Consider the following 57,671-nt stretch of genomic DNA (forward strand, 5'->3'; position numbering starts at 1 on the left):
AAAATTAAAAGGCATGAGCCCGGTAGATTACCGGGTTCATGCCCTAAAGGCTGCCTAAGTAAATAAAGTGTTTAACTTTTTGGGTTCACTTCAAATTCATGGCTCTCTCTCCTTTACTCAATTGAATCCCTTAATTTTTTTTTCATTTTATCCATCCATGTTTCTTCTGGAAATTCTGCTAATAATGAGTCGGCAAATTCGGCAATATCATCTCCTACTACATCTCGTACGCTTAAGCCATCCGTAGCACTATTCTCAAACATCTCTAAAATATTTTTCAAAATCTCAAACATGCCTGATCCCTTTGCAAAATTCCACATGTATTTTTCAATTGCTTTCATTGCCTTTTTGTATTCTTCTGGTAATTTATTCACTCGTTTTTTATAGGCACGATATTCTCTTTTTTCTTGCATCATTTTTTTAAACATTTCTTTTCTCCTTTATTTCATTCATTTTTTTTTCTAAAAATGTCCAACGCTCCCAAAATTCCTTTAACTCTTGTTCTCCTTTAGCGTTTAGCGTGTAAAATTTTCTCGCAGGTCCAAGCTCTGACTTTTTCTTCTCAATCTCGACGAGCCCTTTTTTCTCGATTCGAACAAGAATGGTATAGACAGTTCCTTCCACAATATCTCGAAAACCTAAATCGTTTAGGTACTTAGTTATTTCATAACCGTAAGTTTCTCCAGCATGGATCTTTTGAAGCACCACCCCTTCAAGAACACCTTTAAGCATTTCAGTTAAATCTTTCATATATCCTCCTAATAATCTACTTAGTATTACTGAGTACTACTATATAGTATTACAAAGTAGCTGTTGTGTGCAACCCATTTTTTATTTTTATTTACTTCTTTTATAGTTATGTAGTAAAACCGAACATTCTTCCCTCCTGAAAGAGGAGGGAAAAAACATCTGACTGAGGAAATTACATGAACACATCTTTATCAAAAGTCCCAGACCATATACAATGCCCCCACAAAAAAATTCCGTTCCACACTGGAAAGAAACTGAACGAAAACGGAGAGTCCACCTGGGGCGAGAAAGTGAGGAAAAACACGGAAAAGGATACGAATTAATGGCATGAGGGAACCAACAGAAACCTGACGGGACAAGAATTGGAGGAAAACAGCCTTTAGAAAACAAGATTGTATTTGATTGAAAATGAGAATGGACTTATATTAATTTACGATTGGGATTTTTTCCGATATTGGCATAAAAAAACCGAAGGTCTGCCGGGAAAAATACCGGAAAAACCTTCAGTTTTGGAAACTTATTTTTATTTAAGTACCCCTAATTTTTTCTAAGGAAGGGAACTTTTTTATAGAGACAAAAACATCGCGACTTTATTTCAAATCCACAAAAATACATCAGATTGAGTGAATTTTATAAAATGAAAAAACAAGATTACTCATTTATTCAAATTTAAAGAGAAAATTGGAAAATAAACAATTAGGTGATATCACAATTTTCCGATGGGACAAAAAGTTGAAGCAAACTTTATCGGTGATGCATACTTACAAATGATATTTACTGTTCCTACACCACTCAACACATCAGTTGGTAATGTAACCTTTGCGCCAGAAGCTCGCAATAGCGGGCATTTACACAAAGTTGGGCAAGTTTTATTGGTTCATGGTGGAGAAGGTTGGTATCAGGAAGAAGGAGCTCAATTACTTAAAACGAGTGATGTGGTGAATATTCCGCCGAATGTGAAGCATTGGCATGGTGCCACCAAAGACAGTTGGATTGTTCACTTAGCAATGGCACTGGGGGAAACGGAATGGTTAAAACCCGTAAGTGATGAGGAATTTAATAATCTAAAATAACACAACGAAAAAAAGCTGGATGACTACAGACGGATTGTCATTCAGCCTTGATTTAATAAGTGTAACAAAATCGAATTATAATAATAAATTTACACTTAACTTTATCTTATAAAGGGAATCACTCTACATAGAAAAGGCACAAAGGGTTAGCATAGGACCCAGCTAAAAATTAAAATTCCAAAAAAATGTATTAGTGAGGTTTTATGTCATTTGGTTGGCGGGTCCCCTTTTTTACCCGATCAAACTCTTATAATTTTCAAAACAAGTCTATTTTCCCAGTAAAAGGCGAGTATCCCTCTCCGACAGTACTTTCACCTCTCCACACTAATGATACCAGTTTTCGATATATCGAAATAATTTTTGTAGTGCAAGGACTCTCCTATTGCAGGATTGTGATATCAATATAAAAACACTGAGTAGTACAAGATTTGTACTCCGTGTTGTTCAGTTAATAATAGAAATCCATTAATGTTTCGTCCATTAAATCCTGTGTGAGTCCTATGTAAATCATCGTATCTTTTGGATTGGAATGATTAAGGATTTGCTGCAGTAAAGCAATATCCTTGAATTTTTGATAATGCAAATAGCCGAAAGTTTTTCGAAGAGTGTGTGTACCGACATCCGGAATGTCTGCCATTTCAGCTGCTTTGTTCAGGACCCGATAGGCCTGTACCCTAGTGATTGGACCATTTCCTTTTCGACTCGGAAATAAATACTGTTCATTTTTCAGGTTCGATTTCCGGACATACTTCCTTACTTCCTTTCGAAGTTGAGGATTGACAAGGAATCGCTTAATTTTATCAGTCTTTTGCTCCACTATGACTATATGCGTACCCTCAAGAATATCTTTCACACGCAATTGTAAAAGGTCCCCTATACGTAACCCAATGTTTATCCCGATTGAAAACATCATATAATCCCTGTAGCTGCAATATTTTAATAATGACTTTTTCATCTTTTCTATGTGATCCAACCGGCGTATCGGCTGGACATTCTTTATTCTTTGAGAGGTTGCTTGCATGAATGGCTCATTCTCCTTTCCCCTTCTTTCATTGTACGTGAACAGGTGAAAAAAAGGCAAGTTTTATAAATTTCGATACCCTTGTAAACCTTGATTTAATGCGTTTTCGAATGTATCAATAGAGGTCCTTTGTTACATTCGGAATATTCTTATAAAAGTGACCGTGAATAATGTTAAATCTAGTATTTTTCATTAACGGCATTTACAGCCTCATAGAGCGTTTTTATATCATCCTTAATGAATGACTCTAATGATTTCAACCAATGCCTTTAAAAGCTAAATATGGAGCTCGTTTTTTATCTTATCTATATTTTTGTACGAAAATGCATCATATTAAAATTCACTATTTTTAAAATATTTTCTAAAATTGTATGCATTACCCATTGCATAGAGGCCATACCAACAAAATCCGGGAAACAACGCTAAGAGTAATTTCTGTTTAAAAAAAGCCAATTTACCTGTACTAAGGAATCATCGGCCTTTAATATTATTGAATGTCACTCTAGTAACTTGATTCCAACCATTTATAATTTGACCAATCCACAAAACATTCCAGATCCAGAGCTAAAAGTACGCCCATTAACATACCATTACCGATAAGGGGACGAATATATAGAGGAATCGTAGCGAACACTTCCGCAGGAATGTTCATAATAAAGATGTCGGAGTAGCAATTCGGTATATCGTTTTAGAATTAAATTGAATATTATGCAGCGGTACCGAATAATTGTATATAGGCCATAAATAAGACAGCACTCCCTTTCCTAACAGGAATTGTCGAAAATAAGGCTCATAACGCAGGCACAAATCCAAGTAAAGTGAAAACGCTCCTCTGATTATTAAAGCTACTCGATCTAATATTTTTGTACTTTCTAAAAAACCAATAGACGAAGTATACGGTCCATATGGGATTAAACCAAGTGCAGCACCTATAATTGAAAACAATCCTGTTAGGAGAAACGTACTTTTATACATCTTGGAAGTTGCGTTTGTTTGATAGAGCTTCTCTGCTGAGCTAACCGCTGCAATCGAATTAAACACAGCACCTCCGAAGTTATGTAAAATATTGGGATGGAGTAGAAGAATTGCTGCTGTTGATGGTTCGCAAAAAATAAATTATGATGTTCGTTTATTTGCCTAAAGAATGAATTGTTCATTCATAAACTTTCAGGGATAGAGGTTTAATAACAATGGAGAGTATAATTACGAATAAGTGGACAGTGAAAGGCAAGTACGTCGTGATTACCGGGGCAACTAGCGGCATTGGGCTGGCCACAGCCAAAGAACTCGCAATTCGAGGCGCAAACCTGGGACTCGTCGCACGTAATCAGACCAAAGCGACTGAAGTAGTGAATCGAATTAAGGCATTAACCGGAAATAGCACCACAGTGGATGTGTTCCTAGCAGACATGGCTTCTCAGCAGTCCATACGTCAGGTTGCTGCCGAAATTCTGGCTAGGTGCCCGAAAGTGGATGTCTTAATCAACAATGCCGGCGCCTTGTTCGAAACTCGACAACTAACTGTCGACGGATTGGAGATGACCTGGGCGGTCAACCATCTAGCACCCTACCTGCTTACGACACTGCTCCTTGATCGGTTAAAGGAAAGTGAGCAATCACGAGTAATTACAACCGCATCCCACGGTCACAAGATGGCCAAGAAGGGGATTGATTTTGACGATCTTAGCGCCGAGCATCTCTATAGCTTTCCCAAAAAGTTCGTTGGCGGCCCTACATTTCGCTACGCGGAAACAAAGCTCGCCAACATCTTATTCACCGCTGAATTGGCGGGGCGACTGGAGGGAACCGGAGTCACAGCTCATTGCTTCGATCCTGGGCTAGTTGCCACGAACTTTAGCCAGAACAACGGACTATTGGCCCGGTTGACCATGTCCGTGATGAAGATATTCTCCCGAAGCCCTGAGAAAGGTGCCGAAACTTTGGTATGGTTGGCGGACTCAGCCGAAATTACCAGTCACAATGGCCGTTATTACACTGACATGCAAATTACAATCCCATCTGTACCCGCTCAAAACATGGACGCGGCAAAGCGTTTGTGGGAAGTAAGCAAGGAACAGATCCAGTGCTCAGACACGATTGATAAAGAGTAGTCCTATCTTACCTGAAAATAAATTAGACACCATGCAATGCTTCTGTTTGGTCAATATATTAATGGATGGTACAACAGGTAAGAGCAACATTGCTAGAATGCTGCTCTAAACTTGCTAAATCATCTCTGTTTACCCTCCATTAAAAAGCGGCCAGTAAAGTTGTTTTTCATGATTGATCTAAAAAGGTTAAGATAATTTGGGATGCAAGTCATGCTTTTGCATAAATTTTTCAACAATTTTTTAAGACTTTTTACCCTTACCTCCTTCTAAACAATTTCTCAATGAGAACGGAAATCAGATGCTTGATTAGCGATCAAGCAGTAATAGGTGCTTAATTTTATTTAAGAATTTCTAAAATCGGTCCCTGAATTACTTTTCCTCGTTTGTTGTTAGATTCATCCTTCTTAACAATAATAACATTATGTAAACAATTATTTTTGATAAAGAGAATCTTATTACTTCCCTTTGTCAAAGGCACCCCCAAACACAATTAATGAATATAAAAACTGGCATCATCTTTGATTTCTATTTCTTTGTAACTTTTCAGCTCATCCATCAACTGGAAAAGTGCTCCATCCTTTTGTTTTGCTTCAATCATGCAATCCAGCTGTAGTAAGCTTCCCTTTATTTGTTGCAAAAATTCCATGAACATTCCTGTATCCACAAAGTCAGCGTGTGCTCGAAATTCTTTATCGGACCTTGGACTTGAAATATGCATTTTAGGAGGTAGCTTGGAATTACTCCAGGTATTTAATATTCGATCCCAATGATCTTTCCAATCCTCACTTGGTAACTGATGCGCGAGGTAATGGTGATAATCAAAAACCATTGGAATCCCCAATTTCTCACATAAATAAAGGGTTTCCGACAAAGTATAGGTTGTATCATCATTTTCAAGAATGACCATTCTTTGAATCGATTCAGGAATCAAACCCCAATTATGGATGAACTGCTCTAACGCCTGTACATGCTCGCCATAACCGCCGCCAACATGCAGAACACAGCGATGCTCGGAATCCACTCCCATTTTTTTCAATAACGTATGATGCATCCTTAATGTTTTTAATGATGTCTTCAGAATATCGATATTTGTACTATTCAAGATGACGAAATGATCTGGGTGAAAATCTATCCTTATTTTTGGGTGATTTGTTATGAATGTTTTTAATTTAGCCAGTTCTCCTGAAATAGGTTCGATGTAATCCCATTCTGGAATTTCTGGATGATTGGCTAAAGGGATAAGTTTTGAAGAAAGCCTAAAGAACTGAATATTATTAGCTTCGTTATGAATCAGTAAACGCCAGCAATTATGAAGATTGGAAATTGAAATGCGTTCGAGCTTCCTTATCGCGGCATCTCTGTCCTTAATTTTCGAAAACTGAGCAAAAGTCATTGTTTGGGATGGTGAACAGTTTGGAACATGATTACTCATGGCTACATAACCAAGGCGGATTAATGTCAATGGGATAGCTCCTTTACGGTTTTATGATTATTGGAAGTATTCCCCTTTGCAATCAATATTATATATGTAAGCAACCATTCCTTCAAAAAATAAAAAAATGGCCATTTCCGAATGAATATCGGGCAAAAGCCATTTTTCCAAATATCATTTTCACGCTAGAATTTCATATTTTTTTCCCTTTACACTTCAGGGGTTGGGGTCGGTTTGGCATATCCACTTTTATATTTTTCATCGACCTTATTCCGGATCTCTTTGATGCTCATACCATCATTCAAGTCCAATATGGATTGTGCAGCTATTTCTAAGCAAACTCCGCATTTCGTCCCATGGTCATCCCAAACGACTTCACCATTTTTTTTATTTTCATGGATAAAACAATCGTAATTATTTTTATGGTTAGCTGACTCTCCACATCCGCAGTAACAAGGTATTTTTTCTAGTAAATCTTTGTTTTGAGCAACAGCTAAATAGATTGTCTTCATATCCTCAGGTTTATCAGCTAAGAAATCCGGTGCTATTTCCTTACTGCTGGTCTCCTCCTGAAGATCACCGGATACTGTATGTTCTGAATGTCCTTCATGACTGCTTTCTTTTTGAACAATTTTTTTCTCATCACTTGAACAACCTGAAAGTATTAATGAAGAGCAGATACCCAAAGTGATGGTCATTAATTTAACCTTCATTTATACACTCCTTTATCCTTTATACTCCCATTTTATGGCACGAGATGTATTTCTACAAGCATAAATGCCTTGACGTTACGACTTAGTGCATATTTTTAGATGTTTAACCGCACTTTTAAAAAAAGAGATGAGATGATATTGTCGTGAGAGCGCTACCATCTTTGTTAATTTTATTAGGCACATACCGTTAAAATATGTCTAGCTTGTTCTTCTATCTCTGTCAATATTTGATTATTTTCTTTAAACCACTGTATTAATGGGTCCACTATGTTTTCATTAATGATGTTAGCATCAGCCAATCCGTCAAGGTGGATTACAGCTGCTTGTACCGATTTTTGGAGTGGAGATTCAATCATACGAACAGACAAATCTGAACTGTGTTCCCGAGCTCATTCATTAATCTCACTATATTTTCGTTCACCACGTCAGATAAGGTGCTATTGGTTGTAGGTTTTTTTTAGCCCTTTTAAGAGAACGTCCTATTCGCACTTTTCCGCCCCTTTGTGATTAAGTGCATTTGTATTTGTTCGTTTCACTGATTGATTATATTTGTATCTAATTTAAAAATTAAAGGTTAGTGAGAAGAATATTGATAGTAATTTTATTACCTCACCTTCCAACGAAAAAAGCCGATGATTCCCTATTAGGGGAAATCATCGGCTTTAATATATATCGTTCATAATTTAACTTCCTGTTTACAGGGTTTGCGCTCAATATTCCGAATATGAACGTGCAAGGCCCTTATTTTTTACTTCTCGATAAAGTTAGCGGAATGGTTAAGAGTGAAACTCCTGCTGCAATCCAAAACCAGCTGGTATTTCGTTTTTTTCCTTTTCCGCCTTTACTGGGTATACTTGATCCGTATGATTTTCTGGTGGTCGGCCGTTCTATGTCTGCTGTTTCATTCACTTTATGCAATTGCTGATTCTCTGGTAGTTGGGTAGTTCTCTCTAAATCACTTGTATCTTCCCCCATTCCTTTAAGGAAGGTCATCAGAAAAGTCATGGCTTGTTTGACTTCTTGGTCATTCAAGGAACGCAGCATTGCTAGATAGCTTGGCTTATCAGGAGTTTTATCAGCTTCGGCCACACGGGCAATCCCTGAATTGACTTTGAGGATAAGCGGTTCAAGCTGCTGTACATTAAGTGTTCCTAACGTGCCAAGTATGAGAAGGAGATTTTTTAGCGTATTTGCCGTTTCTGGGGTGTCTGCTGTCTTGACCAGAATGTTCAGCACTTTGTCCCCTTCCTTCAACAAACTGTTAACCATTGATAATATCCCACGATCCTGCATGCCTTTCATGACTTCAAACGTTTCTTTAATCACTTCTTTATTTTCCAAAAGGGTACGCTCTATATCCTCGAGTTCAGATCTTCTTCTTTCTTCATCGCTTAAGGTGATTCGATTGATCACTTTTGTCGCTTTAGCCACGGTTCCTCTCCTCCTTTTTGATTTTCAAGAGGTCACCTGGGAATATATAATCTTCGCGGGCCCATTTTTTTTGTACTTGTACACCTATCTGTGGTTGTGGATTACCATTACGATGGTTGATGCTCGGCAATGGATTATCTCCTTTGACCCTGAGCACTTCCATTTTTGCCTGAACTTCCTTATAGGCAGGGGTATCAGTATCTTTATCTGAATGGCTGCTTGTCAATTGGTTGATTGCCCCATCACCCGAATCGTTCATTGGCAGATAAACCTCTTTACCTTTTACACGATCCGTAATCAGGCATTGCACTTTTGCATTTCCATATGGTGAAGTAAGCCGAACAAGAGTGCCATTCTCAAGCCCTCTATCTTTTGCCAATTCCCGGGATACCTCAAGGAATACTTTTGGCGTTTTGGAAGTGATGCCTTTTGATTTATAAGTCATGTTTCCTTCGTGGAAATGTTCCAACAATCGGCCATTATTCACATGGATATCAAACTCATCCCCAAAGTCAATCGGTTTTGTCCATTCTACTGGAAATAACCTTGCTTTTCCATCGGGGAAAGGAAAAGCTTCCGTGAATAAAAGCGGCGTATCTTTACCATCTGGTGCCACTGGCCATTGAAGACTTTTATAACCTTCCAAGCGTTCATAACTTACTCCAGCATATAATGGTGATAGTTTAGCTGCTTCGTCCATGATTTCACTTGGGTGCTCATAATTCCAACCTGCTCCTAACGAATTAGCTACATTCATAATGATTTGCCAATCAGGCTTTGAGTCACCCAACGGTTCAAAGACTTGATATAGACGTTGAATACGGCGTTCGGTATTCGTGAAAGTACCTTCTTTTTCGAAGCTTGGGCTTGCTGGGAGGACGACATCCGCGAATTGTGCCGTTCTTGATAAGAAGATATCTTGTACCACAAAGAAGTCCAGTTTTTCAAATGCTTCATGAACATGATTGATATTGGAATCGACCAGACCCATATCTTCACCTTTTAAGTACATTGCTTTGATGGTACCTGCATGAATCCCTTCGACCATTTCATGATTATTAAGGCCAGGGTTTTCTGGTATTTTTGCACCCCAGATGTTTTCATATTTCACGCGTACGTTTTTGTCCGTTACTTTTTCGTAACCTGGCAAGCGATCCGGCATACTGCCAAAGTCGCTGGCTCCTTGGACATTATTATGTCCGCGTAAAGGATAAGTACCTGTTCCAGGTTTACCGTAGTTGCCTGTTATGAGCAATAAATTGGAAATTGCAGTACTCGTATCGCTTCCTCCGCCATGCTGCGTAACACCCATGGCCCAAAGCGATGCAACGCTCCTCGCTTCATGAATGGCTTCTGCAAGCGTAATTAAATCTTCTTTAGCTACGCCTGTTACTTTTTCCGCATATTCCATTGTGTAAAGTTCTAAAGTCTTGATGTATTCCTCCATCCCATTTACACGATTTTTGATGAAGTCTTTATCTGTCCAACTTTTGTCGACGATATATTTAGTCACGGCTGACAGCCATATGATATCCGTTCCCGGAGCAGGCTGGATGAAGAGGTCGGAACGTTCAGCCATTTCATGCTTTCTGATGTCCGCCACAATCAGCTTCTGTTTACCTAGTTTATGGGAACGTTTGATTCTAGTAGCCAAAACGGGGTGGGATTCGGATGTATTGGAGCCTATGATCAATACAAGTTGGGACTTTTCGATATCCTTTATACCCCCTGTATCTCCGCCATATCCAACCGTTCTGAATAATCCCAAAGTAGCCGGCGTCTGACAATACCGGGAACAGTTATCCACATTATTGGTGCCAATGATTCCCCTTGCCAGCTTTTGCATTAAATAGGACTCTTCATTGGTGCATTTGGAGGACGTTATGAAAGCCATCGAATCCGGTCCGTGATACTCTTTGATTTCGGAGAATTTACGGGAAATCAATTCAAGGGTTTCTTCCCATTCAGCTTCCCTGAACGCATCCCCTTCTCTTATTAAAGGTTTTGTGAGTCTTTCTTCACTATTCACGAAATCCCATCCGAATTTCCCTTTTACACAAGTCGAAATTCCATTTGCAGGTGCCTCCACTTGCGGTTCGATTTTTAGGATTTTACGATCTTTGGTCCAAACGTCAAAGCTGCATCCTACCCCACAGTATGTACAAACCGTTTTCGTCTTCTTGATCCTTGCTTCCCTCATGGCTGATTCCATATCTGAAATCGCTAAAATCGAACCATATCCCGTTTCAACATTTTTCGTGATTTCTATCATAGGTCGAAGAGTTTGTTTAGCGATGCCGGTTAAAAATCCGGCTTCCCCTTCCATTCCTTTTTCCATCATTGCATTACACGGACAAACTGTGGAACAGTGTCCACATGACACACATGAAGATTCATTGATTGGAACATTATTATCCCAAATGACACGTGGGCGTTTAGCTTCCCAATCAATGGTCAATGTTTCAGTAACCTGTACATCTTGACAAGCTTCAACACAACGGCCGCAAAGGATGCATTGATCCGGATCATATCGATAAAATGGATTTGACCGATCCACTTCATATGGTTTTTGATCGAAAGGAACACTTTGATGATTTACCTTCATTTCCTTAACAGTATTGTGAATTTCACAAGTGCCATTATTATAATCGCAAACCGTACAATAAAGCTCATGGTTATACAATATCTTGTCCATCGCCATGACCTGTGCTTCTTTTACATCTGGTGCAACTGTATCGATTACATCCCCATCCTTGATCTTGGTGGAACAAGACCTTACAAGTTCTCCATTAACGCTCACTAAACATGTATCACATGTTTCGATAGGACCTAGGCTAGGATGGTAACAAACATTCGGGACTTCAATCGAGCTATCCGTCAGCATTTGTAAAATTGTTTGATTGCCTTCCAGGCTGGCCTCAGCACCATTGATTTTTATTTGTACTTTCTCTGGCAAAATAATCGCTCCCCTCTTAAAAAACGATAAAATTCATCATTAAGTATTTTCTACCCCCGCACATTTTTTCTCAAACTTGCGAAAGAAAATAATGGAAGACTTCATTTGACCAATAATTTTCATATCAGAAAATGAAATAAAGCCGAAGTGAGATATAGTACTCACTCACTTCGACTTTATTATCATTGGTTAGAGTTTGTTTTTTAGTACAAACGAACTTAAAGGGGCAACGGTTATCTGACTCCCTTTAACCCTTTCTATTTCTTCCAGGCCCGCCCGCTGACCATCCACTAAAACGGACCAATCACCTTCGTGGGGAAGAGATATGGTTATCGCGTCCCAATTTGCATTATGAATCACTGCAATTTTGTAATCCTTATGTTTTAAAGTAAATGCAACCGCATTTGGCGGGGCATCAATGAATTGTAATTGCTCCTCAATTTCCTCGGGTGTGCTTAACCTAAAAACAGAATGATTTTTCCTGAGCGAAATAAGTCCTTTCATATACTCCACTTCCCGATTTAACTCCGCTCTCCTTTTCCAATCCAACCGATTAATCCAATCTGAAGATTGATAGCTATTTTCATCTCCATCCTTCGTACGCATGAACTCTTGTCCAGCATGTATCATTGGAATTCCCTGTGACAGTAAGACGACGGCCGAAGCTAATTTATGCATCTGTTTCCGTACCTGTTCTGTCGCATCTGGATTAGTGATGAGAAGCTTATCCCATAAAGTATAATTGTCATGTGCTTCAACATAATTGATCACTTGATCTGGTCTTTGATATGTTGCTATATCTTCGTCATATTTCAAACCACCAGCGATCCCTTTTTTAATAATATCTTCCATTCCTGGTTTACCATTCACGAATCCTTTATCATGTTCATTCATTACAAACCCTTTTAAACCATCACGGATTGCATCGTTAAAGTGAGCGATTCCAGGCATTTTAAAAGCATTCTTTTGATTTGCTTTCAGTTCTTGGGCCAAGGGGGTATCCATATCCCAGCCTTCTCCCAAAACAATGAGGGACGGATCAATTTCTGCCAGTGCCTTTTTCACTTCATTCATCGTTTCCACATCATGAATCCCCATTAAATCGAATCGAAAACCATCAAGGTTAAATTCCTTCGCCCAATAGGTTACGGATTCAACGATGTATTTTCGCATCATTTTACGTTCAGACGCGGTATCATTTCCTACACCAGTTCCATTAGATAAGGTGCCGTCGGCGTTATAGCGAAAAAAGTAAGTGGGAACAAGTTTATGGAAGTTTGAGTCCTCCACTGAATAAACGTGATTATAAACAACATCCATGATTACTCGTAAACCGTGATCGTGTAAACCTTGAATCATTTCCTTTAACTCCCGGATCCTTACTTTTGGTTGATACGGATCAGTCGAATAAGAGCCCTCGGGAGCGTTATAATTCTGTGGATCATATCCCCAGTTATATTGTGGTTCATGCAATTTCATTTCATTGACTGTAGCAAAATCGAATATCGGGATAAACTGAACATGGGTAACACCTAGATCTTTAATATGATCAAGACCCGTTTTCGCTCCTTCTGGACCTTTGGTGCCGGCTTCAATCACTCCTAAGAATTTACCTTTATGATGGATTCCGCTTTCAGGATGAATCGACAAATCCCGTGTATGCAATTCATAAATGACTATGTCCTCAGCTTTTTCGAGAGGTGGTTTATCCCGAGTCCACCTTTCAGGGTTCGTATCAGTTAAATCTATCACGACTCCTTTATTACCATTAACAGTAACTGCACGAACATAGGGATCGACGGCTTCACTCCAGGTTTCTCCCACTCTCACTTTATATGTATAAATCAAACCATTCTGATCTCCGTTCAGCTCAATGGTCCAGGTCCCCTTTTCCGAACGAACCATCTGAATCTCCATTCCATCTGTATCATCCCAATGTTTATAAGTGACTAGCTTAGCTTCAGATGCAAGTGGTGCCCATAATCGGAATGCCGTTTTATCTTTAAGATAGGAATTTCCTAAATCTTTGCCAACATAGAAATATAGTTCATCCAATTCCGACGGGTTTACTGGATTAATATTTGCAATCGGCAGAAATTCCAACTGATTTTCCGCTTCATTATCCATAGGTTGCCGATTATTTTTATTTTCTTCTTCAAAATAAGAAAGTGAGTCTTTAATAGGTCATTCCTCCATTGCAATTCCCATTTTGGAACAGGAATTATTAATTTTTATAATCATGAGCGAATCTTCCCTTATGGTATGATTCCACAGGCAATTCCCATCAAAACATTCAATCGGCGAATTATGTCGAAAATTCAGAAATCTATATTTATTAATCGAAAGCTGCATGTCAATTAGCTGAACCTTACCTATCATTTTATGAAGAGTGAATTCAAAAAAAAAATGCCTCCATAACAGTTTTACGGTCTTGGAGGCATTTCTAGTACTCTTTATGGTGTTTTAATAATTTTCACAGAGGTATCCTCAACAATTGCAGTGAAGTTCTTAATTTCAGGCTGCTCAAAGATAAAGTCAGTGATGCCGTCTTCGAGCTGTTCTTGAAGAACACGGCGGAGCGGTCTCGCCCCGAAAGCTGGGTGATATCCGAGTTCAATTAGCCTTTGTTTCGCTTCATTAGTTACATCTAAAGATAAACCATTTGCAGCAAGGGTTTCGTCTAGCTCGTGAATCATGAGATCAACGATTTGCAGAAGATCTTCCTTCTTCAATGCCGAGAATTCAATGATGCTATCGAATCGGTTCAAGAATTCCGGTTTGAAGAAACTGCCTAAAGATTGTAGGATTGAAGCCTCTTCCACAGCTGAACTTGTACCGAATCCCATTACTTTTTGTTTCTCTCCGACCCCAGCATTACTCGTCATGATAATCACGGTATCTTTAAAAGTAACGGTCCGCCCTTGACTGTCGGTTAAGCGGCCATCTTCCATGATTTGCAGGAACGTATGCAATACATCCGGGTGTGCCTTTTCAATTTCATCCAATAAGATGATACTGTAAGGTTTGCGGCGAACTTTTTCTGTCAATTGTCCAGCTTCCTCATGCCCTACATATCCAGGAGGAGAACCGATTAATTTAGAAACACTGTGTTTCTCCATGAATTCACTCATGTCAAGTCGAATCATCGCTTCCTTGTCCCCGAACAATTCCTCAGCAAGAGTTTTCGCCAATTCGGTTTTACCTACTCCCGTCGGACCAACAAAAAGGAAAGAACCGGTAGGACGATTTTTGGATTTTAACCCTGCACGACTTCTTCGAACGGCCTTGGAAACCTTTTTGACAGCCTCTTCCTGCCCGATGACTTTTTTCATCAGCTCCTCTTGGAGATGGACCATTCTTTCTTGCTCATCTTCTTGGAGCTTACCTACAGGTATACCAGTCTTTTGTTCGATGATATTTTGAATGTCTTCAACGGTAACGTTTGGCTTAATTGCATCTTCCCCAGCCTGTAAGGACTTTTCCAGTTTTTCCTCTTCATCACGAAGAAGGGCAGCTTTTTCATATGCTTCTTCTTTTAAGGCCATTTCTTTTTCTTTATAAATTTGCACCAGACGCTCTTTCATCTTTTCTGCCTGGCCGTCTTCGATGGTCAAGTTCAATTTGGAACCAGCTTCATCCATTAAGTCTATTGCCTTATCAGGCAGGAATCGGTCTTGAATGTAGCGGTTCGAGAGTTCAACAGCCGCTTTTAGGGCTTCCTCACTATATGTTACACCATGATAAGATTCATAACTATCTTTTAAACCATGTAAGATGTCCAATGCCTCAGCCGTTGTCGGCTCATTAACTTGAACAGGCTGGAAGCGTCTTTCAAGGGCACCGTCTTTTTCAATTTTCCTATATTCGGATAAAGTGGTTGCTCCGACAAGCTGAAGTTCACCGCGTGCAAGTGCGGGCTTCAAGATATTTCCTGCATCCATTGATCCTTCGGCTGAACCCGCTCCCACAAGTTGATGAATTTCATCAATGAATAAAATAACATTTTTTCTTTCCTGCAATTCACTGATCAATTGCTTCATTCGTTCTTCAAATTGCCCTCTAATTCCAGTATTCGAAACGAGGGACGCTACATCAAGCATATATACAAGCTTATTACGTAATTTAACAGGCACTGAACCTTCAACAATCGCTAAAGCAAGACCTTCGGCAATGGCTGTTTTACCGACACCAGGTTCACCGATTAAAACGGGATTATTTTTATTGCGTCTATTTAAGACTTCAATGACACGTTTGATTTCTTCATTTCTTCCGATAACCGGATCGATAAGACCTGCTTTAGCAGCATCGGTCAAATTACGGCCATACTCCTCAAGCAATCCTGCGTCCTCGCCATGTTCAGCTGAATCCGGCTTTGGTACATCATTATAATTAAATGGATTGAATGAATTTGGAGATCCATTATATTGGAATTTCCCTGTATCCATTCCGCCCATTGCTGCTCCAAGTTTGTTTCGCTCTTCTTTATAACAAGTGGAGCACAGTTTCACATCATGCTCCTGACCATTCATATTTAGATGAACTTGAATATTTGCTTGGTTTACATGGCATTTTTCACAAAGCATGTAGTACTCCTCCTTTTAAAAATTGAATTCACTATAAATCTTTGACCTTCTTTGACTTTCTGACTTTATTATACATTGACCTTCTTTGACTTTCAATAATTTTGTCTAGGAATTTTTTTGAAAGAAAAAGAAATTCCTTCGATTTGGTTTGCTAAGCATATTAAACTATCCAATTCCAGTCAAATAAAAAGATTCTATGCATGCCTCTTAGTACATTCAGATATTATTGATTACCCACTTCAGACCTAATCTATTAACAAAACATCAATTCCCTTTTTTCCATGCCCATATGCCTCATCCCCTCTTATATTTAAAACAAAAAAAGAGACTTCATTTAAACTGCACCCCAATTGTTAGACACCATCTAACAATTGGGGTGCTATTTTTTAGACACCAAGGGCTCGGATTGGTATCATCCTGATCTATTAGATTGAAGAAATTTGCGACACTCCTGCCGAATAACTGGCTAGCCAAGATTCCACGTCGCTTGCTTTGATGAGGCTTAGCAGACAATCGGCGGAAAGGGAGCGGATTGTCTGCCAAGCAATTTGAACGTTTATAAAGAAAAAACTGCAGGGAAACTCAATTATTTCGAGTTTCCCTGCAGTCAGAGACATCATTAAGTCTCTTAGTTTTTTATATTAAGGTTGATTTCCTTCTATTATATACGTTTCGCACCAATATACTTTGGCTTCCAATAACTATTATTGGTTTTAGCGTATGAAACTCCTTTAGATGATGATGAGTGTATGAATTCATTGTTACCTATGTATATTGCCACATGTGTAGGCTTTTTCGCTTTATTTGGTGCAAAAAACATTAAGTCACCTTTTTGCAGGCTTTTAACTTTCTTTCCTTTTATATATATGTCAGCAGCGGTTCTTGGTAAATTCTTGCCAGCCTTTTGATATGAATACTTCACTAAACCGGAGCAATCAAAACCTGAAGAAGAAATGCCACCCATTTTATATTTTGTACCTAATTCACTTTTAGCCACTTTAATCGCTTTTGTATGATATGAAGCAGCTTCCACTTGGTCCCCAGCAAAAGATGCGAATACAAGCATGATAGCCAATGACAATCCGACGACAATTTTCTTAAACAAATTATTTTACCCCCTGATGTGATTTGCTAAACTTAATATACTAGAATATGCATATCACTCGCATCACAGGATCTTTACAAATATGTTACATTTAGTAGATTTAGGAAGAATGACCATATAAAACATAAAAAAAAGTCGAATCAAGTGTCCTTTCAATTTAAAGTTACTTTACCTCATAGAAAAAACAGCGGTAAGGAAACCCACTGTCAAAATTCTTTTGAGAAAAATGGAAGAAATAACTTTACCCCACGTTTGTTAAAAGGTAAACATTTCAAATCTGCAATTAAATGACTTATGTATCCTAATATACAAGTAGTGAAAATTCCGTCAATCCCCATAAAGGCTTCGAATTGATGGGCAATGATGCCAAAGAAAGCGATACCTGCAATCGAATGTGTATAACTTCTATGTGATGTAAAGGATGCTAGGATAATATAAACTCCTAACAGCCACAGCCAGTTTTCCTGCAAAGATAAACCGCCGCCTAAAACCGCTAATCCAGTCAAGGTCAGCATATGCCTTTGTCTGATGAAAGAAGAAATGATGATGATTCCGATTCCTGCCCCTACACCGATCCATTTTTCCGTTTCTGAGCCTTCCAAAAGACTATAAATGATCATTAGTATCCCAATCGTTTGTGCTATCGTTCGAATAAACTTATGTGAAAAAGTAATCCTGTTACTTAACTTCCCATCAATATCCATATCGGGCATAAGGCCTGAAACTCCCCCAATGCCAACCAAGAATAAAGTGGTGGTTGGATCTGTTTGAAGTGTGTTTGCCGTCAAGAATCCAACTGTTGCCCCTAATGCCATGTGTGCTGTACCGTTCACTGTCTCTCTCCTGTCCCACTAAGAAGTAATCTCTGTTCCCAAGAAACGAATGTTTGTTCGAACTCCTGTATTCTAACTATACAATATTTTTGGGGGAATTTCTTTATTTTTTATAAAAAAGCCGTAGTAATCAATAATTTGAGCTAATAAATCTGTTTTGTTTAGGTAATTTTCATCACTTAAAACCGCAAAATATTTTTCTGTAAATTGTAGTTTTTCAAGAAATTTTATCCAAAATATGAATATACTAATCTATAAGGGGAGTGATTCAGATAGCTTTTTTAAATGCCTTCAATAATTTTAAAAACGGGAAAAAGTCCAAGAAAATAAAGAACATGGATTTTCGGGAACAACACGTAAAGAAATCGTCTGAGCTCATTGGTAATAATGTAATTGTCCAAAATATAATTAACAATCATCTTTCCAAAAAAAATAACCACTTGTAGGGTGGTTTTTTTAATTATTATGGGAAATCGTTTCATTCTTTTCCCGCTTCTCACTCGCATCGTAAATATAGTGATACTGTAAATAGTAATCGTATATGACATTTTGCAGGATCTTAAGTAGTGATTTATCGAATGTATCGAATTCAGTTTGGTAACTATTTAAGACAGTGACAAATTTCCCGTCAATGTTTTCGAAATAATGGATAAGAAAGTTCTTGTAATATTCACTATCACTATTGCTTTTATTCGTAATGCATGGATCGCCGGTTTGAATGGATTTATCAAGCATCGCTTTGATTGATTTAGGCAGCTTTGCTTTTTTGAACTGGTTCAGGGTATAGATATCGTAGGTAAATGAGAGTCCTAATTGATTGGAATAAAAATCTACGGCACAGTCCAATGTATAGATTAAGGGTGTTTTAAAGTCCTTGCTGTTGGCAATTTCCTCTGAAATCTCCAATTGATATTCCTCGGATGTTAAATACGCAGCAAATTTCATTTTTGAACTGCTCATGCTGAATACTTCATAAACAGCTGCATCTTGTTTTTCAATTTCAATTTCGATATTAAAAAATTTAAAGTGTTTTAAACGGTAAAAAGCAATCGGTGCTAATAGGAAAAGCAATATCCAAACAAGGTAAAGAAATAACGTGTTAAAGATGATTTGATAAAATTCAGACGTCACGATCGGTTCGATGATTAACGATATCAATGTATGTTCAAAGCCCTGAGATATAGGGGGATTTGTGGCAGGAACAACGGCTTCCTCTGGCTTTTTCAAAGTTTGGATACCTAAATGAGCCATTGCAACTAGCGTATAAACAAAAATTAAAATTGTCCCAATCACATAAAATTTTGGCATGAATCCTATAATCCTGTCGAAAACAGAAATTCGCTTATCTTTCTGCTCCTCTATAGCCAATGTGGTTGCTCCTTTTAAGATTATTAATATCAGGAAAAGTCTACAGGGACTTAGAACTTCCTGGAGACTATCTATTTAATTTATATGTTTATAATTATGTGAAAATACGTAAAATTCGTATAATGATTGACATATTCCAAAATACTTTCGACGTTTTCATTAAAATTAAAAATATTTCGTCGTTAAAAATGCCCAACCTCTTCATTGAAAATGAAAGGATGAGCAAAAGTTTAGGTGATTTATTTAGGACGGACCTTTTATCGCAAATTCTTCGACCTTCCTTAAAAACAACTCGATGGCTTTTGAGGCTTCGAGGTCTAACTTTTTCACGATCGAAAAAGGTCTTATAATGGGTTCATTTTTCAAATGAAAGGTTTTCAATTCATTGGACTTCAGTTCTTTTTGTACAGTCAACCGTGATAACAGGGCAATGCCCAGCCCAGCCATCACCGCTTCTTTCACTCCTTGGATACTGGTGAAAATAAACGTTTTCTTTATATTTAACTCCAGGCTGCTCAGAAGTTTATCGGAATATGTACGGGTTCCAGATCCTTGCTCCCTAAGCACCCACGTTTGGTTTTGGAGCAATGTGCCCTCGATGAGATCCATCTGTGAAAGTGGATGAACCGGGGGGACGACGACAATCATCTCGTCATTCATGAATGGTCTGACATCAATATCTTTATAATCCGTTTCACCTTCAATCAAGCCTATATCAAGCTTATTCGAACGTATTCCTTGTATGACTTCATTGGAATTCGAGATGATGATTTGTATGTCCACCATCGGATATTGGGCCGCAAATTCCGCTAAAACTTTTGGAAGGTAGTATTCCCCTATCGTGAAGCTTGCTCCTATTTTCATCGTTCCGCTAACCACGTTATTAAATTCATTTATTTCTCTTATTGCTGTCTCATAATGTTCAAGCATTTGCTTTGCATGTCTATACAAAATTATTCCCGGCTCTGTTATTTGTACTTGTTTGGGAGAACGATAAATTAATTTCGTTCCTAATTCATTTTCCAGATTTCTTATGTGAAGACTGACTCCTGGCTGAGACAAGTTCAGAATGTCCCCTGCTCTTGAAAAGTTTTTCTGTTCGATTACGGTGACGAATACTTTTAACGGATCCATGGTTACCTCCCTTATTTACCTTTGTGTTTCATTTTATCATAAGTAAAAGTAATCATTGAAATAGCAAAAATATATTTCACTTATTTTTAATTAAGCTTTAAAGTTAAGGCATCAACATAGATGGAGTGATTACACTGGAACAAACAAACGTTGAAACTAAAAAACTCGGATTTGCAAAAGGAATAGCATTGACTTTGCTAATTGCCATTGCTGCAAAATACTTAGCAGAGCTTCCATTCCTTCATATAATGGGACAGTTAGTCATTGCGATACTGATTGGTGTTGTTTGGAAAGCGATCATTGGCGTCCCAGCTTACACCGTTGCAGGGACAAATTATTCAAGTAAAGTCCTTTTGAGAATGGGCATTATCTTATTGGGAATGCGCCTGAACCTAAAGGATATATTTAATGCCGGTCCGAAAACATTTGCAGTGGGTGCAATTTGTCTTGTATTTGCTATATTAGTAGTTTATGGATTGACCCGTCTTTTTAAAGTTGAGAAAAAGCTAGGCATATTGACAGCTTGCGGAACGGGAATTTGTGGAGCTGCTGCCATCCTGGCAATTTCCTCCCAAATAAAAGCAAAAGAAAAAGATACTGCAATAGCCGTAGCGACGGTTGCTGTTTTAGGTACAGCCTTCACTTTCGGTTATACAATCCTATATCCATTATTGGAGTTATCCGATCAAGGATATGGTATATTCTCGGGTGCGACACTCCATGAAATCGCTCACGTGATCGCGGCAGCATCGCCAGGGGGAAATGAGGCAGTCGACTTGGCAGTCGTGGTCAAATTGACTAGGGTGGCCCTGCTCATTCCCGTTGCCATTTTAATCGGTTTCATCATGAATTGGAAAGATCGATCAAGAGATAACGGAAAGAAATTTTCCTGGAAGTCCATTCAAATACCTTGGTTTATTTTTGGATTTTTGTTAATGAGTGCCCTCTATTCTACAGGTGTAGTTCCTGAACCCATAGCCGATAAACTTGTTATGCTTTCCTATATCCTCATGGCTATGTCCATGGCAGGACTAGGATTGAATATTGACCTCGTAACCTTTAGAAAATATGGCGGTAAACCTTTTATAGCTGGACTGATCGGCTCTATATTATTGACTTGTCTCGGGTATGTATTAGTTCAGGTTTTCCATTTAAATTAACTTTTCAATTAAAACAAGCATCCCTTAATCGGCATGCTTGTTTTTTTCTATTGGATGCGGAACATTGGCACCATAAAAAATTTCATCCATCTCCGTTCGAAGCCTTTCTATAATTTCTTGCCTTTCATCTGTATTCAGCTTTTCCTCTGTATAGCCGAATAGGTAATTATTAATATCGAATCTTTTCAGCTTACATTTTGTATGGAATATATTTTCCTGGTATACATTCACATCAATCATGTCATATAAACCCTTCACTTCATCAGGAATATAGTTTTGAATGGAATTAATATCGTGATCGATGAACAATTTCCGCCCATCTTTATCTCTCGTAAAGCCTCTTACTCGGTAATCGATCGTGATAATGTCGGTATCGAAGGAATGAATGAGATAATTAAGGGCTTTAAGAGGTGATATTTCCCCACAAGTAGAGACATCGATATCGGCCCTGAATGTGCTAATGCCTTCATTTGGATGGAATTCAGGATAGGTATGTACGGTAATATGACTTTTATCGAGTTGCATGACCACATTATCAGGTAAAGGCCCTGGTGATTCTTCATAAGTTCCCGTAGGTACTTCTACGACAGGACCTTCCGAAACAAGAATGGTTACACTTGCGCCTTGAGGGACATAATCCTGTTTGGCCGTATTTAAAACATGTGCCCCTATTAAATCAGAAACATTGTGCAAGATCTTCGAAAGCCTCTCTGCATTATATTGTTCATCGATATAATCCAGGTAGGCCTCTCTCTCTTCCCTGGTTTTTGTGTAACAAATATCATACATATTAAAGCTTAAAGATTTCGTAAGATTATTAAAGCCATGAAGTTCAATACGCTGCTCTGGTGTAAGTTTCATGATTGATTCCCCTTATATTTTTTTACGACTACCCTTATAGTTACCCTTTTTCTGAAATAAAAAACTAAGCCTGCCACTCTAAGCTTCTGACTTCTAATCGGTATTTGTCATTTCTGACCATGGAAAAGCCATTGCATTAACATGCAATGGCTCTTTTGGTTTAGGCAGTATGAATTTTTTTCTTTTTTATCGGTGAAAGAATTCGTTCCAGCCACCCGAGTATAAGATCTGAGAGAATGGCCATCAATGCCGTCGGAATTGCTCCTGCCAGTATGATTGCCGTTCCATTTGAAGCATTCGTTCCCCTGACAATGATATCCCCCAGTCCTCCTGCGCCTACGAATGTACCGACCGCGGTTACTCCAATTGCAACGACAAGCGCTGTACGTAAGCCAGCCATGATGACAGACAGAGATAATGGCAGTTCGACCATTCTTAGTAACTGGAGCTTCGTCATCCCCATTGCCTTGCCAGATTCTAAATAAGCATGATCGATACTAGTAATTCCGACATAAGTGTTTCTCAAGATTGGCAGTAAGGAATATAAAAACAATGATAAGATAACCGTGTTTGTTCCTAACCCCATTACTAACATCAGGAGAGCGAGCATAGCCAAGGCTGGTGTGGTTTGTATGACATTCGTTATCGAAAATACCCAATTGCTCAATTTCTTATGTTTCGCGATGAAAATGCCGATGGGGATCGCTACAATTGCTGCAAATAAAACTCCATAGGCGGACATTAAAAAGTGGCGATAAAATTCAGTAAGTACATACATCCAATTTTGGGAATAATAGGTTCCCAACTGTTGCAAGGTTTCCATTAGTGTGCACCTCCCATTTATTCAAAATATTTATGTGCTTTAAGGAATTCCGATGCTACGACCGATGGCTCCTTCAAGTTCCCATCAACTTCATAGTTCAGTTCCTGCATGGTTTCAGTAGTGATTTCACCAATTAACTTGTTAAGCTCATCTTCAATTTCAGGATATCGTTCCAATAATTCTTCGGTAACGACCGGTGAACAGTCGTATGGAGGGAAATATTGTTTATCATCTTCCAAAAGTTTCAAATCATTAACCTTAATCCGTCCATCCGAGGAATATGCTAGGACAATATCCATCTGACCACTTTTGACTGCATCGTATACCAATCCAATCTGCATCGGATAAGTTTCCCCAAATTCCAATCCATATGTATCGACGAACCCTTTATAACCATCCCCTTTTCTTTTCAGCCAAGCACTGTCTACACCTAACCTTAAATTATCTGCATCCTTTTCCAAATCCGATATTTTCTGATACCCCTTTTCCTCTGCCAATTCATTTGAAATCGTAAAGGCATAAGTGTTATCGAAACCGTAAGAATCAAAAAATTTGAACCCATATTGTTCTTTGAATTCCCTTTGAACAATTTCCATCGCCTTTACTGGATCCTTTTCAATTTCCTGTCCCAGTACACTCGTTAAATCAGTCCCTGTATATCGAGTTGCGGCTATGTCTATGTCACCGGTCTCCATCGCCTTTTGCTGAACGAAATTGGAACCTAGATTTTTAATGATTTTCGTATCAACTTCCGTATTCCTTTCAAGGAGTTGAGCGATCATGTTCGCCAAGATTTCGGATTCGGTCATGCTTTGGGCACCGATCTTTACAGTAGTTTCAGAAGATGACCCTAAACCAGGCAAGGAGCAGCCGGTGATCACTAATGAACAAACTATAAGGGCCATTAAAATTGTACGTCGCATTTTTTTATACATGGTAATCCTCCTCAAGCAACTTCCTTCATACCTTTCAATCCTTTTGGTACGACTTTTCGTTCAATGATCGAGAATACATAATCCACCAGGATAGCCATGATGATTACCGGAACTGCACCTGCGATGATATATTCTGTTTGGTATAAATTCAAACCGATAAATATGTAATCTCCAAGTCCCCCGCCTCCAATAAAGGAGGCTAAGGTGGCCCATCCAATTAAATAGACGGAAGCCGTACGGATGCCAGCCATAATGACGGAAAGTGCAAGCGGGAATTCAACCAGACGAATTCTCTCCCAGCTTGTCATCCCGATGCCGCGTCCGGATTCCAGCAGATTTCCATTTACGCCTTTAATGCCTGTGTATGTATTTCTGAGTATGGGTAAAACGGAATAGAAAAATAACGCAATGATTGCGGGTGTTTTCCCAACTCCGAGGAAAGGAATGAAAAAGGCTAGGACCGCTAAGCTCGGCAATGTCTGCATGATGTTAGCTATTCCGATTATTATCGAAGCGCTCCTTTTCATTCGCGTCAACATGATCCCTAGTGGTACGGCAACTAGTATTCCAAGGAAAACAGCGATCAAGGATATATATAAGTGCTCCCACGCCTTATAAACCAATTCTTGCCAGTTTGTTTGTAAAAAATCGAGCAAAGTTTCCATCTCATTCACCTCCTAAAACATTTCTGCCATTTCTGCCATTTGATTTTCTTCCTCTCCCCAGATGCTGTCATATACGATGTCCACCAATGTGGCCCTAGTGACAATTCCGACCAAATGTTTATTGTGGTCAACCACCGGCACGTATTTGAATCCTCGTTTTAAAATCTTCTGAACGGAATCACGGATTAAAGTATCCTGTTTCACTGAATAGACTTCAGTATTGATGACTTCACTGATAAATTTAGCCTTTTTTCGATATTCACTGATCGTTTCAACATCCACGAACCCTTTCAACACATTTTGCTCATCGACCACAAGTAAAGAATCTACCCTTTTCTCGCGCATGATCGTAATAGCATCTGTAAGGGATTTTTCCTCTGTAATGGATATTGGATTTCGACTCATGATCTGTTCAACCAACTCAACATTTGGTCTTGTTTGAAGCAGGCGATCTTTGCCGATGAATTCTTCCACAAACTCATTGGCTGGGTTTCTGAGGATTTCATCCGGTGTTCCCACTTGGACGATTTCACCAGCTTTTAAGATGACGATCCTGTCGGCTAGCTTAATGGCTTCATCCATATCATGGGTAACAAAAACGATAGTTTTATCAAGTGTGCGCTGCAGATTTTTAAATTCCTCCTGAAGGGCATCGCGGGTGATTGGATCTAGTGCGCCAAAAGGTTCGTCCATTAAAATGAGTGGAGGATTGGAAGCTAGTGCTCTGAGAACGCCTATCCTTTGTTGCTGCCCGCCGCTCAATTCGTAGGGATACCTTTCCAGGTATTCAGGTCCCATATCGACAAGCTGAAGCAATTCCAGTGCACGTTCCTTTTTCTTCTGTTCATTCCATTTAAGAAGTTTTGGAACGAGGGTGATATTTTCAAGAATCGTCATGTGAGGGAAAAGTCCGATTTGCTGGATAACGTACCCGATTTGTCTTCTTAGCTCGACTGGATCTTTATCCATGATATTTTCACCATTAATAAGTATCTTGCCTTCCGACGGTTCGATAAGACGGTTAATCATTTTCATTGTCGTCGTCTTACCGCATCCACTCGGACCAATGAAGCAAATGAACTCCCCTTTTTTAATGTCCAATGAAATGTTTTTTACAGCTTTCTTTCCTCCCTTATAGATTTTCGATACATTTTCGATTTTTAACATAACAAGCACCTCCATCATTCGCATACAATTACAAATTTTACAAATATATTAATTTTCATTTGCACAGTCTCTTGTACCCATATAGCAAACTGTATAAACCTTTTATTTTAAAAAACTAGTTCATTGGAATTATATTGAATAAATGGTATAAAAAAACCACCCCATGTTAATTGAGGTAGTTGAATGAATTATAAAATGAAAGATGAATTAAAACCCAATATTTTTAGCAATCAGGGTTTTTACGGTTTCATCTGTCCCTGTAAAGAAAGTTGTCAAAGGAATGTCCCGGTGACGCTGGGCAATTTTTTCGTCTCCTATATTTCCGTAGCCATCATGTAATTGCATGCACTTATCGGATATTCGCTTAGACATCTCCGTTATCCAATATTTAGCCATCGATACTTCAGCTATGATATTCTCCCCAGTCATATGTTTACAGATCAAACCATCAACAAACGTTCTTCCCAGATGAATATCTGTCGCTATTTCAGCAATGGTAAACTGTGCATTTTTAAATTTACTTATTTTCTTATCAAATGCTTTTCGTCCTCTAATAAAATTCATCGTTAAGTGAAGCATATCTTTCGCTGCCATTAAAGACCCGATCGCACATATTAGTCTTTCCTGCTGCTGTTTTTGCATGATATATGAGAGTCCCTTCCCTTCCTCCCCAAGGAGGTTACCAATAGGAACTGAAGCATCATCGAAAAATAGTTCGGCTGTGTCTGAGCATCCCTGTCCTGTTTTACCAAGCTTTCTTCCCCTTGAAAATCCTGGTGTATCTTTATCAATGAGCAGCAAACTGATTCCGCCCTGGGAAGGAACAGCATTAAGATCAGTTTTGCATGCCACTATCATGAAGTCAGCTTTAAAGCCATTTGTGACAAACGTTTTGGCTCCATTGACAATATAATACCCATCTTTCTTAATCGCTGTGGTTTGAATATCCTCTAATTCCGAACCCATTCCCGGCTCTGTCAATGCAAAAGCTGAAATCAATTCACCCGTAATGAACTTTGGTAAATATCTTTGTTTCTGATCTATTGTTCCGAAAGAGGCAATATAAGGGGCTACAACATCAGAATGAATGGATATTCCTCCTAACGCCGATCCAACCATTTCCAATTCCTCTGCCAGCACAACTGAATATCCAAAGTCCGCTCCGATTCCACCGAATTTCACATCAAGCCATGGACATAAAAATCCATTATCTCCAATCTTTTTCCAAAAGGAGCGAGGTATTCCCCCCTCCTTTTCCCATTGATCATAAAAGGGGACAGCCTCCTTGGCGAGAAATTCACGAATTGATTGTTTAAATAATAAGTGTTCTTCCGTTAGGAAGGAACGTGAATCATCCTTATTGATTGCCATCGTGCTAACCATGGGTTAACCTCCATTCTCTATCGATTTTGTACTTATAATCCACTAACATGCTCAAGTTAAATATCTCATTGTAAACGGTTACAACCACAAATATCAAACTGTTAAAATGACCCACAATATTCTTGTTCAACAAAAGTATTGAATTCCCTTTTATAAATCTATTTTTCACCATTTTAAATCTGGTTTGTTTATTACTTAACTGCTTGGAATATGGGTTTATTATATATTCTGTCGAGGTTATTTTTGGAATACAATTGGTATTCATTTAACAAAATATCTTTTATAATTGCATAATAAAATGGGTGCTTTAACAAGGGCTGTTAAAGCAGTAAAGCAGCTAAAGGTTGTCAATCTTTGTTTTTTCTCCTCTACTTAATCAGTACTCCTGGCCCTCCCTGTAGAGTCACAGCTTTTGTATGTTATACGATATCTAATTCCCAACCAACCTCCAACATGTTTCTACAAGTAGAGGGCGGACAGTTTTCTTCACGAAATCATGTCCCGCGTACCCGTATGTCCTGCCCAGGCTACTGATATATTGGATTTTTTTTATAAAAAGAATCCCACATAATCTCCATTCGTTTATATTGAAGCTTGAAATAAATCCAAGTATCCTCTCAAGCTCATTTAAGAGTGTTTTGAATTTTACCCGTAGCACTTATCTATGTAAAAACAGAAGCGAAAGTACATAACCTAAACTTTTCATAAAGCAAAAAATACTCTGGAGAATATCTCATCCCAGAGTATTTTTTTACGCAATACTACTTTTCCATTTAGCCGCCTCTTTTCCTTATCCGGTTTAAAAGCAGTAAACTTTGGAAGCAGAAATTTGTATTTCCCACCTGTATGTGGGTTTCTAGTTCGATTTGCTCGGTCGTACACTTCAAATGTATCAAATCTAATCAAATTACAACTCATAAAAGAAAGGACTCGAGATTTTTACACTATCTTGGTTCCTTAACAAGCACGTTAATAAACTTTGTTATGGCCTTGCACCATTAATGTGGTCCAGCCACTATATACCTTCGCCTTCTATAATGTTTATTCTCTATTCCTTCGCAAATTTCAATGTTGGATTTTTCCATTAATGACAACACACTTCCCATTTGTAGGTTGCTTTATCATCCTTCCATCCTTGATGTATACAGTGTAAGTATTATTGACTTTAGCATCTAATCTTGCTAGGTCTCCCGTTCTTGCTATGATATTTTTGACAGCTTCCCTCTTCAGATTATCCATGACTTTCTTTTTCCATTCTTCCCGTTTGTTTTTTTGCTTATTTTCATCAACCATCAGGATCCCATCCTTTTTGTTTGATTTATGTCTTCTTCGATAATAGTGTATTATATTTTTATCATCTTGTTACCTTTATGCTTTTCCTTATTGAGTTCTTTTTTTTATTTTATAACGTAACAGGTAAGTAAAGAGAATATAAATAAAATGGCTCACGCTAGTGATAGCAAGAAAAGAACACACATAAAAACAGGATGCAACTGAATGTTGCACCCTGTCTGAAAAAGGGGTTTGCTTCATTTCGAATCAGCATAAATTCTCTGCGATAAACACCTCATCTACATTAGAGTAAATACCGGTATCTGACAAGAGTTTTCCATCCAAAGCAACCATCCCCTATATCTTAAAAGTTTTATCAACTTTCAAAGCATAATTGACAATTATTGAATGAGTTTTCTGCTTTTACGTGCAAGCTAACCATCTCCTTGCTCGAAACGATTTTTTAATGAAGCTTCCAGTAGTTAAGTTAAACGTCTTTAACTGACACCCCATTTACTATATGATATGAATCATACGTAAATCACTAGCCCCTTCTTCTTTATTTATTATGACCATCAGCGGGCAAAATATAATTGGTTGTTTATGGATATCAACAATTGTTTAAACCAAGTTATTCATGGTAGTTTAAATATCATTCGCAATCTCAATGGCATAACAAATGCTTAGTTCCCTAACCATCCTTTTTATAAAAAAGTAGCGGAATTAAGCTAAACGACACAGATAAAATCTACACTAAGATCGACGTTCTCCGTGGAAAGGGCGGAAATGCGCAAAAATAAAAAGGCCGGCAGTCGTTAGTTTTCACAAACCTTCTGCACACCCCCTTGCATTCTTACTGCATAATTAATAAAGAAACGACAAAGCGAAAAACTCGCTTTGTCCATACCTCAAAGCATTATGAAGACTTCATTTGGATTATTGTGCATTAGACTCTGAACGATATTCGTCTATAATCGCTTGTATCTCCGAATCAGCTGGCACATTTGTGACGTCGTAGAGGAATCCGTCGGATTCGACTAACGTCATTTTGCCGCCAACAACTTCAAAAGTCAAATCCAGGCGGCCCAAATAATGTTCTTGTTCTCCGCCGGCTTGAGTAATTGGCACCATCACCTCTCCGTTGAATTCATATTCGGGCGTTTGGATGACCTTGTGTGTATCTGCTCCGATTACCGCTGAAACTCCTGGAACCTGAGCCAACTTGTGGTCTTCAGTATTTCCGGCATGCGAAAGGACAATATTAATGTCCGACTTTTCACTCACTTCAGGAAGCAACTCATTCAACGCTTCAACCGGTTCGATAAAATCAAGGTCTGCAACATCATTCCAACCGCGAATTTCCGGCTTCATCGAAGTAAGGCCGATCATCCCGACTTTAACGCCATTGAAAGTAAAACTCTTCCATGGCTTGACATTCTGAATGTACTTTCCTGTTTTCCTGTCAATGACATTACCAGTAAGGATGGGGAAATTGACGTTGCGGTGGTAATTCTTTAACTGTTCATAACGGCTGTCCTGTGTTCCCTCTCCGGCAGGGTAAACGCGGAAGTCGTTGTTTCCGAGAACCATTGCATCATAGTCCAAAGCTTTCAAAAGAGACGTCTCCAACCCTCCTTGACCCGCCTGAAACTCGCCGCGCAGGAAGACATCCCCGCCATCGACGAGAAGCAGATTCTCCTCTTCATTGCGTACATTTTCAATGATGGTGGCATACTTCGCAATAGAATTGTGATGAATGGTTCCATCATCCAGCGTGACGATGTCATCCAAATGACCATGAAAGTCATTCGTCTGGAGAATGGTGAGTTCAAACTTCTCTCCCTTCTTGAGCTTTTCCTCCGCAGCTGCTGTTACGGGCTTTCCGACAAAAGCAGCTGCCATCGCCAGCGAAAAGCAGCCCGTCAATAAATTCATTCCCATTTTATTCATACTATTTCCTCCAAGCAATTACACTAATAAATTGTAAAACAAGTTATTTAGTTTCCAGTCTTTTCGTTTTTCTCAAGAGCGACTAGTTTAGTTTTTTCTTCTTTGTCATTACTGATCAAATCATTTGTTGCTTTTTTAAATTCATTTAAAGTTTTCCCGAAAGCACTTCCAATTTCCGGTAATTTAGAAGGGCCAAAAATGATTAACGCAATGACTAGAATGAGAATTAGGCCAGGAATTCCGATACTAGATAACAATCTTCTCACCTCCTAAACCATGATGGTTTGTTCGTACTCAAAAATGCGATCATTACTTATAAAATTGGCATACCATGACGCTCTAAAGCTGCTGCTTCTAATATAGACATGCCTTGTTCATCTGCAAATGCAGTAAGTTTATCCGAAACAACAGGAGCAAGACTTGCTGGCGGCAGAGCCTGGTTCATAGCTCGTCTACGGGTAGAATTTCTGCGTGCAAATGGTCCCCAAATCGCAAAGGTGATACCTGGTGTTTGCATATTTACAAAGAAAGTATTTCCATCTGGAGAAAAAGTAGGGCCAGCAAATTCAGAACCGTTCATCATATTTTCAGCGAAAGTATAAATATTTCCTTCAGGAGTTAATCCGACAATACGATCATTACCGCCACCATCTTCGGCGATCCATAAATCTCCCCAAGGAGTGATTGTAATGTTATCTGGTGCTTCTAAATCATTTTTATCCGTGGACTCATAAAATAGTTCTAAGGTGTTTGTCGCTGGCGTGTAGCGATACACACGGCCAAGGCGTGCTGAACCTGCACTTGTATCATCAAACCATAAAGTACCTTCAGAAAAATAAGCCCCTTCTAAGCGGCTAAACTGAATACAGCCTTTTTCCTTAGCGTCTTGCTGTGCGATTTCAGGATTTAATTTTTTCCAAACAATCCCGAATTTTTGTCTAGTACTAAATTGACTTGCAGCTGCAGCTGGTAATTCATCAATCGCTGCTGCTTCAAGTGTACCGCCCTTTTGCAGAGAACCTAGTTTTTGACTTCGGTCATTTGGTGTAAAACGGTACAAGAAGCTTGGACTTGCGTCCTCCGTTAAATACCAAATCCCTGTTGAAGGGTCAACATGCCCAGCTTCATGGGAGAAATAACCCATATCACGGATCGGTGTTCTTGACATTTCGTTTTCAGGATCAAGCGGATTTACTTCAAATACAAAGCCATGTCCCATATCACGAGTTTCTTCCATTGTTAACCAGGTACCCCAAGTCGTAGCTCCACCCGCACAGTTACGGATTGTACCTGAACTTGATACATACTGATCAATGACTTTATTATTTTGTCCAACGATTAAAGTGGTTGTGCCGCCCGCAGCACCAGCGCTCCAAGGTTTTTTTCCGTTTACAGGGTAATCAGAATTTGTCCCATTTTCATGGTTTCTTACAAGAATGGTTGTACCCTTCTCCCCTTTATAGGCAGCCATTCCATCGTGAGCAGAAGGGACAAGGTCACCATTAGGCATGACATCACCAGTTCGTGAAAGCATTTTGTAATGAAATCCCCTTGGCAGATCAAGAACTCCATTTGGATCCTTTACTAGCGGGCCATATCCACCAAAACCGCTTGTTGGATTGCTAGATTCCACTGCAAATCCTTTTGTAGCTCCCGCAAGAGAAAATACCCCAGTTGAACCAAGTGTTAATGCTAGAGTGCTCATTCCACCAACTTTTAAGAAATTACGTCTGTTTAAACCGCTATTGCTAGATATCATTAACATTACCTCCAAAAATTTTTTTGAGGGATGCTATATTCCTTATAGCAAACTCTACCCTCAAAATTAACAGACCTTTTTAAATACTCTGTTAATACCATGTGATTTTATTCCTTCGCATGAAAAATAAGCCAGAAGTAACAGTTTAAACAAAAAAATGGAGGTTATTACCACATTTGCAGCATGCATAAGGTGGAAATTGATGGTATGAGACCAAAATGGAGAAAAAACTAAGGATTTTGTCATAAAAAGTTTGATGCAGATTATTAAAGCTTATTAATAGTTTGTAAATAATCCACTATGACAAACTTTGTTAACCCGATTATTTTACCCAAATATAGTAAATTTCCGAAAAGAGGAATCGGTTAAAGACATGCTTAATATTAGAACTCTATTATTGACAAGGAAATGCTTCTTTTCCTTTCAATTTTTAATCCACATTTTGTATGAGTATAGCTACAGAAGCACACTACCTCCAGCTCAACATGGAGTTTTTTTCAATGTTAGTTAAAAAGGCAGGTAAAGTAACGTCATTTCGGATTAATGCCGGTATTGAAAACAAACTGGGAATCGAAGTTTTAAAACGAAGCGCGAGGTTATAGAAACTAAAAGCAGGGATTATGACTGGAGAATACAGCAAGCCTTCGAATCAATAAAGGATTATATTCAAAGCTGGTTGTACGAGATCCATAGGTTTGAGAAGAGTACACAGGTAAATGAAAGGAGACTTATTGTAGAGTTTCCGATTCATAATAGCACATATAGTTTTATTTATAGATGCATTAAAAAAACACCCCAGTCTTAATACTGGTTGAATATCCCCCACCTGAGCAATAATTTAATACGAAAATAGCCTGAAAAAAGAATTGACACAAAACTTGTACCCGACTTAAAGTATAGCTTATACAACAAAAAGTTTCCTTAGCAAAACTTTTTTAGGAGGGGGTCAAGAAATGTCGGATGATAAAAAGGTTTCCCGCAGAGATATTTTAAAGATGGGTACTGCTGGTGCGTTTGGAATAGCTGGGTCTTATTACTTAAATAAAATGGCACAATTCCCAACTGTGACTCAGGCATCCAATGATTCATCTCACAAGAATGGCAATCATTCCAGTCATGCAAATATGGGTGATCAAACAAAAACCACAGGTTATAAAATGGCAGAACGTCTCCTTACAGAGTTTGATTATGGAAAAGTTACTAAGCTGTCCAACGGACAAATCCTCCGGGAATATGAAGTCGTGGCAATTGATAAAGAAATCGAAATTGCCAAAGGAATTAAATTTCCAGGCTGGACCTATAACGGATCAATTCCAGGACCATCTTTTCGTTGTACCGAGGGGGACCTTTTGCGGTTTCACTTTATTAATAAGGGCAGCCATCCCCACTCTATTCATTTTCACGGAATCCATCCTCCAGAGATGGACGGTTTAACTTCCATTTATCCTGGACAAAAATTCACGTACGAATTTGAAGCAAAGCCATACGGATTACAAATTTACCATTGCCATGTACTCCCCCTAGCCCGCCATATCCATAAAGGCTTATACGGTAATTTTATTATTGATCCAGAGAAGCCAAGGGAGCCGGCATTGGAGTTAAACATGGTTATGAATGGATTTGATTTGGATTTAGACGGTGAAAACGAGTTTTATACGGTAAATGGCTATGCCTTCGCATTTATGAATCACCCTATTAAAATCAAAAAAGATCAACTCGTAAGGATCTATCTAAGTAATTTAACAGAATTCGACTTATTAAATTCGTTTCACTTGCATGCGAATTACTTTACGTATTATCCAACCGGGAGAAACGATAACCCCTCTCAGTTCACAGATACCATCATGCAATGCCAGGGAGAACGTGGAATTATTGAAGTTCGGTTTCCATACAAGGGAATATATATGTTTCATGCCCATGTAAGTGAATTTGCTGAGTTAGGCTGGATGGGATTTTTTGAGGTCGAGTAAAAAGGGAGGGATAAATATGAAGGGCAAATGGTTAATTACTGTTTTAATACCGTTAGTATTACTTATAGGAGTGCTAGGATGGGTACTGAAGAATGGAGCAGGTGTAGAAAAAGATCCTGCAGCACCGATAGAAGTCTTGAACATTGACCGCATCAAGGTAACTAAAATCGGTTTCGAACTATTTGTTAGTAATACCGGACCCAAACCCTTAACGATTTCTCAAGTGATGGTTAATGATTCAGTGTGGAATTACAATGTCTCTCCTCAAGCAAAACTTGAACGATTTGATAAGGGAAAGGTGACCATCTCTTACCCATGGGTGGAAGGTGATCCACATACCATTAAGTTAATCACAGAGAATGGGATTATCACGGAAGGTGAAGTTGCAGCTGCCACACTCACTCCAGAAACCACCTGGAGCAACTTTCTTAATTACGGCTTAATCGGCTTTTACGTTGGTATTGTCCCGATTACATTGGGGCTGTTGTGGTATCCCTTTATGAAACGCTTCTCACGAAAATCCATAAATGGGATTCTTGCCCTTACCGTCGGGCTCCTTTTATTCTTATTTGTTGGGACTCTGGCTGATGGATTTGAAATCGGTGCAGAAGCACCTTCTGTCTTTCAGGGAAATATGGTTGTCATTATTGCTGCTTCCTTAACCTTCTTATTATTGATCGGTTTTGATCAGTATCAACAAAGAAAACAAGAAAAGAAAGGATATTCTCCTTTTGGTCTGGCTTTGTTGATGGCTACCGGAATAGGGCTTCATAACTTTGGAGAAGGTTTGGCAATTGGTTCTTCCTTTGCACTAGGTGAAGCTGCTTTAGGGACCTTTTTAATTATCGGGTTTACCCTGCACAACATTACGGAAGGGATTGGAATCGCTGCTCCTTTATTAAAGACCACACCTCGATTTAGAGACTTTCTATTACTGGGAGTTATCGCAGGTGTACCCGCCATTTTAGGTACTTGGGTTGGCGGATTCATCTTCTCACCAATTTGGGGAGCTTTGTTCCTAGGTATTGGGGCAGGGGCAATTGTTCAAGTAATTTATGTAATAACGAAAATGCTCATTGAAGATCATAGAAAACATAATGAAGCATCTGTTTCATGGTTAAACCTTTCGGGATTCGCAATTGGTCTATTAATCATGTACTTTACTGCATTTTTTGTGAAATTTTAAGGGATGCCTTAATCTTGTTTGGACGCATTAACAATTCGAACTTGGTAGAGCTGCGGGCTCAACATCGAAAAGGAAATAAATGGTAATTAAAATAAATCTGGATTCAAAAAACTTGATAAGAAAATGGACTCAAACGATCTTATTTACTGAGATTATTCTAAAAATGAGCTAAAGGAATTACAAAATTTAATTACTTGGGGGAAGCATTATGCTACAAAGTATAGGTATACCAGGTTTAATTTTAATACTTGTCATTGCCTTGATAATTTTTGGACCTAAAAAGCTGCCGGAAATCGGTAGAGCCTTTGGACGTACTTTAACTGAATTCAAGAGTGCTACCAAGGGATTAGTAAATGATGAAGATAAGGATGAAGCAGAAAATCCTGAGTTAACGACTGTTGAAAAGAAGCAGGATAAATCAACAGTTTCATAAGGAATGGGTAGACGAGGCAACTCGTCTATTTATTTTTCATTTTAAAAGGATAGATTCCCCCATGAAAACAATAAAAATCTTATTGAACATTTGGAGGAACTTGGTCCACGTTACTTGATGCATAGTATGGATTTGTGGGGTTTAATGCTAGCATCCTTATTTGATTGATAAAGATCACATAGGACTTCTCAGTATCGTAACCTATTGTAGAACAATTTAAAAAAATAAAAGCCAGTTTCTAAAAAAAGAACTGGCAACTTTCTCTATTACATTCTTTTTGCTCCTAAATATCTTTTCTTCCAATAACTATTATCCATAGAGGAAATGCTTACACCATTTGATGAGGAGCTGTGTATGAATTGATTCCCACCGATATAAATACCAGCATGTGAGGCACCAGGTTTATAGGTTTCAAAAAAGACCAAATCTCCAGCTTGTAGTCTGGAAACCTTTGTCCCCTTTTTATAAATTTCAGATACCGTTCTTGGTAAAGTGACATCTGCACCTTTATCGAAAACGTATTTTAGGAATCCGCTGCAATCAAAACCTTTTGGTGTAGTTCCACCCCATACATACCGTACATTCAAATGTTTTTTTGCTTCTTTAACTATCGCAGAAGATTTATTGCTTGCTTTATTCACATTAGCTACGTTGGATGTCTGCTTTTTTACACCCAATGCTTTATAAGTATTCGGACCTACAATGCCATCAGCTTTCAAGCCTTTACTTTTTTGGAACTTTACAACTGCACTTTTAGTAACCGTCCCAAAATATGTAGTTGTATTCTTACTCTTAAAATATTCTTTTTTCTTTAAAACCTCTTGTAATTGCTTTACTTCGGTATGGGTCATTCCACTTTTTAACGTCCGATCACCCAATGCAGCATTACTAACCAACGGATTTGATAGTAACAATCCAGACACGACAAAAGATGCTATAACTTTTTTCATTTTCTCCCCCGATAAAATCCTTTTTTTTGATTTTATCAGCTTTAAGTGACAAACATATTTACCTAATTTTACATTATGATTACAAATTTATGCATAAAGTGTGCAAAAAATACAAAATACCCAAAATACCCCTAAAATTCTTTTTTATTTTTATTTTGAATTTTATTATTAATTATACTTTGGCCGCCAAATGGCAGCTTTATTATGTCGCAAACGCACCCGTTAGTTGCTTAAGACCTATTGAGAGTTGACACAAACTATGAAATAAAAAAGTACAAGCCTTATGGTCTGTACCCGTATCCAAAACCGAATAAAAAAGTAATAAATAAAAAAATGGCAGTTGATGGAATGAAACTTACAACAACCAATCCTTTAACTGTTTTGCTTTGTACACTTCTATACCATTTGTAATAAATAAAAAGGAGAATTACAGCCAAAGGCCAGAAATAATATCCAACCATTGTATCAACCCAGCCTGAATTTTTATCCCAATATACACCTGGTACAGGAAGAATATTCTCATATTGTCTATCAATTTTGTTTTTAGTTTTTATAAAGATATAAGAAATTACAGAATAATAAGCTACTATTGTAGCTTTTATCCACCAGAATAAAAACCTATTAGAAATTACTATTAAAAAGATAATTGCCAGCATTACGAACAAACCTGTGTATCCCAAAACAAAATTACCTCTAAATCATATTAACCAATTAATATATTAAATTCCATAAAATGTTTAATATTACCCACAAAGAAGACACTATGCTTGCTGAACTATCCAGCCCCTTTAGCTGCCTAAAGGTTAAATTTTTTTTACTTTCAAATAACACAAGCACTAGGCTTAACAGTATACAGCCAGACTACTTATCATAAGGGATATGAACAAGGTTGAGGATATGATATGGCCACATAATAAAATTAGTGCACCTATCATCAGATATTTACCATAAAATACCATTGCAATCAATCCACGTACAGTACATTCAAAAAGTTTATGGCCTTATAATCCTTTTTATTAAAAAGGCCATACCCTTACTTTAAAGGAATATGGCTGGTGATATAGAGTTACTTTCATTATGGAAAGCGTATTGCGTTAATATCGGCATTTATAGCACTTGAGGAGGTTACATTTGATGCTACTGTATAAGCGATTCTAACTTCATATGCTGAAGTTCCAGTGATAGCGGCAGTATTTACATTAGTAGATGCAACAGGAAATCTTGATGTACCTGCAGCACTTATACTTCTTTGAACGGAACGTGTATCAATTAAAGCACCATTACGATATAGCCTAGTTTGAAAGGTGAAATTTGAGTTGGCCGTTGTGATCACATCAATTGATACAGCAAAGTCCACTTTAACGTTCTCGCCAACAATAGTTGGTACATTCATTGTAACCACTGTCGTTTCGGTTCCATTAGTTGTGAGAGCGATTGGACCAGCCACCTCTGCAAAAAATAATTGAGGAGTTACTCCTGTTGCTCCCGTGGCTCCTGTGGCTCCTGGATTTCCTGTTGCTCCTGTGACACCTGGATTTCCTGTTGCTCCCGTGGCTCCTGTGGCTCCTGAATTTCCTGTTGCTCCCGTCGCTCCTGTGGCTCCTGGATTTCCTGTTGCTCCCGTCGCTCCTGTGGCTCCTGGATTTCCTGTTGATCCCGTCGCTCCTGTGGCTCCTGGATTTCCTGTTGATCCCGTCGCTCCCGTGGCCCCTGTGACTCCTGGATCTCCTGTTGATCCCGTTGATCCTGTGACACCTGGATCTCCTGTTGCTCCCGTTGACCCTGTGGCTCCTGGATCTCCTGTGGCGCCTGAATCTCCTGTTGCTCCCGTCGCTCCTGTAGCTCCCGTTGATCCCGTTGATCCTGTGGCGCCTGTGGCTCCTGTGGCTCCTGTGACACCTGGATTTCCTGCGGCTCCCGTTGACCCTGTGGCGCCTGGATCTCCTGTTGCTCCCGTTGCCCCTGTTGCGCCTTGATCTCCTGTTGCTCCGGTGGCACCCGTTGCCCCTGTGGCTCCTGGATCTCCTGTGGCTCCCGTTGCTCCTGTTGTCCCTGTTATTCCACTTGCTGACACATTAAAGCTCTCTGGGCCAACACGCGTTACCCGTTTTACGAGCCTGTTCCGCCTGGAACTGAAGCTGGGGTTTCCATTCCCATCAAAAGAAAGATGATAAAACATCATGACAGAATCACAGTGAGGAGGAAGCTCTTTTTTCAGGTTTGAAAATTTCTCCTTATTCTCTTCTGTTAAAATATCATCCGCATCAAGCCAGTAGATATATTCTTTTGTCGCTTTAGAAAAAGCGAAGTTTCTCGCAGCCGAAAAGTCATCGATCCATTCAAAATCATAAACATGATCAGTGAAGGCTGAGGCAATTTGTTTCGTGTTATCTTTTGATCCTGTATCAATGATAATAATTTCATCGACTAGTTCCCCAACAGAATCAAGACAGTTAGAAAGTGAATAAACTAATTGAAATACCGCCCAATAAATCACCTCCAGTAACAGCATATTAGATTCTGCCTGCAATAATGTCTGGAGATAAAGGGAAGTATGACCTAATTAATTCAAGACTTGACAAGGAAAATCGTTAATTGCAAGAAATTTAAGATCTTCTTTTGCAAGCGCATCTTTTGTTACAATTCCTTTGCTGAAGGACTCTAATGTTAGTAAACACCTATATATATCTAGCATTTTCATATAATAAACTCACCTCAGAAGTTATCTTTCCTAATTTCAAGAAAAATAGTCCAGTTTTTTAGGCGTACTAGCTCAATTGTTAATCAATTAACCTGTCCCGTTAGTTTTTATTTTCTTTTGGAACGCATACCTTTAAGTTTTGTAATGTCGACTTGATTCAGCAATTGGTTATACATTTCACTCTTAGCATCATATATGGCAATTTTCCCTTGATTATTATAATGAATTCCCCAACCATAATTTTTTACTAACGAAGAAGCTCTGAAGCAAGCCTTGGATTTTGAAAAGAACCGTTCTCGAAGTTCAGCTGCATTTTCCTCTTCTATTTGATTCTTGATTAAGTATGTTTTAAATTGTACGTCTTCTTGTGTAAATTTATATGGGTTATTATTAATTAATTCATGCTCAATGTAAGCAATAGTGGGTTTTTTGTTTTTGATGACAGGTACCTTTGCTGAAGTAGCTTTTGAATCCTCTGAAATGGTAATAAGTGTGTTCTTATAACTCATATAACAACCTCCTTATTCAGCAGCGTAATTTTTTATATACCATATTATACCGTTATTACTTCCGGTATCCCGATCGGTTAGTTACATACAAAAAAGACTGCCTCAGCAACCTATTTTTATTGAAAAGCACCTGTTAGTTTAAGTACAATCCTTCACACAAATTGATATCTGAACAAAGAAGATCTAGTTTAATTTACCTTTTAAATCCACCTTCTGCATGAATAACCTGACCTGTAATCCAATCTGCTTCATCGCTCACTAAAAACTTAATAGTTTTTGCAACATCTCTCGGTTTCCCTATTCTGCCGAAAGGAAACATCGGTTTTAATTCACTTTTTATTTCCTCTGTCATCCACCCTGTATCAGTTGGACCTGGATTTATTGCATTAACCGTTATTCCTAAAAGGGCGAGTTCAGCCGACAATGTGATGGTTAGAGCATCAACTGCTCCTTTTGTTGTTGCATATGCTAATTCGCCAGGCATTGCTCTTGTGACTGACCTGATGTAATGTTGACAATTCTTCCTCCTGATTTCTTATCAAACCTTTGAGCAAATTTACTGCTTAATAGTGTCGTTGCACGGACATTTACCATGTAATGCTTATCTAATTCTTCGGCAGTTAAATTTGAAAAATCGTTGTTAGTTGAGTATGCTGCGTTATTAATCAAGATATCAGGATAACCAAGTTGTTCAGAAACTTCATTTATAAGTTGTTCAGGTGCATCATATAAAGTTAAATCCAACTCCATACATGATACCTTAACACCCTTTTTTATTAATTCTTCTTTTAATTTCATGGGCTCATCTGATTCAATACTCCAAGGCATTTTTTTATCATATGCCGTCCAATAAGTAAAAAATATATCGTAACCCGTTTCAGCTAACTCCTTACAAATAGCAGCCCCAATCCCCTTTAGCCGGCTTACTCCCGTAATAATTGCAATTTTCCCTTTCACTTGGCCCATTATAGTCCTCCATTTCAACAGTAAATTTAAGTTATACTTGCTTGCCCTTTTGTTGCATAAAGAAAAAGCTATCTTAATGACAGCCCCGATCTTCAGCTAACGTTAGTTTTTAATTTTATTCAGGTCAAATCTTGCTATTTCTTGATTTTCAATTGATACAACTAAAAAAGCATCAAATGCATTCTTCTTAAGTTCATCTAATTTATCTTTTGAAGGTACAAGGAGTGGAACTTGGGAATTTTCTTCACTTACACCTAAATCGTAGCTAAGAGTGTACTCACCCTTTTCGTCAGGTTTAAGAACTGATAAAAAAGAATGACCGAACCCTACACCACTCCCGTTATAATCTTCAGGATCATAAATATTGAAGCCTATTACGTCTACTGACACCGCTCTCAATTTGTCTTTGGGCTCAATCTTAAGTTCAATTCCTTTATCAACTTCTTCAATACCTGCTGTTTTATTACCTGTATTTCTAATGGTAAATTCATAAAATAAAGCTGTCGGAATCAGCTCATCTCCCTTTCTTTCTCCTTCATTTATACCAATTGAATCAAGTAAACTTTTATCTTTAACAATATCAACATTCGCATCTACAAGTTCTATAGAAGGATTTGATGAACAAGCTGATAAAAAGTATAAAACAATAAATAGGCTAAAAAGAAACCATTTCCTCAAGTAATCACCTCCAATTCACAATACCATAATTTCCCTGTAATTCAAGCGGATTTCTTGTTGAATTTTATTGCCCCTTACTTTCTTTTAAAATGATTAATTTCATCAATACATAAGAAAAAGGCTGCCTTAGCAACCCCCTAATAGAAGTAAAGCAACCAGTTAAATTTGATTTGTTTTACTATAAAAACGGTTTTTTTGAATACCTCATACCCTTTCAAGAGGTGTATGAGGTAAAGGAGGTAATTGAATTCTAACCACGTCCCCGGGGTGAACTTCACCGCTTTTCAAAACTATGCTCATTATTCCTGCTTTACGTATCAAGTTCCCTTGCTTATCCCGGTCTAAAACAGCGTTCATCAGTCCTGATTTAAATTGATCAATTTGGGCACATGGATTTCGTAAGCCTGTTACTTTAATAACCGCTGTTTCCCCAATATATAGTAACGAATCCCTCGGTAATTCAAGCAGATCGATACCTTTTGTGGTGATATTTTCACCCATTTGACCAGCTTTAACATTAAACCTATCTTTCAATTCATCTAATAATTCTGAGTGGATTAGGTGAACTTGCCGCAGGTTAGGTTGATTTGGGTTAGCCGCTACACGTGAACGATGCTTAACGGTTTTACCTAAATGGGCATCTCCTTCAACGCCCAAACCTTTCAACAGTTTTATACTCTTGCAATTTTCCTTACTGAATGTGTGTTTATCACTTTTACTTACAGCTATTACTACTCCACTGGCCAAGCCAAATTTTTCGTCATTCATTTTCATTCATCTCCCCCTGATTCTTATATTTTGATATATTTGTTCAAATATCCTGCCCAGTTAGTTCCATTATAAAAAAGGCAGCCTCAGCAACCTCCCTTAGTTAACTCAATAAAAGCCTTATTTAACTTTTAACTTTTTGCATCAATTATCTGTTGAATAATTTCCATGCTTTTAAGGTCCTTTGGACGAAGTGTTTTTCCTGTTCCTTGTTCGTGAACTTTTTTTTCTTCAAGTAATTGGTATGGGTTTAAAACATTTATTGATATACCTTGTAAATTACAAGGTTCCATTGGCAAGGCATCTTTCCTCCATACCCAATCTGGAAAACCGTTAGCGACTATATCGCCATTATCCGAATACCTAACAAATACAAAACTCACTTCGACATTGTTCTTGAGGAAATCGGTTTGAAACTCGCTGACTGGCTTTATTTGAAAACCATCATTAACAAGCACCTGCTCCAAGTGCTCACGATACTGTATCCAAGTAACTAAATCAATATCAGAATGTGACCGAGTAATCTTTCCCAGAAGAAAATCTACCGCCCATCCGCCCCGCAACCACAAATCAAAATTAAGTGATAAGCAAATTTCATTTAATTCATGAAGTATATTTAATTGTGACTTGCTTGTTTCATTTTCTTCGGTACCTTCCTTATAATCCATCCTCATAGACACCCTTTATGTACTAAGATTTTAAGTATTACCTTATTCTGCATAATTATAGCAATAACCTTTTTTAACTAACCATCCTCTTTAGTTGCATGAAAAAGGCTGCCTTAAAGTCAGTTCTGATCTTCAGCTAACGCATCCGTTTAAGGACATTCCTCACAATCTCTTTTCCAACTTAGTAACGATTACGAAACATTCATTAGAAATATAAATAAGATTGCTTTATGGAAGGACGGATACGATAAAGGCCAGGAACTTAGTATATTTGTACAAGCATGTTTTTTTTTATTTCATATATAGTAGAAAAAGGAGTGATATATATATGAAATCTTGTCAAAATATATTATGTCGTCATAACCCATTCTGCGGTCATAATCCATCCAGCGGAGATAAATCATGTTGCTGTGATAAAGGAAAGGATAAGAGTCATAAAACAACATTACAGCCAATCGGACAAGCATGTCAGACTCGACGAGAAATAAGTGAGTTTTTAAGAACTTCTATCATAGGTTCAATCATTGGATTTACTACAACCGCTGAACCATTTACACCTATATTTGTAGAGTTACGGAGTTTTGATGCTGTTACCGGACAAGTGATAGTTAATGAAAGAGCAATGGGTAATTTCACTATTAACCTATCATCTATTTGTTCCGTTAAAACTGTTTGTTCCGTTACAACGCCACGGATATTTAATGTTTAAAAAGACTTTATAGAGGATGGGGAGAAAATAAAAAACTCCCCTAAGGAAGATGGGAGTCAGGAACTTCTAAAATTCTGCACATCCTGAAATCCTTTCATATCCTCCTCCATTCCATGTGGGTTGAAAAAGACAATTATTTAATTAATTAATTGTCTTTTTGCCCTGCCCCGATAGTTACATAAGAAAAAGCCGCCTTAAAGACAGCTTCGATTTTAAGCTAATGCACCCGTTTGTGAAATTAAGGTCTAATTATGTTTGTTATTGGCCCGAACCCAAGCTGTAAATGCTTCAATGCCCTGCACGACTACTTCGGTACGTATGGAGTGATACAAATCAAAATTGTGCTCAGCACCAGGAAGTTCGACATAAACAACCGGATTAGATGAGGAATCACGCAGGTGCTCCGCGAAGCGTCGGGCATTTTCCACTGGCACTAACCTGTCCTGATCACCATGCGCCACGAAGAATGGCGGTGCTTCTTTTCCACTGTAAGCATTAGGAGAGGAGAAAAATCCAGGTTTTGTATCGATATAACCGTAATAGCCGTATAGACAAATGGCGGCAGTTACCGACGTGTCCACAGACTCAAAACCCGGCTGGAATTCAGGGGAATTTGGAGTCAGTGCAGCCATAGCATTCAAATGAGCCCCCGCCGAATTACCAGCTAAAAATATCGTCGTAGGGTCAGCTCCGTACTCGGACCCGTGCTCGCGTACCCAAGCAATCACTTTCTTAATGTCAATCAACTGGTCGGGAAATTTCACATCAGGACTTAAGCGGTAGTTCGCACTGATGCACACCCACCCATTGCTCGCGAGCTGGTAAATAAGAGGGAGAGATTGGCTGTTCTTTTTACCGCCTACAAATCCTCCACCGTGCAAATGCACCAACGTGGGGCAGCCCGTCGGATGAGAGCGATGGCGATAAACATCCAGTTGATTCCTCATACCTTCATTCCCATAGTGGATGTTTGAAACCCTCTCTATATCGTATCGTCTTTTAAAGAATGGACCGAGTAAAGCTTTAGCACTAATTTTCTTGTGTAATCGGTGCTCAATCTTAGGGTTAATAGTAGTACGCCACTTTTCCTCCAGACCATCATCCATCACTACGAGTGTTCCCACAGCCAAAATTGTTATTCCAAAAGCCATCCATCCGACCGGAGAATGGACGTCGCCTTCAATAAAGGCTAACGAAGTTGAACCAATCAACCAGAAAAGTGCAAAGAATGGCAGCTCATTTATTACGCCGAAGTAAGGCCCTAAAGAATTAAAAATTCGGGGAAAGTTGGGCGGTGCAACTACGAAATACGCGCACCAAGCGACAAAAAGCACAGTAATAAGGTAACCGAATGGTATGCTCGATATAGTCATCACTCCCATTAGGAGATATAGATGGTTCAATTCAATATCACAAAAATTTCTTAGGGATATCTTATAAACCTTGCACTTTATGCAATGCCACATTTTACTATATGTAGGATCCTTATATTAATTCTTCAGTATCACCTTTAATGCTTTTTCTGCTATTTGTCCACAAAACTGCCCCGATAGTTACATAGAGAAAAAGCTGCCTTAAAGACAGATTTGATCTTAAGCTAACGCACCTGGTAGTTCAAATGAAAAAGTGATTATCTTTATCAGAATCGCAATTAATACAGATTGAAATTTTTATTGCATTATTAGTGGTGGGTAGCCTGCCTCACCCAAAAAATATGCGAATATTGTAAAACCTAAAATAAGTAGTGCAATAATGATGACCGCAATAGATAAAATTAAATTTTGTTGGCTTTTAACCGAGTAAATACCAGCAATTAAACTTGATAACCCTATAAATAAACAAACGAAGGTGGCTACCATATTATTTATTTTTGGTAATAAAGTTCCAAAGAATAAAATGAAGAAAACTACTTGCAGACTAATTCCAAGTCGAGGTAAAATTCTAGCCATTAAATTACCACCCTAACATTGAGTATTGAAGACAACTACCTGAAAATTATACCATAATACACCAATTCTTTACGGATCAACTAGCCTGCCCCGTTAGTTAGCATAAGAAAAAGGCTGCCACATTCCCCAGCCTCAATTCTCAACCATTGCACCTTACAGTTGAATTAGTGGAAGTTATAAAAATATAGCTATTACCTTTTTATAATTTTAGCAATCTTGAAAATTCCAAAGCCGCAAAGAATTATGATACCCATTATTATCATTGGTACTAAAATATTAAATGACATTAAATCATCTCCCTTTAAATTATCTGAGTTCTTAAATACCACATCAAAACATCTACTTATTCAACTAAACTGCAAAAGCTGCCTAAAAGGCAGCCCTGGTCTTAAGCTATAGCTTGCACCCAATACTTGAATAAGAAAAATTGCTTATGTGTTTATTTTCCGCTTAAATCTTTGATTTGTTTTTTTATTTCTTTAAGTTCGGACCTTAAAGCCTAAATCCAAATACTAATGGCATATTGAACAACAAAAAAGAGAATAACTAAACCAACAAAGTCGTAAAAAATTGAAAGTATAATCCCATATTTTTAGCTCTCCTAATAAAATTCATTATTAGTAATAGTGGTTAGGCCTTTAACATAGCTGAACCGATCCAGTTTTAAATTAACAAACAAAAAGTTCGTAAAAGTAATTTTTACGAACTGACTTCTCCTTGTTTTACCAACCTTTTTTTTAATGGAATATTGTATTAAGGGGGCAGTGTCTATCTTTTAGATGGAGTATTTGTGTCTAGCTCCCACGACAGAACATGCTTGCGTTTACTTATTAATCACACCGAAATTTCTTTTGATATGTGTTTTGAAGCGTTGGGAACTTTTCGGGTCTCATAATTAATCATATCTGAAGAATAAACCGTGATGCTCACAATTCCTCCATGTGTTGTAGCTCGGATTAGGATTGGTTGATTGTACTTGTTTTTAAAGCTAAAATCAGGACCATCCCAGCTTACTGTAGCATCCCGACCAGATGGAACATAAGGAACGCTCCTAGTATGGGAATAGCGTTGAATAGTTTGCAATCCTGCATTGTCGATAGCGTTAAACAGGGTGGATGACACCTGACAGATCCCTCCACCAATCCCTTCAGAAAACTCTCCTTCGACTATGACCCGAGCGAGCATATACCCTTTGTCTCCTGTCCTCTTGCCAACGGCTTGGTTAAAAGAAAAAGTCTCTCCTGGAAACACGACATAATTATTAATGGCTTTTGTAGCAAGCAAGATATTATTTGAACGATTTTTATTGTTCTGATTAAAATAGGTTCTATATTCACCTATTTTTTTCACACGAATCTGGGCAAGCAATTCGATGTCGACTTTTGGATAAATAGCAAGCAAAGGCACTTCCAATTTGTATGTTTTACTACTATACAAAAAGGAATAAAATTGCTCATTAAACGCCTGATGGTAAAGCTTATAACCTACCCGCCCAGGTAGAATATTACCATGTTTATCAATAGTGGCATTTACAGGTTTTTGATACACTTGGCTGTCTAGTTTTTCGATAAACCGATTGTATTTATCCAAGTCCATCATAGGAACATTAAGTATGGGCATAGTAACATCAGCACGGTTGACAGTGGCAATGGTTTGCCCATGTTGAGTTACCGATAAGCTTTCAGAGATATTCACTTGTTGAACGAATAGTAAAATTCCGGCAATCCATGTTAATCTCAATTGAATGCACCCCCACACTAATATAGTTAGGATTAATCATTTCAATACCTAACTTCACAAATCCTATTTGATGTCTTCATGGAGAGAATCCTGATCAATAATCCAACGATCAGTCAAACTTTCCCTTCGGATCATAAAATGCATAACCTTTTTTTCTTTGCCTTCTCTCTTCTTATAAATGGCTACTTGAACGGGTACATCCACGAGAAATAGCCCATTTAGTTGTTCCGGCGGTTGTTTTAAAGGGTCATCAACTCCAAAATATGTAATATCTTTAACAAGTTTATTGACACGATTAGGATGTCCCGGATTTGATAAGGTCATGGCTAATAATTTCTGATCTCCTTGATTAACGGCAATGGTAAAAATACGTATAAGTTCATAGGGACTTACCGTTTGTATATAATCATCAAGCTTACCAGCCGCTTTCAATACCATTAATTTATGAGAAAGATCTTCGTTTTTCAAACGATGCGTAATGCTCCCAGAGAAATGAACACAGAAATGACCCGAAAAACCATTTTGTAGAGCACCGGCACCATGTGGCATTCCGTGCATAGATGCAGCAATCATTTGATTATTGATTAATACAATAATGGCTCTTCTATTCCAACTCCATTTATTATTATAAATTTTCTTCATGATTTGAGTATCTTCTTTGGTTAGTGGTTGTACATCGGCATGATGGCTGCCTGCTCTTCTTTGTACCTTAAATGATAAACCAGTTTCAATATCAATAATGGTGAAAATAGTTTTAGTAGGAATAATGTTGTTCACAATCTCCCAAGGTAACATCTCAATTTTAAAGCTTATTGGTCCTTCCTCATCTTCCCATTCCGTTGCATAGACCGGGTGATCGACCATTAAGACAAGTATAAAAATAGCGATAATCACTTGATAAAATTTATTGTTTTTCATTTGGTTTCTCCCGCATTTTTTTCTTATTATTTCAGAACTTTATCAGTTGAATACCTTTGAATATTTGGAAATTCTTCAAATTCAACTCCTTCCTGCTGTTCATTTATATCGTTGAATGTAGTTGTGCCGCGGTGGCGGCGGTCATGGATATGGCGGCCTCGGGCTTTTTTTGGCATAAACAATCATTAAGGAACCCATCAAAAAACCCCTTGGCGGCCAAGGGGTTTTATCCGTTTATGCACTGAAACAAAGTTTTTTCATTTTCATGTTCCTTAATAATTAAGTTCTCATTATATGTAATCGATGTCGAAATGAGGGGATATTAATTCCATGCTTTGTAAGTCCCATTCAAAGGTAAGTATAGCTGATTGTTTTGATTTGTGTGTTAGGATAGGTACACCATTTTTTATGATCATGCTTTCTGCATCCCAAAAACGGACAGTTTCGTCTTCGCCAGTACGATTACAGACTATTACAGGCAGTCCTGTTTCTAATGACCTTTGTTCCCATTCTCCCTCTGGACCATGTAATCCGGGACCCCAGGAAGACGGTGCAATTAATATTTTTGCTCCTTTTTCAAATAAGTTGTTAGCAATATCTTTGGTATATGCGTCAGCACATATCATAATACCAACCTCAACATTATTTGTTTTTATTGGCTCTATTACATCCCCCGAAGCTGACCAATCATCAATAACACTGATTTTTCTCTGTTTACCTAATAAATGACCTTTTTTATTTATGACAAACACAGAATTATACAGCTCTCCGTTACTGCCTTTTTCAGGGCAACCCAAAAATACAGTGCTATTCAAATTCTTTAGTTTACGTCTCAAATCACTCATCCAAGCATCAGGTTGCCTGTTAATCCATCCAGTGCCAATCTTATGATTGAATTGAAGCCCGCTGACACATAGTTCGGGTGTTATAATCCATTCGGCATTATTATTTGATGCTATTTGAATGGCTTGTTCTATTAGTTTTTGGTTATACTCAACATCACCAGCAATAGGCAATAGGTGTAACAATGCTATTTTTATTTTTCCCATAGTGATCTCCCAAACATCTACTTATTTTAATGGCCATGCTTGTAATGATTGTAGCATAGACATTGATTGGCTTGTTCTACTAATCTGCCCCTTTAGCTGCATAAAACCTAGGAATTCAAGTAAAACATATATTAATTTAAGTGTATGACCTTACATTTGGAAAAAAGAATTAACTACGACAGCCCCCCTGATCTTTCTCCTCTGAGCAAAAAGTTAAATGGTCATAATCATAAGGAACAAGGAAAACATTTATTAGAGGGGTGGTTTTTATGAGAACAAGTTATAGAAGATGGACACAATATCCTTTTCATCAATGAATTATGAGGCTACTCCAAATAATTTATGTATGAAATCAATCTCGCCTTGGACAAAGAGCATGTTTTGATCAATCTTTTAAAACACGCTTTACCTTTCATTCATCGAAAAAGACGTATAGAAGGGGTACCGCCAAACTACGGTATTTTGTATGATAAGCAAAACCCAGCAAAAAAAGCCGTTTCCTATACGATAGGAAATGACTTTGTTATTTCTCTTATTGTGCTAAAGCATCTGTTACTTCGAATTTCATTTTTTACTTCCCCGGGCCCAGATAACCACTGGAATCAATAATAAAGATAATAACCCTCCAATAAATGATAATGTTGTATAACTTGAACCAGCCACAATCATTCCGGATAAGGCTCCGCCAGAAGCTCCTGATAATGCAATTAAAACATCCACTTTACCTTGAGTTTTAGCACGAGTTGAAGTTTCAGTTGAATCAACAATAAGAGCAGTCCCACTTATTAAACCAAAATTCCAACCTAATCCAAGTAATGAAAGAGCAATTACTAGGAGAATCATGGAATCACCTGGTGCAATCGCTGATATTAAGCCTGCCAGAAGCAAAGTGGCCCCAGAGGCAATAGCCATAGCAGTACGACCAAACTTATCAACAAGGACACCTGTAACCAGTGAAGGGAGATACATGGCACCTACATGAAATCCAATAACAAGACCTATTTCACCCAAGTTATGTCCATGATGTCCCATGTGAACTGGTGTCATTGTCATGATAGCCACCATTACGATTTGACTAAGAACCATAATTGTCGCACCAACAATAATACCTCTTTTGTTTGCTATTTGTTCAGTATCCGTCGAATGTTCTATTCGCTTACTTTCTTGGTTGGACGCTTCTATCGTTCTTGCGATAACTAATGGGTCTGGGCGTAGCATGACGAAAAGTACAATACCTGCCAGGATAAATGCTGCTGCCGATAAAATAAAAGGACCAGCAAGTGATGGTATGCCAATAGAAGTAGCAAAATCCCCCATTACATTCACTAAATTTGGACCTGCAACTGCACCAAATGTTGTAAACACCATTGTAATACTAATAGCAGTAGCTCGTTGTTTATTGTTCGCTAAGTCCGTACCAGCGTAACGAGCTTGTAGATTTGTCGCTGTTCCTGCACCATAAATAAGCAGGGAAGCAAATAAAAGGAAAACACTATTTATTATAGCTGCAGTTATGACTCCTATTGCCCCAAGTCCACCTATCATAAAACCAGCTGTTAGACCAGTACGACGACCGTAACGTTGAGAAAGTCTCCCTACGATTAAAGCCGCCCCTGCAGACCCTAATGTAAATAAACCCGAAGGAAGTCCAGCAAATGCATCTGTGCCAAGCATTTGTTGTGCAAGAAGTGCCCCCACCGTAATTCCAGCCGCTAACCCAGCACCACCAAATATTTGTGAAATACTTACAATAATTAATGTGCGTTTGTATAACATTTTTTGTTTTTCTTGAGAATCTACATAACTCTGATTCAATTGATATGCTTTATTAGACATTTGTTAATACCTCATTTATCATTCTGTAATTTCCAATCATGTACACCTTCCTCTAGACGAAATGCATTAAAACCTTTAGATCTTAAAAGTTCAACAGCTTCCACTGACATTAAACAGTAACAACCGCGACAATAAGCAACAACATCACAATTGCTTGGTAAAGTTGAAAGTTTCTCGCTTAACTCTTCAATTGGCATAGAAACTGCACCAGGAATATGAGCTTCTTCATATTCCTCCATAGGTCTTACATCCAACAAAATAACTTCACCTTTATCCATCCGTTCTTTAAGCTCTGAAAGTGAAACCCCATCCATGCCAAGATTGACATTTAAGAACTTTTGCTTGATTTGTTGAACCTGTACAAACTGTTTTTCTGATAATGTATGCAAGGAAGTTAAAAAATCCGAAATGGCTGCATCTGCTAGTTCGTAAATGACGTAGTTCCCTTTCTTCTGAAACTTTACCAATCTAGAATTAGCAAGGGTTTGTAAATGTTGAGAAACATTCGCCACAGACATATTAGCAGCTTTAGATAATGCCTCCACCGACTTTGGACCTTGAGATAAAATATCAAGAATTTCCAACCGTTTTGGACTAGAAAGACTTTTACCTATTCTTGCGAACTCTTGATACAATAAATCTTTTAAATTTCGTTCATTAAACATGTAAATCACCATCTATCTATTCAAGTGTTTTATTGAATACTTGAATATTAATCAAAACTATAAGAATTGTCAAACAATTCCTTAACCAACCGTTTGTAAAAAGTTCCCCTTTAATTCCATAAGAAAAAGCCGCCTTAAAGACAGCCCTGATCATCAGCTAACGCACCTGTCAGTTCAACAAAACCAGTATTTTACCGTGTATTATGTTCATTAAAAAATCAGACAAGTGGGAAATCCATTAGTTCCTTAGCGCTTTTCTGACTTTCTTTGCAAAAACTAATGGATCATCAACCGCTTCGATATTAACGTAAATCAAATTCGGATTATCAAATAGCCACTCATTGTGTATGGATGAAACTATTATTCCTTGTTTAAGAATCAAAGCAACAAAATTCTCGACTTCACTTTGCAACAGTGCAACCCTACCTAGGCACAATGCTCGTCCAGTCTGATTATCTCTTGATTCAAATGAGAAAGAAGAGGTTACTCTAAAACGTTTTCCTAAAATTTTTGCTTTTATTTCATTTCGATTTATGGTTGTCACACATTTTCCACCCGCAAACCCTTCTTGTCCGCCGATAATTCTAGCAAACTTTTGACAAATTAATTCATCATTAGATGCCATCTATTCATCCCTCCTAATATTAATAGGATATGAATCAATGAATAGATCCGAAACGGATATGAATCTATTTTGAAATAAAAAATTTTTTATATCTTATTCAGTCTATCCTGCTCCTGTTAGCTCCATAAGAAAAGAGCTGGTCATCAAAGCTCGCTAATGAACTAATGCAACCGATAGTTGTATAAGAAAAGGCGCTGCTGATCAGCTCTTGATAATGAAATATATCACCCGTTAATTTAACAAAATCACTTAACTTTATTATGCAGTTCAAATGACTCATCAAAGCCATCCCATTTTACAATAATTTGTATAACTTCATCTTTACTTACTTTTGATCCACCTTCTGAACTTCCACTAGTTGTAAATACCTTTTCGCTAGGTGGTTCAGTGTATGTCTCTGTTTTACTCCCGCTTTCAGTGATTGTTTCATAAGTGTATTCAAGTTTTTTCATGGAAGACAGCTCTTCCAAAGACCCCTTATATTTTAATATAAGTTCATAGCTATCTTCGTTAGAGTATGCAGTTTTACCGTCATCTTATCAAAACGGTTCTATCTCTTTCGTTCATCTAAAGCAACCTATACCATGTGGTTTGAAATCCTGCGAATAAGCGAGTATTCGTGAGCATTATCTATTAAACTGAGGGAGTTCTATAAGAATTACTTCCGCCTCAATCAGTTAAAATAAACTCTTTACTAAACGAACTATCGTTCTTGGGATAAGAGTTAAGATGTTAAAAACCAATTCAGATAAGATTGAATCACGAATTTCATTCATTATGCCTTTGAAAAAACCTCGTTTGCCTTTCTTTTTTTCTTTTTTCATCATTTGTATCCTCTTTATCTTTCATAATTACTCCAATTATATTCCTCTAAAATAATTCCTCAATTATTCTCCCTTTTCAGATAAGAAAAAGTGCTGTTGATTGGCTCCTGATATGAAGTAAAGCATCCGTTTGTTCAATCACAAAAAATATATAACACACAATAGAGATAAAATGATTAGTAAAAATGTCAAACCTAGCCCAATTAGTTCCTTTTTTGTTGCCTTTTCTAGTAAATACCGTTCAATTAATATTAAAAACAGCCCAATGAATATGAGGATATAACCCATAGACCGATAATCATTGTAAACACCGTAATACAAGGTGGAAACAATGTGGATAATTCCTGCTGTTATCCATAAGAATAACGCTGGAATAAACAAGGGCTTTATTCTGTTTTTTAATATTTTCATTGTAATATCACTTCTCCATAAAGACATCTTACCAAAAATTATCCTTACTAATACCTCAAGAAAAAATTTCCTTATCTTATGGAACTAACCTGCCCTATAGTGCCATAAGAAAAACGGTTAAACTTTTTTAAATCGGACGACTTTATTGTAATTTAAACACCTATAAGAATAAAGTAAGTCTACGATCCTTGCTATTAAAGGAAGTAGTCTTTCTTTTATTTCAGTCATTTTTTTCATTTCTCTATTTTTTAATTGGAAGCCGTGGACTTTCGTCTTGATATATAGAGTAAGTCCAACCTCCATTTTCCATTTTTGAACATTGGTCATTATTACAAGAAAAAAGATAGGTCTGCTTATCAGTACGAACACTTACATCAAAATAGTAGGGGAATACTCCCCCTTTATTTTTATCAATACTTGTATCAATAGCAATGATATTCTCTTTTTCTGCTATCTTTTTATAATCTTCACTCTCAACCGTTTTTTGAACCATTTCACTTAAAATAGCCTTTTCTTCAGAGGAAGGTTCATACCATTGTTCAGTCAGAAACCATTTTCCGAATATATACAAGTTTACTCCTAAACTTATTATCAATAGAAAAAGCAAAATCTTATTCTTCATATTTCCCCATCCCTATACCTTTGTCTTTCTCGATAGTCCCCACCTCGTGTAATTCATTTAAACGACTTAAACTCTCTTCTTTATTAAAAGAACTATGCCAACGATAATCATATTGATCCAATATACGGTAATGGTTACTAATCAAATTTTGTTGCAAACGAAAATCACCTCTATACTCGATTTCTTTCCACCATATCTTACCACCCATTGTTTTTTCTTTAGGCATACCACCATTTTTACTAGCAATTAACTGAACAAAATCAACTGGATTGTCACCAATTGATGATATCAACAATTGGCTATGATTAAACAAAGCACAAAATGCAACAACGGTGGTCCAATTGGCTTCAGTTCTTCTTTTTTCAATTTGAACTAGTGTTTTTTTTGAAATCCCTAGAATTTCAGACATCTTCTCTTGAGAAAAACTTTGTTCTGTTCGGACAAGTTTCATTTTTTCTGATATTAAATTGATGAATTCTTCTTTATCCATATATACTAAATACTCCCTTTTTAGTGTAATTTTACACTAAAAGTATTATTTTTCAACAAAAAATACCCTTTTTTAATAAAAAGCAACTTCAAAACACAAAGAAAAAAGCAAGAAAATACCTTTCTCTAAATAAGTTGAAATGGGAATATTTCTTAATTAAAGCTTGTTGAACTAATGCTCCGTTAGCTATATAAAAAAAGAGCTGCCGAAGCAACTCCCTTATTGAAGTAAAGCACCTAATTGTTGAATAAGAACAATAATTATAAACTCATTAAATTCACAATAACGATTATTGCTAATGAAGCCCATACAAGAAAAAGGATTCCAGCAAGATGCTGGGATACTTCCTCTTGTATAGCTTTTATTAATGCTAATATAAAACTATATCCAAAAATGAAAAATAAAATTGCATATAAGAAAAACAATATATTACATTCCTTTCGTAATACGTTAGTTCTATAAGTCTTGCAGGGATGACACAAATTGTGAGGGAAAATTAAGTTAAAAAGGAAAAAAAAGATTACTCTTTCTTATCCTTTTCAAGTAACACAATTATTCTATCAAGTTTTTGTTCGTTACGATCTGACTTGCTTGGCTGTTTAGTAACGAATGACCGTACAAGAAAAAACACTCCAGAAAATATCCCAAATATACAAATAAGGAAAAATATCGAATATATTGCATCGCCGCCATTAATGGTCATAATAGTTCCCACCTTTACAGATTGACTGAGTATACCATAATTATCCAAAACACAGTACGACTATACTGCGCTTAATCAATTAACCTCCTGTTTTTAGCCTTGAAATAAAGTTTGATTAAATTAATTTAATGAACCTTGTAAAAGGCAAATAAAAAAAGCGTGTTTTGAAAAAAAGATCGATCAAAACACGCTTTTTCTATATTCAATTGAATCATTCTCTTATAAAAAAGTTTGATCATTTCCGTGATTCTAATGCCATTAAAGCGCCCGCTTGCTGAAAATTTATACTTATATAGAAATAAAAATTTCCTATTTTTCGGCAGTTGCGAAATTCCCCATTGAAATGGAGAGTCTATTCCAACTATTAATTTGATTGATCAAAATAACAAGATCTACATAGTCTTTTTCACTAAAATGGATACGCACTCGATTATAAAGATCATTAGGTACACCCATAGTTGGAACTAACGTCACATGTTCAGTTAATTCTAATGCCGCTTTTTCAGCATCTTTGTAAAAATCACAATCTCTCCATGCACTGACGCAGTATAAACGCTGTTCCGTTTCACCCATTTTTCGTGCCTCAGAGGTATGCATATTAAGACAAAAAGCACAGCCATTAATTTGAGAAGCACGGATTTTAATTAGTTCACGCAGTTTACGGTCTATTTCAGTAGATTTAGTATACTTCTCCATTTCCATCATAAGGTTAATTGCTTCAGATGCTACTTCAAGATAATTAATGCGTTGTTCCATTTCCATTCCTCCTAAAATAATTAAAAGCTTATATTACCCAAAAATAGGGAATTGTATTAATAAAGGACTTTTTGAAATTACATGTTACATTCCCCTTTTCAATGAATTATATATAATGCTATTATTCACTTTCGTTGTCATTTCGAAAAGGTGCAGTTTATACTATTTAAAAATGACAGATGAGGTGCGTAGAATGAATGAACTTGTATTTAATGTTGATCGAAATAGCACTCTACCTATGTATCAACAAGTTTATCGCTATATTAAAGCCCAAATTGTCTCAGGTAAAATTGCAGAGAACACGAAATTGCCATCTGTTCGGCGCTTGCAGAGCTGCTACAAGTGAGCCGTAATACGACACAGCTGGCGTATGAACAATTACAAGCAGAGGGTTACATTCGCAGTGAATTTAAAAAAGGATATTATGTTCAAGCTTCTATCTCGGAACTATTATCTATTTCCGAGATAATCCCTCATACTAAAGCTTCCTCCAAGAATATTGTAAATCCTACAATTGATTTTCAAGCTGGAGCTGTAGATGGAATCGACTTCCCTCTTGCGAAATGGCGCAATCTTTCGAATAAAGTCCTAAAGGATAATCTGATTTATCAATATGGAGAGAATCAAGGGGATTTATTATTACGGGAATCTTTAGCAAAGTATTTATTTCAATCAAGAGGGGTAAGAGCAACCAGTGACCAAATTGTTATTGGTAGTACTACACAGCAACTTTTGACGATCTTATCCATCCTTTTAAAAGAAGAACATACTCAAATCGCTGTAGAATATCCTGGATATAATGGGGCCAGAGAACTTTTTTCATTACAATCCTATTCAGTTGTCCCCATACCTGTTAAAGGGGACGGTATTGACATCACACACTTAGATAAGTTTAATGCCCGCTTGGTTTACGTAACACCATCACATCAGTTTCCACTAGGGATAACGATGCCTATCAACGAAAGATATAATCTAATTGAATGGGCTGAAAAAGTGAATGGATATATTATTGAAGATGATTACGATAGTGAATTTCGCTATAAACAGCAGCCTATACCTT

52 protein-coding genes and 4 pseudogenes (1 of these 56 running past the window's edge) are annotated in these 57,671 nt (G+C 37.7%); 8 read left to right on the plus strand and 48 right to left on the minus strand.

Annotated features, from left to right (window positions below; genetic code table 11):
- Positions 1 to 113: 113 nt before the first annotated feature.
- Entirely contained in the window at positions 114 to 428 is a 315-nt protein-coding gene (locus J7J00_RS17920; protein WP_214793024.1) for a DUF1048 domain-containing protein, read from the minus strand.
- Positions 421 to 750, minus strand: coding sequence for a PadR family transcriptional regulator (locus tag J7J00_RS17925; RefSeq protein WP_214793027.1), 330 nt, complete (start codon positions 748 to 750; stop codon positions 421 to 423). Before J7J00_RS17925 ends, J7J00_RS17920 begins: the two co-directional genes overlap by 8 nt.
- A gap of 719 nt (positions 751 to 1,469) precedes the next feature.
- Here J7J00_RS17925 and J7J00_RS17930 point away from each other — a divergent pair.
- Positions 1,470 to 1,823 (plus strand): cupin domain-containing protein, encoded by a 354-nt coding sequence (locus tag J7J00_RS17930; RefSeq protein ID WP_214793030.1) that lies wholly within the window; start codon positions 1,470 to 1,472, stop codon positions 1,821 to 1,823.
- A 448-nt stretch (positions 1,824 to 2,271) separates the two neighbouring features.
- Here the strand turns inward: J7J00_RS17930 and J7J00_RS17935 are convergent, their stop codons facing one another.
- Positions 2,272 to 2,844, minus strand: coding sequence for a site-specific integrase (locus tag J7J00_RS17935; protein ID WP_194719377.1), 573 nt, complete (start codon positions 2,842 to 2,844; stop codon positions 2,272 to 2,274).
- Between the two features lie 648 nt (positions 2,845 to 3,492).
- A complete protein-coding gene (locus tag J7J00_RS28935; RefSeq protein WP_214793033.1) occupies positions 3,493 to 3,885 on the minus strand; it encodes a solute carrier family 23 protein in 393 nt (130 codons plus the stop codon).
- A 149-nt stretch (positions 3,886 to 4,034) separates the two neighbouring features.
- On the opposite strand from J7J00_RS28935, the gene J7J00_RS17945 reads away from it, so the two are divergent.
- Complete coding sequence (locus J7J00_RS17945) at positions 4,035 to 4,955, plus strand: SDR family oxidoreductase (protein WP_214793036.1); 921 nt, start codon at positions 4,035 to 4,037, stop codon at positions 4,953 to 4,955.
- Between the two features lie 490 nt (positions 4,956 to 5,445).
- Here J7J00_RS17945 and uvsE read toward each other — a convergent pair whose 3' ends face one another.
- The 11 genes and pseudogenes from uvsE to J7J00_RS18000 form a co-directional block, all read right to left on the minus strand.
- Positions 5,446 to 6,417, minus strand: a complete 972-nt coding sequence (gene uvsE, locus J7J00_RS17950; protein WP_214793039.1) for a UV DNA damage repair endonuclease UvsE — start codon at positions 6,415 to 6,417, stop codon at positions 5,446 to 5,448.
- 179 nt (positions 6,418 to 6,596) lie between these two features.
- Positions 6,597 to 7,100, minus strand: a complete 504-nt coding sequence (locus J7J00_RS17955; protein WP_214793042.1) for a PCYCGC domain-containing protein — start codon at positions 7,098 to 7,100, stop codon at positions 6,597 to 6,599.
- A gap of 173 nt (positions 7,101 to 7,273) precedes the next feature.
- Positions 7,274 to 7,456 carry a hypothetical protein gene (locus J7J00_RS17960; RefSeq protein WP_286201447.1) on the minus strand — a complete coding sequence of 61 codons (183 nt, stop codon included), beginning with the start codon at positions 7,454 to 7,456 and terminating at the stop codon, positions 7,274 to 7,276.
- A gap of 553 nt (positions 7,457 to 8,009) precedes the next feature.
- Positions 8,010 to 8,531 (minus strand): annotated as a pseudogene (locus J7J00_RS17965) (helical membrane plugin domain-containing protein); the annotation flags it as partial.
- Complete coding sequence (gene fdhF, locus J7J00_RS17970; RefSeq protein WP_214793048.1) at positions 8,524 to 11,487, minus strand: formate dehydrogenase subunit alpha; 2,964 nt, start codon at positions 11,485 to 11,487, stop codon at positions 8,524 to 8,526. The pseudogene J7J00_RS17965 and the gene fdhF, both read right to left, overlap by 8 nt.
- A gap of 189 nt (positions 11,488 to 11,676) precedes the next feature.
- Positions 11,677 to 13,557, minus strand: a pseudogene (gene pulA / locus J7J00_RS17975) (type I pullulanase); the annotation flags it as partial.
- 383 nt (positions 13,558 to 13,940) lie between these two features.
- The gene (locus J7J00_RS17980) at positions 13,941 to 16,070 is read right to left on the minus strand and encodes an ATP-dependent Clp protease ATP-binding subunit (protein WP_214793055.1); all 2,130 of its coding nucleotides are present in this window, start codon (positions 16,068 to 16,070) and stop codon (positions 13,941 to 13,943) included.
- Between the two features lie 661 nt (positions 16,071 to 16,731).
- Positions 16,732 to 17,175 carry a C40 family peptidase gene (locus tag J7J00_RS17985; RefSeq protein WP_286201448.1) on the minus strand — a complete coding sequence of 148 codons (444 nt, stop codon included), beginning with the start codon at positions 17,173 to 17,175 and terminating at the stop codon, positions 16,732 to 16,734.
- 206 nt (positions 17,176 to 17,381) lie between these two features.
- Positions 17,382 to 18,008 carry a metal-dependent hydrolase gene (locus J7J00_RS17990; protein WP_214793057.1) on the minus strand — a complete coding sequence of 209 codons (627 nt, stop codon included), beginning with the start codon at positions 18,006 to 18,008 and terminating at the stop codon, positions 17,382 to 17,384.
- A 456-nt stretch (positions 18,009 to 18,464) separates the two neighbouring features.
- Positions 18,465 to 19,376 carry a hypothetical protein gene (locus J7J00_RS17995; protein WP_214793060.1) on the minus strand — a complete coding sequence of 304 codons (912 nt, stop codon included), beginning with the start codon at positions 19,374 to 19,376 and terminating at the stop codon, positions 18,465 to 18,467.
- 243 nt (positions 19,377 to 19,619) lie between these two features.
- Entirely contained in the window at positions 19,620 to 20,510 is an 891-nt protein-coding gene (locus J7J00_RS18000; protein ID WP_214793063.1) for a selenium metabolism-associated LysR family transcriptional regulator, read from the minus strand.
- 134 nt (positions 20,511 to 20,644) lie between these two features.
- Here J7J00_RS18000 and J7J00_RS18005 point away from each other — a divergent pair, with 134 nt between their 5' ends.
- Complete coding sequence (locus J7J00_RS18005; protein WP_214793158.1) at positions 20,645 to 21,670, plus strand: YeiH family protein; 1,026 nt, start codon at positions 20,645 to 20,647, stop codon at positions 21,668 to 21,670.
- Positions 21,671 to 21,694: 24 nt separating this feature from the next.
- On the opposite strand, the gene speD is transcribed toward J7J00_RS18005, so the two are convergent.
- The 10 genes from speD to J7J00_RS18055 all read right to left on the minus strand — a co-directional run bounded on the left by speD (position 21,695) and on the right by J7J00_RS18055 (position 32,485).
- Entirely contained in the window at positions 21,695 to 22,531 is an 837-nt protein-coding gene (speD, locus tag J7J00_RS18010; protein ID WP_098373285.1) for an adenosylmethionine decarboxylase, read from the minus strand.
- Positions 22,532 to 22,691: 160 nt separating this feature from the next.
- Positions 22,692 to 23,354 carry an ABC transporter permease gene (locus J7J00_RS18015; RefSeq protein WP_096339450.1) on the minus strand — a complete coding sequence of 221 codons (663 nt, stop codon included), beginning with the start codon at positions 23,352 to 23,354 and terminating at the stop codon, positions 22,692 to 22,694.
- A gap of 17 nt (positions 23,355 to 23,371) precedes the next feature.
- Positions 23,372 to 24,289: an osmoprotectant ABC transporter substrate-binding protein gene (locus J7J00_RS18020; protein WP_286201449.1), complete on the minus strand. Its 918-nt coding sequence runs from the start codon at positions 24,287 to 24,289 to the stop codon at positions 23,372 to 23,374.
- 11 nt (positions 24,290 to 24,300) lie between these two features.
- Positions 24,301 to 24,954, minus strand: a complete 654-nt coding sequence (locus tag J7J00_RS18025; RefSeq protein WP_214793066.1) for an ABC transporter permease — start codon at positions 24,952 to 24,954, stop codon at positions 24,301 to 24,303.
- 12 nt (positions 24,955 to 24,966) lie between these two features.
- A complete protein-coding gene (locus J7J00_RS18030; protein ID WP_214793069.1) occupies positions 24,967 to 26,121 on the minus strand; it encodes a betaine/proline/choline family ABC transporter ATP-binding protein in 1,155 nt (384 codons plus the stop codon).
- A 207-nt stretch (positions 26,122 to 26,328) separates the two neighbouring features.
- Positions 26,329 to 27,504 carry an acyl-CoA dehydrogenase family protein gene (locus J7J00_RS18035; protein WP_214793072.1) on the minus strand — a complete coding sequence of 392 codons (1,176 nt, stop codon included), beginning with the start codon at positions 27,502 to 27,504 and terminating at the stop codon, positions 26,329 to 26,331.
- Between the two features lie 1,065 nt (positions 27,505 to 28,569).
- Complete coding sequence (locus J7J00_RS18040) at positions 28,570 to 28,797, minus strand: hypothetical protein (protein ID WP_214793167.1); 228 nt, start codon at positions 28,795 to 28,797, stop codon at positions 28,570 to 28,572.
- Positions 28,798 to 29,712: 915 nt separating this feature from the next.
- Positions 29,713 to 30,726: a bifunctional metallophosphatase/5'-nucleotidase gene (locus J7J00_RS18045; protein ID WP_214793076.1), complete on the minus strand. Its 1,014-nt coding sequence runs from the start codon at positions 30,724 to 30,726 to the stop codon at positions 29,713 to 29,715.
- A 47-nt stretch (positions 30,727 to 30,773) separates the two neighbouring features.
- A complete protein-coding gene (gene tatA / locus J7J00_RS18050; protein ID WP_214793079.1) occupies positions 30,774 to 30,983 on the minus strand; it encodes a twin-arginine translocase TatA/TatE family subunit in 210 nt (69 codons plus the stop codon).
- Positions 30,984 to 31,039: 56 nt separating this feature from the next.
- Positions 31,040 to 32,485 (minus strand): alkaline phosphatase PhoX, encoded by a 1,446-nt coding sequence (locus tag J7J00_RS18055; RefSeq protein ID WP_214793082.1) that lies wholly within the window; start codon positions 32,483 to 32,485, stop codon positions 31,040 to 31,042.
- A 953-nt stretch (positions 32,486 to 33,438) separates the two neighbouring features.
- On the opposite strand from J7J00_RS18055, the gene J7J00_RS18060 reads away from it, so the two are divergent.
- The 3 genes from J7J00_RS18060 (at position 33,439) to J7J00_RS18070 (ending at position 36,074) form a co-directional block, all read left to right on the plus strand.
- Positions 33,439 to 34,455: a multicopper oxidase domain-containing protein gene (locus J7J00_RS18060; protein ID WP_214793085.1), complete on the plus strand. Its 1,017-nt coding sequence runs from the start codon at positions 33,439 to 33,441 to the stop codon at positions 34,453 to 34,455.
- 16 nt (positions 34,456 to 34,471) lie between these two features.
- Positions 34,472 to 35,641, plus strand: coding sequence for a ZIP family metal transporter (locus tag J7J00_RS18065; protein ID WP_214793088.1), 1,170 nt, complete (start codon positions 34,472 to 34,474; stop codon positions 35,639 to 35,641).
- A 208-nt stretch (positions 35,642 to 35,849) separates the two neighbouring features.
- Positions 35,850 to 36,074 carry a twin-arginine translocase TatA/TatE family subunit gene (locus tag J7J00_RS18070; RefSeq protein WP_214793091.1) on the plus strand — a complete coding sequence of 75 codons (225 nt, stop codon included), beginning with the start codon at positions 35,850 to 35,852 and terminating at the stop codon, positions 36,072 to 36,074.
- 266 nt (positions 36,075 to 36,340) lie between these two features.
- On the opposite strand, the gene J7J00_RS18075 is transcribed toward J7J00_RS18070, so the two are convergent.
- The 8 genes and pseudogenes from J7J00_RS18075 to J7J00_RS18110 form a co-directional block, all read right to left on the minus strand.
- Complete coding sequence (locus J7J00_RS18075) at positions 36,341 to 37,024, minus strand: C40 family peptidase (RefSeq protein ID WP_214793093.1); 684 nt, start codon at positions 37,022 to 37,024, stop codon at positions 36,341 to 36,343.
- 281 nt (positions 37,025 to 37,305) lie between these two features.
- Positions 37,306 to 37,680 (minus strand): hypothetical protein, encoded by a 375-nt coding sequence (locus tag J7J00_RS18080; RefSeq protein ID WP_214793096.1) that lies wholly within the window; start codon positions 37,678 to 37,680, stop codon positions 37,306 to 37,308.
- 419 nt (positions 37,681 to 38,099) lie between these two features.
- Positions 38,100 to 39,536 carry a glycosyltransferase gene (locus J7J00_RS28660; RefSeq protein WP_309487201.1) on the minus strand — a complete coding sequence of 479 codons (1,437 nt, stop codon included), beginning with the start codon at positions 39,534 to 39,536 and terminating at the stop codon, positions 38,100 to 38,102.
- Between the two features lie 296 nt (positions 39,537 to 39,832).
- Positions 39,833 to 40,234, minus strand: a complete 402-nt coding sequence (locus J7J00_RS18090) for a DUF6157 family protein (RefSeq protein WP_214793099.1) — start codon at positions 40,232 to 40,234, stop codon at positions 39,833 to 39,835.
- A 193-nt stretch (positions 40,235 to 40,427) separates the two neighbouring features.
- Positions 40,428 to 41,200, minus strand: a pseudogene (locus tag J7J00_RS18095) (SDR family oxidoreductase).
- Between the two features lie 102 nt (positions 41,201 to 41,302).
- The gene (locus tag J7J00_RS18100) at positions 41,303 to 41,878 is read right to left on the minus strand and encodes a hypothetical protein (RefSeq protein WP_214793102.1); all 576 of its coding nucleotides are present in this window, start codon (positions 41,876 to 41,878) and stop codon (positions 41,303 to 41,305) included.
- A 204-nt stretch (positions 41,879 to 42,082) separates the two neighbouring features.
- Complete coding sequence (locus tag J7J00_RS18105) at positions 42,083 to 42,652, minus strand: MOSC domain-containing protein (protein ID WP_214793105.1); 570 nt, start codon at positions 42,650 to 42,652, stop codon at positions 42,083 to 42,085.
- 125 nt (positions 42,653 to 42,777) lie between these two features.
- On the minus strand, positions 42,778 to 43,314 hold the full coding sequence (locus J7J00_RS18110) for a nucleotidyltransferase domain-containing protein (RefSeq protein ID WP_214793108.1): 537 nt from the start codon (positions 43,312 to 43,314) through the stop codon (positions 42,778 to 42,780).
- Positions 43,315 to 43,642: 328 nt separating this feature from the next.
- Between J7J00_RS18110 and J7J00_RS18115 the strand changes: the two genes are divergently transcribed.
- Entirely contained in the window at positions 43,643 to 44,023 is a 381-nt protein-coding gene (locus J7J00_RS18115; protein ID WP_214793111.1) for a hypothetical protein, read from the plus strand.
- A 245-nt stretch (positions 44,024 to 44,268) separates the two neighbouring features.
- Here J7J00_RS18115 and J7J00_RS18120 read toward each other — a convergent pair whose 3' ends face one another.
- The 15 genes from J7J00_RS18120 to J7J00_RS18190 form a co-directional block, all read right to left on the minus strand.
- Positions 44,269 to 45,396: an alpha/beta hydrolase gene (locus tag J7J00_RS18120; RefSeq protein ID WP_214793114.1), complete on the minus strand. Its 1,128-nt coding sequence runs from the start codon at positions 45,394 to 45,396 to the stop codon at positions 44,269 to 44,271.
- A 297-nt stretch (positions 45,397 to 45,693) separates the two neighbouring features.
- On the minus strand, positions 45,694 to 45,972 hold the full coding sequence (locus J7J00_RS18125) for an alpha/beta hydrolase (RefSeq protein WP_214793117.1): 279 nt from the start codon (positions 45,970 to 45,972) through the stop codon (positions 45,694 to 45,696).
- Positions 45,973 to 46,806: 834 nt separating this feature from the next.
- A complete protein-coding gene (locus tag J7J00_RS18130; protein WP_286201450.1) occupies positions 46,807 to 47,712 on the minus strand; it encodes a VanW family protein in 906 nt (301 codons plus the stop codon).
- 63 nt (positions 47,713 to 47,775) lie between these two features.
- Positions 47,776 to 48,630 carry a hypothetical protein gene (locus J7J00_RS18135; RefSeq protein WP_214793120.1) on the minus strand — a complete coding sequence of 285 codons (855 nt, stop codon included), beginning with the start codon at positions 48,628 to 48,630 and terminating at the stop codon, positions 47,776 to 47,778.
- 26 nt (positions 48,631 to 48,656) lie between these two features.
- Positions 48,657 to 48,806 carry a hypothetical protein gene (locus J7J00_RS18140; RefSeq protein ID WP_214793123.1) on the minus strand — a complete coding sequence of 50 codons (150 nt, stop codon included), beginning with the start codon at positions 48,804 to 48,806 and terminating at the stop codon, positions 48,657 to 48,659.
- A gap of 114 nt (positions 48,807 to 48,920) precedes the next feature.
- Positions 48,921 to 49,679 carry a carbon-nitrogen hydrolase family protein gene (locus J7J00_RS18145; protein ID WP_214793126.1) on the minus strand — a complete coding sequence of 253 codons (759 nt, stop codon included), beginning with the start codon at positions 49,677 to 49,679 and terminating at the stop codon, positions 48,921 to 48,923.
- A 564-nt stretch (positions 49,680 to 50,243) separates the two neighbouring features.
- Positions 50,244 to 51,515 carry an MFS transporter gene (locus J7J00_RS18150; RefSeq protein ID WP_214793129.1) on the minus strand — a complete coding sequence of 424 codons (1,272 nt, stop codon included), beginning with the start codon at positions 51,513 to 51,515 and terminating at the stop codon, positions 50,244 to 50,246.
- 11 nt (positions 51,516 to 51,526) lie between these two features.
- Complete coding sequence (locus J7J00_RS18155) at positions 51,527 to 52,180, minus strand: ArsR/SmtB family transcription factor (protein ID WP_214793132.1); 654 nt, start codon at positions 52,178 to 52,180, stop codon at positions 51,527 to 51,529.
- Positions 52,181 to 52,418: 238 nt separating this feature from the next.
- Positions 52,419 to 52,805: a DUF1259 domain-containing protein gene (locus J7J00_RS18160; RefSeq protein WP_141992093.1), complete on the minus strand. Its 387-nt coding sequence runs from the start codon at positions 52,803 to 52,805 to the stop codon at positions 52,419 to 52,421.
- A 245-nt stretch (positions 52,806 to 53,050) separates the two neighbouring features.
- A complete protein-coding gene (locus J7J00_RS18165; protein WP_214793135.1) occupies positions 53,051 to 53,257 on the minus strand; it encodes a hypothetical protein in 207 nt (68 codons plus the stop codon).
- A gap of 225 nt (positions 53,258 to 53,482) precedes the next feature.
- Positions 53,483 to 53,629, minus strand: a complete 147-nt coding sequence (locus tag J7J00_RS18170) for a hypothetical protein (protein ID WP_214793138.1) — start codon at positions 53,627 to 53,629, stop codon at positions 53,483 to 53,485.
- A 652-nt stretch (positions 53,630 to 54,281) separates the two neighbouring features.
- The gene (locus J7J00_RS18175; protein ID WP_214793141.1) at positions 54,282 to 54,662 is read right to left on the minus strand and encodes a hypothetical protein; all 381 of its coding nucleotides are present in this window, start codon (positions 54,660 to 54,662) and stop codon (positions 54,282 to 54,284) included.
- Positions 54,652 to 55,152: a helix-turn-helix transcriptional regulator gene (locus J7J00_RS18180; protein ID WP_214793144.1), complete on the minus strand. Its 501-nt coding sequence runs from the start codon at positions 55,150 to 55,152 to the stop codon at positions 54,652 to 54,654. Before J7J00_RS18180 ends, J7J00_RS18175 begins: the two co-directional genes overlap by 11 nt.
- Positions 55,153 to 55,672: 520 nt before the next feature.
- Positions 55,673 to 55,855: a DUF4083 family protein gene (locus tag J7J00_RS18185; RefSeq protein WP_214793147.1), complete on the minus strand. Its 183-nt coding sequence runs from the start codon at positions 55,853 to 55,855 to the stop codon at positions 55,673 to 55,675.
- Positions 55,856 to 56,164: 309 nt separating this feature from the next.
- Positions 56,165 to 56,611: a carboxymuconolactone decarboxylase family protein gene (locus J7J00_RS18190; RefSeq protein ID WP_214793150.1), complete on the minus strand. Its 447-nt coding sequence runs from the start codon at positions 56,609 to 56,611 to the stop codon at positions 56,165 to 56,167.
- A 193-nt stretch (positions 56,612 to 56,804) separates the two neighbouring features.
- Here J7J00_RS18190 and pdxR point away from each other — a divergent pair.
- Positions 56,805 to 57,671: pseudogene (gene pdxR / locus J7J00_RS18195) on the plus strand (MocR-like pyridoxine biosynthesis transcription factor PdxR) (it continues 533 nt past the right edge of the window).

The organism is Bacillus sp. ISL-4 (genome assembly GCF_018613275.1).
In the GTDB taxonomy this organism is placed as follows: Bacteria; Bacillota; Bacilli; order Bacillales; family DSM-1321; genus Peribacillus; species Peribacillus simplex_E.

Coding starts and splice junctions, on each gene's coding strand:
- J7J00_RS17920 (WP_214793024.1), bottom strand. CDS start 428: ATGTTTAAAAAAATGATGCAAGAAAAAAGAGAATATCGTGCCTATAAA.
- J7J00_RS17925 (WP_214793027.1), bottom strand. CDS start 750: ATGAAAGATTTAACTGAAATGCTTAAAGGTGTTCTTGAAGGGGTGGTG.
- J7J00_RS17930 (WP_214793030.1), top strand. CDS start 1,470: ATGGGACAAAAAGTTGAAGCAAACTTTATCGGTGATGCATACTTACAA.
- J7J00_RS17935 (WP_194719377.1), bottom strand. CDS start 2,844: ATGCAAGCAACCTCTCAAAGAATAAAGAATGTCCAGCCGATACGCCGG.
- J7J00_RS17945 (WP_214793036.1), top strand. CDS start 4,035: ATGGAGAGTATAATTACGAATAAGTGGACAGTGAAAGGCAAGTACGTC.
- J7J00_RS17955 (WP_214793042.1), bottom strand. CDS start 7,100: ATGAAGGTTAAATTAATGACCATCACTTTGGGTATCTGCTCTTCATTA.
- J7J00_RS17960 (WP_286201447.1), bottom strand. CDS start 7,456: ATGATTGAATCTCCACTCCAAAAATCGGTACAAGCAGCTGTAATCCAC.
- J7J00_RS17980 (WP_214793055.1), bottom strand. CDS start 16,070: ATGCTTTGTGAAAAATGCCATGTAAACCAAGCAAATATTCAAGTTCAT.
- J7J00_RS18000 (WP_214793063.1), bottom strand. CDS start 20,510: ATGGATCCGTTAAAAGTATTCGTCACCGTAATCGAACAGAAAAACTTT.
- speD (WP_098373285.1), bottom strand. CDS start 22,531: ATGAAACTTACACCAGAGCAGCGTATTGAACTTCATGGCTTTAATAAT.
- J7J00_RS18015 (WP_096339450.1), bottom strand. CDS start 23,354: ATGGAAACCTTGCAACAGTTGGGAACCTATTATTCCCAAAATTGGATG.
- J7J00_RS18020 (WP_286201449.1), bottom strand. CDS start 24,289: ATGTATAAAAAAATGCGACGTACAATTTTAATGGCCCTTATAGTTTGT.
- J7J00_RS18025 (WP_214793066.1), bottom strand. CDS start 24,954: ATGGAAACTTTGCTCGATTTTTTACAAACAAACTGGCAAGAATTGGTT.
- J7J00_RS18030 (WP_214793069.1), bottom strand. CDS start 26,121: ATGTTAAAAATCGAAAATGTATCGAAAATCTATAAGGGAGGAAAGAAA.
- J7J00_RS18035 (WP_214793072.1), bottom strand. CDS start 27,504: ATGGTTAGCACGATGGCAATCAATAAGGATGATTCACGTTCCTTCCTA.
- J7J00_RS18040 (WP_214793167.1), bottom strand. CDS start 28,797: ATGGTTGATGAAAATAAGCAAAAAAACAAACGGGAAGAATGGAAAAAG.
- J7J00_RS18045 (WP_214793076.1), bottom strand. CDS start 30,726: ATGAATAAAATGGGAATGAATTTATTGACGGGCTGCTTTTCGCTGGCG.
- J7J00_RS18055 (WP_214793082.1), bottom strand. CDS start 32,485: ATGATATCTAGCAATAGCGGTTTAAACAGACGTAATTTCTTAAAAGTT.
- J7J00_RS18060 (WP_214793085.1), top strand. CDS start 33,439: ATGTCGGATGATAAAAAGGTTTCCCGCAGAGATATTTTAAAGATGGGT.
- J7J00_RS18065 (WP_214793088.1), top strand. CDS start 34,472: ATGAAGGGCAAATGGTTAATTACTGTTTTAATACCGTTAGTATTACTT.
- J7J00_RS18070 (WP_214793091.1), top strand. CDS start 35,850: ATGCTACAAAGTATAGGTATACCAGGTTTAATTTTAATACTTGTCATT.
- J7J00_RS18075 (WP_214793093.1), bottom strand. CDS start 37,024: ATGAAAAAAGTTATAGCATCTTTTGTCGTGTCTGGATTGTTACTATCA.
- J7J00_RS18080 (WP_214793096.1), bottom strand. CDS start 37,680: ATGCTGGCAATTATCTTTTTAATAGTAATTTCTAATAGGTTTTTATTC.
- J7J00_RS28660 (WP_309487201.1), bottom strand. CDS start 39,536: ATGCTGTTACTGGAGGTGATTTATTGGGCGGTATTTCAATTAGTTTAT.
- J7J00_RS18090 (WP_214793099.1), bottom strand. CDS start 40,234: ATGAGTTATAAGAACACACTTATTACCATTTCAGAGGATTCAAAAGCT.
- J7J00_RS18105 (WP_214793105.1), bottom strand. CDS start 42,652: ATGAAAATGAATGACGAAAAATTTGGCTTGGCCAGTGGAGTAGTAATA.
- J7J00_RS18110 (WP_214793108.1), bottom strand. CDS start 43,314: ATGGATTATAAGGAAGGTACCGAAGAAAATGAAACAAGCAAGTCACAA.
- J7J00_RS18115 (WP_214793111.1), top strand. CDS start 43,643: ATGAAATCTTGTCAAAATATATTATGTCGTCATAACCCATTCTGCGGT.
- J7J00_RS18120 (WP_214793114.1), bottom strand. CDS start 45,396: ATGACTATATCGAGCATACCATTCGGTTACCTTATTACTGTGCTTTTT.
- J7J00_RS18125 (WP_214793117.1), bottom strand. CDS start 45,972: ATGGCTAGAATTTTACCTCGACTTGGAATTAGTCTGCAAGTAGTTTTC.
- J7J00_RS18135 (WP_214793120.1), bottom strand. CDS start 48,630: ATGAAAAACAATAAATTTTATCAAGTGATTATCGCTATTTTTATACTT.
- J7J00_RS18140 (WP_214793123.1), bottom strand. CDS start 48,806: ATGCCAAAAAAAGCCCGAGGCCGCCATATCCATGACCGCCGCCACCGC.
- J7J00_RS18145 (WP_214793126.1), bottom strand. CDS start 49,679: ATGGGAAAAATAAAAATAGCATTGTTACACCTATTGCCTATTGCTGGT.
- J7J00_RS18150 (WP_214793129.1), bottom strand. CDS start 51,515: ATGTCTAATAAAGCATATCAATTGAATCAGAGTTATGTAGATTCTCAA.
- J7J00_RS18155 (WP_214793132.1), bottom strand. CDS start 52,180: ATGTTTAATGAACGAAATTTAAAAGATTTATTGTATCAAGAGTTCGCA.
- J7J00_RS18160 (WP_141992093.1), bottom strand. CDS start 52,805: ATGGCATCTAATGATGAATTAATTTGTCAAAAGTTTGCTAGAATTATC.
- J7J00_RS18165 (WP_214793135.1), bottom strand. CDS start 53,257: ATGAAAAAACTTGAATACACTTATGAAACAATCACTGAAAGCGGGAGT.
- J7J00_RS18170 (WP_214793138.1), bottom strand. CDS start 53,629: ATGAAAAAAGAAAAAAAGAAAGGCAAACGAGGTTTTTTCAAAGGCATA.
- J7J00_RS18175 (WP_214793141.1), bottom strand. CDS start 54,662: ATGAAGAATAAGATTTTGCTTTTTCTATTGATAATAAGTTTAGGAGTA.
- J7J00_RS18180 (WP_214793144.1), bottom strand. CDS start 55,152: ATGGATAAAGAAGAATTCATCAATTTAATATCAGAAAAAATGAAACTT.
- J7J00_RS18185 (WP_214793147.1), bottom strand. CDS start 55,855: ATGACCATTAATGGCGGCGATGCAATATATTCGATATTTTTCCTTATT.
- J7J00_RS18190 (WP_214793150.1), bottom strand. CDS start 56,611: ATGGAACAACGCATTAATTATCTTGAAGTAGCATCTGAAGCAATTAAC.